Raw genomic sequence first — 49,423 nt, 5'->3', positions numbered from 1 at the left:
CACCCCGGGCCGCCGCCCGGCCCGGAAGGACGCCGGTCAGTCGCCGCCGGCCGCGTACCGCCGGTGCCTGGCGGTGGCGGCGAGCGCCGAGGCCCTGGCCGCCTCCAGCGGGGTGAACGGCAGGGCGGGGCGTCGCACCAGCAGGGCCCGCTCCGGGTGGACGGAGACCACCATGGTCGTGTTGAGGGTGCCGGTGTCGTCGACCGTGTCACCGGGGCGCCGCCATTCGACCTCGGTGGTGCGCAGCATCTCGGCCATGGCCTGGGGCAGCTGGTCGGGGTCGTCGGCGACGCGGTGGGCGAGGACGAGGGCCTGGACGCCGGGGTCGACGAGATCCTTGATCTGGGCCGGCACGATGATGATGTCGGCGCCGCCGGCCCGGTCCACGGCGGATCGCAGGTCCTCCGAGGTCAGTTCCGCGGGTGCCTCGATGACGAACTCGTCGAGGGCGTCGCAGCCCGCGGGTGAGATGGCGGTGCTGCCGGTCGCGGCGATCTGCAGGGCGAGGACGTTGCACCGCAGGCGGGCGAAGGCGCCGGCCAGTTCGGCCAGGCGGCCCGGCCGGTCCACCACGCGGGTGCGGATGCGCCACAGGCTCATGTCCCGGTGCCCTTCGACGTCGATGACGTTGCTCTTACGGGAGGCCGCCGTCCGGCGCGTGCCTTGCGCGCGCCGGGCCGCGAGCCGCTTGTGAACGGCGGTGCCGGCGACGAGCGCCACTCCTAAGCCGATCAGCACCACGGGTCCCGGGTCGTCATGCCCGAGCAGTGTGGCGAGCAGGTGGGCGAGGCCGACCGCGACGAACAGGGCGGCGAGCTCGGCTATCTCGTGCTTCCAGGAGACGGAGGTACGGGGACGCGGAGGGCGCGCTTGGACTGCGTCATGTGCATCGCTCATACGGCAACCCTGACCCACCGCTGTTTCGCGATCACGATCGGTGCGATACGGCGGCATTAAACCGTGTTAACGGCCTCTCTCCGCAGGCCCGGCCATCGCCCCCCGCGCCGGCGCCGGGGCGGGGGTCTCGCGGGCGGGCGTGTGAACGTGCTCGGGCCGGATGCCGTACATCAGGATCTGCAGCATGGCCCGCGACATCAGGCGCCGGCCCGGTCCGCTGTTCAGGAACGCGGGAAGCCGCGGCTCGGCGGCGCCGCCCAGGGCCCGGCCGATGATCCGGCGCTGGGCCAGCACCTGCACCAGCTGGGTGCCGGCGGTCGGGGTGGTACGGCGCCGCTGGACCCTCCGCACGAGCTCGGGATTGAGCGTCCGGTCGAACCTCCGGGGATCGGCCTGGGCGCGGTGGAGCGGCTCGGCCAGCAGGTTGGCGGTGGCCACCGCGTCCTGGATCGCGAGGTTGATCCCGACCCCGCCGATCGGGGACATGGCGTGGGCGGCGTCGCCGATGGCGAGGAACCCGGGCCGGTCCCAGCGCCTGAGCCGGTTCACCCTCACCTCCAGGAAGGCCACCTTCTCCCAGTCGTCGATCTCGTCCACCCGGTCCGCCAGGAACGGCAGCAGCCCGCCCAGCCGCCGCCGGAGGCTCTCCAGCCCCTGTTCCCGGACCTGGGCGTAGGACCCCTTGGGGATGAGGAACGCCACCTGCCAGTAGTCGCCCCGGTCGATCGCCGCCGCCATCTCGCCCGTGCCGACGCGGCCCACCAGCCCCCCGTCGTCGTCCGGGCGGCGGGAGACGCGCAGCCACAGCACGTCCATCGGCGCCCCGAGGTCGCGGGGGACCATCCCGGCGGCCCGCCGCAGGTCGGAGTGGCGGCCGTCGGCGGCCACGGTCAGCACCGCCCGCAGGTCGTGCTCACCCGTGTCGTCGCGGTAGCGCACGCCGCGCACCGCGCCGTGCCGTTCGATCGGGGCCAGGGCCTCGGCGTTCATCAGCAGCCGGAACGTGGGGTAGCGGCGGGCGTGGCCGACGAGCAGGGTGAGGAAGTCCCACTGCGGGATCATCGCGATGTGGCGGTATCTCCGGCCGGCCGGGAACTCGCCGAGGTCGCCCTCCAGCAGCGTCCGGGACCGGGTGCTCATGCGGAGTCTCGTCAGCTTGCGGTGCGGGATCCTCTCCAGCTCGTCCACCAGGCCCAGCTCGTCCAGCAGCTCCAGGGTGGAGGGGTGCACGGTGTCGCCGCGGAAGTCGCGCAGGAAGTCGCCGTGTTTCTCCAGGACGGTCACCTGGACTCCGGCGCGGGCCAGCAGCAGGCTGAGCATGATCCCGGCGGGGCCGCCGCCGGAGATGGCGCAGGTCGTGCTCTCCGTTTCCGCCATGGGACGCTCCTCGGTGAACGGCGACGATCGCGTGCGATCCGTCTACCGGCCATAGACGTCTACCGGCCGTAGACGTCTACCGGCCGTAGACGTCTACCGGCCGTAGACGTCTACTGGCAGTACACGTCCGCGCGGCCGGGAAATCCAGCGAATCGGGCCGCGCCGACGAACATTTGGGATTCCCCATCCCCGTACGGGGCCGGGCGGTCGCCGCCGGCGGGCTCCGGCCGCGCCCGCCGGAGCCCCGGGTGTCAGTTCTTGGTCGCGCCCGCCAGCATGCCGGAGACCAGGGACCGCTGGGAGAACAGGAAGACCAGCAGGACGGGGACGACGGTGACGAGCGTCGCCAGCGCCAGCTCGGGCCGCATGATCTGGTTCCCCACGCCGCTTGAGGTGTTGAACACCGCGGAGGAGGTGAGCAGGTTGTTCAGCCCCACCTGGGCCGGGTACTGCGCGCTGTCGGGGAGCATCACGAACGGCAGGAAGAAGTTGTTCCAGTTGCCGACGAAGTTGAAGAAGGCGACCAGCGCCACGATCGGCCGGGACAGCGGGAGCGCGATGCTCGTGAAGACCCGCCACTCCGAGCACCCGTCGAGACGGGCCGCCGACAGCAGGTCCTGGGGGATCGTGGAGGAGAAGTAGATGTAGGTGAGGTACACGCCGAACGGGAAGAACGAGAACGGCAGGATGACCGACCAGATCGTCCCGGTCAGGCCCACGGCCTCCATCTCCAGGTAGAGGGGGAGGACCAGCGCCACGTTCGGCATGATCATCACCAGCAGCGTGACGGTCAGCAGCAACCGCCGCCCGGCGAACCGGGTGAGGGCCAGGCCGTACCCCGCCGGGATGCTCGTGACCAGCGTGATGAGCAGCGCGCCGAACGCGTAGATCGCCGAGTTCTCCAGCCAGCTGACGATCACACCGTCCTGGAAGGAGTAGAGGTTGCGCCAGGCGGTCACGACGCCGTCGAGCGACCCGAAGGAGAACGGGTCGTCCCGGATGATCTGGCCGTCGGTCTTGGTGGGGGCCAGGAGCAGCCACACCACGGGAAGCGCGAAGAAGACCAGGAACGCCCCGGTGACCAGCGTCCAGAGGAGCCGGGCCGCGGCGGCGCGGGCGCGCTGGGCGCCCCCGCCCGCGCCGCCGCGCCGGTGGGACGACGTGGGCCGGTCGGCCGGACGGGCGGCCCGGGGGCGGGCGGTCGCCGCGGGTGAGTCCATGATGCGCATGGTTTCAGTCCCTCTCGAAGAGCCCCGCGCGGAAGACCACGACCAACGCGCAGGCGAGGCCCACCACCATCAGGTTGACGGCGAGGGCGGCGGCCCCGTGGAAGTCGCCGGCCTGGAAGGCGTACAGGTAGGAGAGCTGGTTCGGCGACCAGCTGTCGGAGATCATCCCCCAGCTCACGGTGGAGACCAGCTGCGGCTCGACGAAGAGCTGCGTCCCGGCCGCGAACGCGAGGATCAGCATGTAGGCGATCCACTTGCGGAGCAGGGGGAGCTGGATGCGCAGCGCGGTCTGCACGACGCCGGCCCCGTCGATGCGGGCGGCCTCCAGGACCTCGTCCGGGATGTTGTTGAGCGCCGCGTACATGATCACGATCCAGCCTCCGGCGCCGGTCCAGAAGGCGATGACCGTGAACAGCACGGGGAGGTGGTCCGGAGCGATCACCTGGGCCAGGGTCTCCCAGCCGAAGGCCCGCAGCAGCCACCCGGCCGGGCTGGCGGCCGGGTCCAGCATGATCAGCCAGAGCAGGACGCTCGCCACCCCGGCCAGCGCGCCCGGCACGTAGTACAGAAACCGCATGACCGCGCTGGTCCGGCGCATCCGGCCGTGGAGCATCAGGGCGAGGCCGACGACGAGCACCATGAGCGTCCCCAGCCAGATCACGAGGTAGAGCAGCACATGGCCGAAGGCCGACAGGAAGCGGTAGTCCGCGAAGGTCCGGATGAAGTTGCCGAGCCCGACGAGCTGGCCGCGGGAGTTGGAGATCGACAGCCACACGGCGTAGACGGTCGGCAGCACGCCGAAGGCGAGCAGCAGGACGACGTAACCGCTGACGAAGACGTAGCCCATCCGGCGCGAGGGGTCCCCCGCCCCCCGGGCGCCGGAGCGGCGCCCGGGGGCGAGGGTCGCGGGTGCCGTCATGGCGAGTCCACGGTGTAGCCGAGCGAGGAGGCCTTGTTCTTGATGGCCGTCTCCCAGGTCTCCAGCATCGAGGCGATCGTCTTGCCCTCGTTGAGCGCGGGCACGACGGTCGAGGCGTAGATCGCCTCCTGGCTGTACTGCGTGGCCGACCAGCCGGGCCACACCAGCCCGGCGGCCTCGGTGAACGCCGGGGCGACGTCCTCGGCGAAGTAACCGGTCTCCTTCTGCCCCGCCAGCCAGGCGGTCGCCGCCTGCTTGAACGCGGGGTAGGTCCCGGCGGTGGCCTGGTAGTCGTTGGAGGTCGTCACCCAGGTGACGAGGTCGGCGGCCGCCTTGAGGTTCTTGCTGTGGGAGCTGATGAACCACACCCCGCCCCCGACGTTGCCCGTGTAGTTCGTCGGGTCGGCGGAGAACTTCAGGGGGACGGCCGCGGCGATCTGGTTCTTCGGCGTCTTGAACGTCGAGGCGAACAGGACCTGCCCGTACCAGGAGGGGCCGGGCAGCATCAGGACCTTGTCCGCCTTCTCCTTGATGAAGCCGGCGCCGAACACGCTGTCCTTGGAGATCGAACCGGCGGCGATCAGGGTGTCGAGCAGGCCGGCCATCCGGGTGCACTTGTCGCTGCCCAGGTCGACGGTGACCTTCCTGGGGGCGGTCAGGGTGCTGGCGGGGCACTGGCTGGCCCAGAAGTAGACCTCCGGCGCCCACGGGTCGCCGGCCGTGCCCACCAGGTAGCCCGGGTGCTCCTTGGCCACCTTCTCGCCGAGCGCCTGGTACTCCTCCCAGGTCGTGGGCACCTCGTAGCCGAAGTCGTCCATGAGTTTCTTGTTGTACCAGAGCACGTTCTGCGCCAGGTCGTTGCGCACGCAGTAGACGTCGCCGTCGACCGTGCACGGGTCGAGCGCGCCCTTGGCGAAGCCGTCGAGCACGGACTGCTCGATCACTCCCCGGTTCACCGGCGCGGCGTACGGCTGCTTGCCCTGGGCGCCGTTCCGGGAGGCCCACGCCACGTCGCCGAAGGTGGTGCTGAAGGCGACGTCGGGCCACCCGTTGCCGGTGCGGTCGAACAGCTGCACCTTGGTCTGGAGGTCGTTGGCCCCGTTCGCGTTCCCGCTGTAGGTGACGATCTTGATCTTCACGTCGGGGTGCGCCTTCTGGTACTGCTCGACCGCGGGAACCCGGGTGGCGTCCGCCCAGACGAGGATCTCGCCGCCGGCCTGCTGGGGTGCCGGGCTGAACGCGGCGGCGGTCGAGGGCTCCGCGGCCCCCGGGCCGGGGTCGGCGCTGCCGCAGGCCGCCGCGGCGAGCAGGGAGCAGGCGATGACGGCGGCCGAGGCGGCCCGCCGGGGCCATGGGAAATCGTTGGTGCGCATTGCTGGCCTCTCTGGGGGACGCGGCTAGGCGTTCGGAGCCGCCGTGTCCTGGTCGACGTACTGCTGGAGGACGGAGGGGTAGTCGAGGCCGGCGGGGAGCGCCACGCCGGGCCCGGTCGGAGCGTGCAGGAGCCCCCTGTCGTCGATCCCGCTCTCCCGTGTGATCGGATTGCCGAACACCAGTGACTCGTAGTACGTGGTGTTGGAGATCGCCATGCAGAGGTGCCGGTTGGGGATCTCCGGCCCGTGCACCTCCGCCCGCAACCGGTAGGCGTCGGCCAGGTGGGCCGTGCGCATGGAACCGGTGAAGCCTCCCCGAAGCTGGGTGCCGGCCCGGACGCCGAAGGTCGCGGCGCCGGCGTGGATGAAGTCCGCCGAGTTCATGTGCGCCCCGTCGGAGGTCTCGGCGACCAGCAGCGGCACGGTCACCGCGTCGGCGAGGCGCTTGTAGGCGGTGACGCTGAACTCCCGCATCGGCTCCTCGTACCAGAGGTATCCGGCGTCTGCGAGCGCGTGCCCGAGGTAGACGGCGTCGGGCAGGTCGAATCCGGCCGAGCCGTCGAACATCAGCGGGACGTCGTCGCCCACGTGCTCACGCAGGGCTAGCGAGAGTCTGGCGTCCCTGCGGGCGTCGCCCCAGGCGTGCAGCTTGATCGCCGGATAGCCGAGTTCGAGCGCCTGGTCGGCGATGTCGAGGTACTCCTGGATCGAGGAGTAGGTGACGGTCGACGCGTAGGCGGGGATCGACGTCCGGTACCCGCCGAGCAGCTCCCAGACCGGCAGCCCCGTGTGCCGGCCGGCGAGGTCCCACAGCGCCACGTCCACCAGGCCGAGGAGGTAGAGCGGGAGTTCCTCGGTGCGGTCCAGTTCCCACATGCGGTGCCAGAGCCATTCACGCCGGAGGGGGTCCTGGCCGACCAGTTCCGCGCGGAGCACCCGCTCCACCAGATCTTCCAGCAGCGGCCCGGTGCCCCGCCGGGGCGCGAGCGCCACACCTTCGACGCCCTCGTCCGTGCAGATGCGCAACACGGCGCCCTCGCCGTCGGGCGGGCTGCCGAGCAGTCCGTCACGCCAGACGAAGCCCGGTTTCGTGGCGGGCTGGAAGATCCGATAGCTCTCAACATGGGTGATGCGCACGAAACACCCCTCAATCAGCGCGAAATTTTGATGTAACGTAAGTCGTCATACGTCTGCTGTCAAGGGTGGTTGGCGTACGATGGATCAAACATCGGTCCCGATAAGGCGGTCAGTTGATGGCGGGTTCCCCTACCGAGACGAATCTGCAGTCACCCCTGCTTGAGCGGGTGCCCAAGCGTCCCAGGAGGCTGGCCTCGGTCGTGGTGACCACGCTGGTGGACCGGATCGTCTCCGGTGACCTCCCCCCCGGCGCACCGCTGCCGCCGGAGCCCGTCCTCTGCGAGACGTTCGACGTGAGCCGCACGACGGTCCGCGAGGCCGTGAAGGTCCTGGAGGAGAAGGGGCTCGTCCGGGCCAGGCAGGGGTCGGGCACGAGCGTGACCGAGGAGGACGACTGGAACCTTCTCGACCCCATGGTCCTGTCCGCCACCGTGCGGTACGACGACGAGCTCCGGGTGCTCGACCAGCTCGTCGAGGTGCGGCGGGCGCTGGAGTCGCAGATGGCCGCCCAGGCCGCCCTCGCCGCGACCGACGCCGACCTGCGCGAGATCGAGGCGGTGCTGGAGCGGCTCACCGCCCAGACCCGGATCCCGGAGATGTTCGTCGAGACCGACGTGGCCTTCCACGATCGCGTGATGACGGCCTCGGGCAACCGCCTCGGCCGGGCCATCGTCCGCACCGTGCACGCCGAGGCGCGGACCAGCCTCCGCTACACCGGGCATCCCCGCCCCGAAGACTGCGAGCTGTCCAACCTCGGCCATGCCCAGGTGTACCGCTGTCTTCTCGACCGCGACGCCGACGGGGCGGCGAGCGCCATGTCCGCGCACATCCTCGACGCGTGGCGCCGCCGCCGCCCGGTGCCGCGCCCCTCCTGAGCCGTTCCGGGTGAGGGCGGCCGGGCCCGCAGGCCCGCCGCCCCCTCCAGGCTCGCCGTGCCTGCGGGCCCGCCGTTTCCACGGGCCCGCCGTGTTCGCGGGCCCGCCGTGTCGGGGTCCGCCGGGTCTACAGGTCCGCCGCGAGCGGGCCCATGCCCGCCTTGCCGCGGACGACCGTGCTGACCAGGGTGCCGACCTCGCCGATCGCGATCGTGATCTCGTCGCCCGGCAGGAGGGTGAACGGCAGCTCGGGGACCAGGCTCGTGCCGGTGGCGAGCACGGCCCCGTCGGGGAAGACGTCCTCGCGGAAGAGGTACCCGGCCAGCTCGTCGAGCTTGCGGTGCAGCTCGGAGGTGGCGGACCTGCCGTCCCACACCACGCCGCCCTCGCGGCGGATGGTGAGCGTGATCTCCAGGGCGTACGGGTCCGGGACCTCCCAGGCCGGCCGGATCGCCGGTCCCACCGCGCAGGCGCCGAGGTAGATCTTGGCCTGCGGCAGGTAGAGCGGGTTCTCGCCCTCGATGCTCCGGGAGCTCATGTCGTTGCAGACGGTGTATCCCACGATCTCGCCGTGGCGGTTGAGCACCAGGGCCAGCTCGGGCTCGGGGACGTTCACCGAGGAGTCGGCGCGGACGGACACCTGCCCGCCGTCCCCGGTCACCCGCCACGCCGCGGACTTGAAGAACAGCTCCGGCCGGTCGGCGTCGTAGACCAGCTCGTACACGCTCGCCGCCCGCTCGCTCTCGGCGACCCGGGCCTCCCGGGACCGGCGGTAGGTGACCCCGGCCGCCCAGACCTCCATCCTGCCGTCGACGGGGGGCAGCAGCCGTACGGTGCCGGCCGCGGGGCCCGCGGCGGACGCGCAGCGCTCCTGGATCTCCGGCAGGCGGAGCCGGAGCAGCTCGCCGACGGTGGCGAACCCGTCGAGCTCCCGTACCTCCCCGGGGAGCCGTTGCGCGAGGCCGACCCGCGGGGGGCCGCCGTCGCCGGTGGTGTAACGCACGATGTGCACGGCTTCTCCTCTGCTCGGGGTTCTGCCGGTGGGTCTGCCGGTGGCTCCTCGGTGCCGATCCGGTCTTCCGGCCCCGTGCTGCCAAGACGGTAGGCGCGACTCCCGACTTGGTCAAGGTTCATCGGATGATCGAGAAACTTCATCTGATGAAGGGTCTAGTCAGGCCGTCGTTCACCGGGCTACGCTCCCGGCAGCGAAACCGCTCACACCCCGGTAATCGCCCTGGTGAAGGGCGTTCGAGGAGGACACGTGGGGGAAACCACAGGACTGCTGCCGGATCCGCCCATCCGGTGCAGGGACTTCGGCATCGGGGCGATCGGCGCGGGGTTCATCATGGCCGACGTGCAGCTCGACGCCTACCGGCGGGCGGGTTTCACCGTCCGGGCCCTCGCCTCGCGGACCAGGGAACGCGCCGAGGAGACCGCGCGGCGATGGGACATCCCCACGGTGCACGCCACGCCGGAGGAACTGATCGAGGACGAGCAGGTCGAGATCCTCGACATCGCCTACCCGCCGCACCTGCAGCCCGACCTGATCCGCCGGGCGCTGCGGCAGCCGCACATCAAGGGCATCCTCGCGCAGAAGCCCTTCGCGCTCTCCCTGCAGGACGCCCGGGCCCTCGTCGAGGAGGCCGAGGCGGCGGGAAAGACCCTCTCGATCAACCAGAACATGCGCTACGACCAGTCGATGCGGGTGCTGAAGCAGCTCATCGACCGGGGAGAGCTGGGCGAGATCGTCACGGCGACGATCGACATGCGCGCGGTGCCCCACTGGCAGGCGTTCCTCGCCGACTACGGCCGGCTGACCCTGCTCAACATGAGCATCCACCACCTGGACGTGCTGCGCTTCCTGCTCGGCGAGCCCGTCGACGTCTACACCGCGGCCCGGACGGACCCGCGCACCACCTTCGCGCACACGGACGGCGTGGTCGTCTCGACCATCCGGTTCGAGAACGGCGCGCTCGCGGTGAGCCTCGACGACGTCTGGACGGGCCCCATCGACCAGGGCGTCGACTGCGACGCCGGGATCGGCTGGCGGGTCGAGGGCACCGAAGGGCTGGCCCAGGGCACGATCGGCTGGCCCGACTACCCGGACGGCTCACCGAGCACGTTGCGCTACAGCAGCAAGAACACCGGCGGGAACTGGGTCGAGCCCTCCTGGTCCACGCGCTGGTTCCCCGACGCCTTCGCCGGTGTGATGGAACAGCTCCAGCACGCCGTCGCGCGAGGGGAGCGCCCCGTGCTCGACGCCCGGGACAACCTGCGCACCATGGCGCTGGTCGAGGCGGCGTACCGCTCGGTCGCCGAGCGCCGCGCGGTGCCGGTCGCCGAATTCCTCTGATCCCGAACCGTCCCACCCCCCACCAAGGAGGTCCACAGTGCTCCAGGTCGGCATCTTCTCCGGCATCTACCAGCACGATCTGGCGGAGGCCGCGCGGCGGATCCGCGCGCACGGCTTCAACGCCGTGCAGTTCGACCTCGACTTCGCCGACCCCACGTACGCGGAGGGCGGGCTGAGCGAGCGGCAGTGCGCGGAGATCCGCGACACCTACCGGCGGCACGACCTGCCCATCGTGAGCGTCTCCGGCTACACCAACATCGTCCACCCCGACCCGGCGGAGCGGAAGCGGCGCAACGAGCGGCTCAAGGCGCTGATCCGCAACGGCCGCAACCTCGGCACGCCGTACGTGATCAGCGAGACCGGCACCTTCAACACGGAGAGCGACTGGGCCCCGCACCCGCGGAACACCACCGAGGCGGGCTACGCCGAGTGCCTCGACATGGTCGGCGAGCTGGTCGAGGTGGCCCGGGAGCACGACGCGGTCTTCTGCGTGGAGACCTACGTCAACAACGTGATCGGTTCCATCGACGCCACGCTGCGGCTGTTCCGCGACATCGACAGCCCGCACCTCGGCCTCGTGATGGACCCCACCAACTACTACGAGGACCACAACATCGACGACATGGACGGCGTCATGCGCCGGATGTTCGCCGACCTCGGCGACAAGATCCGCATCGCGCACGCCAAGGACGTCGCCCGCGCCGCCGACACGGGCGAGAAGCACGCGGAGACCGGCGCGGCGGAGTACCTCTCCTTCCGCGGCGTCGGCGCCATGGAACTGCACGGGCCCGGCCAGGGGGCGCTGAACTACCCCCTGTTCTTCGAGCTGCTGGCCGCCCGGCACCCCAACATGACAGTGATCATCGAACACGTGACCGAGGACGAGGCCCCGGCGGCCAAGGAGTTCGTCGATGCCCGGATGATCGAGGTCGGCGTCTGATCTCATGAGGAACGTCACCCTCCACCGCCCGGCGCCCCCTCCCGGCGCCGGGCCCTCGATCAGGATCTGAGGAGACCTCGTGGTCACTCGCCCGTACCCGGAAGGCCCCCGTCACGCCCACGTGGTGCACACGCTCGGCCGGCAGATCGTGAGCGGTGAGCTCGATCCCGGCAACCCGCTCCCGACCGAGGAACAACTCGTCGCCGAACTCGGCGTCGGGCGGTCCGCGGTCCGCGAGGGGGTCAAGGTGCTCGCGGGCAAAGGGCTGCTGCAGAGCCGGACCAGCGCCGGCACCCGGGTACGGCCGCGGGACTCCTGGAACCTTCTCGATCCCGACGTGCTGAGCTGGCGGTTCGTTCCCGCTCCCCAGCCGCGGGACGTCCGGGTGCTGGCGGATCTGCGGGTCGCGCTGGAACCCGGCGCGGCCCGGGTCGCCGCCGAGCGGGCGGACGCCGAGGGCGTCCGCAGGATCGACGAGGCCCTGGCCGCGCTCTACGCGACCGCCGACGACCCCGACGCCTTCATCGAGGCCGACCTCGGTTTCCACCGGGCGGTGTTCGCGGCGAGCGGCAACGACCTGCTCCTCTACATCTACGAGATGATCAGCATCGCCCTGCGCTCGGTACGGCAGGTGCACACCCGGGCGGTCGCCCACAACAAGGAGACGCTTCCCAACCACGAGAGGGTGGCGGTGGCCATCCGCCGCCGCCACCACCGCAAGGCGGAGGAGGCGATGCGCGACGTGGTCGAGGTCGCGCGGTCCGACGCCGAACAGCACATCCGGCTCTGCTGCGGCGGCTGAGAGCCGCGGCGGGGCCGCGCCCCCCACCCGTACATCCCCCATCCCCTACCCCGTGACGAATCGACGCCGGGGCGTGCCCCACGCCCCGGCGGCGGGCAGACGCGTGCCCGCACCCGGATCGATATCCAATGAAATGAGGTGACACCACTCCATGAGCGAACCGACGGGCGTCGTGCTCGACGTCGACGGCCCGGTCGCCGTCCTGACCCTGAACCGGCCGGCCAAGCTGAACGCCCTCACCCCGGAGATGGCCGACGCCCTGCGCGACCACGCGGACGCGGTGAACGAGGACCCGGCCATCCGGGTGGTCGTGCTGACCGGTGCCGGGGAGCGGTCCTTCTGCGTGGGCAGCGACATCCGTGAACTCGACGGATACGACACCCCCTGGAAGTTCCGCAACCGCCGCGACTACGGCGACAGCGTGCGCTCCATCCGCAAGCCGGTGATCGCGGCGGTGAACGGCTACGCCTACGGAGGCGGCCTGGAGCTGGCCATGTCCTGCGACATCCGGCTGGCCGCGACCGGCGCGACCTTCGCCGCGCCCGAGATCAAACTCGGGTGGATCGGCGGGACGGGGCAGTCCGCCCTGCTCGCGCACAGCGCCGGGCCGAGCAACGCGGCGCTCATGCTGCTCACCGGCGACCCGATCGACGCGCGGCAGGCGCTCGCCTGGGGGCTGGTCAGCCGGGTCGTCGAGCCGGAGGAACTGCTGCCGGCCGCGCGGGAGCTGGCCGGCCGCATCGCGGCCCGGGCGCCGATCGCGGCGCAGACCGCCAAGGCCAACCTGCACGCGACCTACTCGATGCCTCTCGACCAGGCCATCCAGTACGAGCGTGACCTGCAGACCATCTGTTTCGCGACACAGGACGCCGCCGAGGGGCGGGAGGCGTTCGCGCAGCGGCGCGAACCCCGGTTCACCGGTCGCTGAGGGGGAGAGAACCATGGGAATCCTGGACGGCTACCGCGTGATCGACCTGTCGATCGCGATGGCCGGGCCGCTCGCCGCGATGCGCCTGGGCGACCTGGGGGCCGACGTGGTCAAGGTCGAACCGGTGACCGGCGAGTGGCAGCGCCACGCCCCGGCCGGCGGGGCCACGGGCAAGCGCGTGAACGCGTCCTTCCTCTCGCTGAACCGGAACAAGCGCAGCCTCGCGGTGAACCTCAAGACGGAGGAGGGCCGCGAGATCGTCCGTGACCTCGCCCGCACCGCCGACGTCTTCCTGCAGAACTACCGGCCCGGTGTGGCCGAGCGGCTCGGCATGGACTACGAGTCGATCCGCGAGATCAACCCGCGCATCGTCTACGTGTCGATGTCGGGGTACGGCGAGTCCGGTCCCTACGCCACCCGGCCGGGTCAGGACCTGCTGCTGCAGGCGATGAGCGGAGCCATGTTCAGCACCGGGCGGGAGTCCGACGCCCCGCTGCCCTCCGGCACCTACGCCATCGACGCGATCACCGCCTACAGCGCCTTCGAGGGCGCGCTCGCCGCGCTGCTCCACCGGGAGCGGACCGGCGAGGGACAGCGGGTGACGGTCAACATGCTGGACGCCGCCATCGCCGTGCAGATGCAGGAACTGTCGATCTTCACCGTGGGCGGCGTGCCGCAGCGCCGCGGCGCGGAGCCGCACGGGCACACCTACATCCGCGCCCCGTACGGCGTGTTCGCGACCGCCGACGGCTACCTCGCGCTGGCGATGCCGCCGCTGCCCGAGCTGGCCGCCGTGCTCGACGCGCCGGAACTGGCCGGCCTCGACACCGACGTCGACGGCCACACGCGCCGGGACGAGATCACCGCCGTCGTCCGGGAGCGGCTGCTCCGGCGCACGGCCGCCGAGTGGCTGGAACTGTTCACCGCGCACGGCATCTGGGCCGGTCCGGTCCACTCGTACGCCGACGTCGTGGACGATCCGCAGGTGCGGCACAACGGGTCCTTCGTCACCTACGAGCATCCGACGGAGGGGCGGGTGACCACCCCGGGCTTCCCGTACGGCTTCAGCGCGACCCCGCCCGAGGTGCGGCGCGGCGCGCCGCTGGCCGGGCAGCACACCCGGGAGATCCTCGCCGAGCTCGGCCTGCCCGCCGACCGGCTGGACGCCCTGGTCGAGACCGGCGTGATAGCCGTGGAGGAGGGGTGACGGCGGCCGGGCTGCTCGGTCTCACCTGGGACCACCCGCGCGGCTACGCGCCGCTGCTCCGGCTGGCCCGCCTCGACGAGGCGGGGCCGCACCGCTACGGGGCCCTCGCCCCCGCGCTGCGCTGGGAGCGCCAGTCCCTGGAGGGGTTCGAGGCCGAGCCGATCGCCCGGCTCGCGGAGAGCCACGACCTGCTGATCGTCGACCACCCCGGGCTGGGCGCCGCCGTCGACTCCGGTGCCCTGGTGGCCATGGACGAGCTGTTCGGCGGCGACGAGCTCGCCGCCTGGCGGGCCGGTACGGCCGGTCCGTCCTTCGAGAGCTACACCCTCGGCGGCCGGACCTGGGCGCTGCCGCTCGACGCGGCCACCCAGGTGGCGGTCTCCCGGCCCGACCTGCTGCCCGGCGAGCCCCCCGCGACCTGGGAGGAGGTCGTCGGCCTGGCGCGTTCGGCGCCGGTGGCGCTCTGCCTCGGCGGGCCGCACGCCTTCCTCATGTTCTGCGCCGTCGCCGTCGCCGCCGGCGCGGAACCGGGGGCCGGGGACGAGGAGTTCGTGCCCCGCGCCACCGGCCTGGCCGTCCTCGACCTGATCGGGCGGCTCGCCGCGCTGGCCGACGCGGAGGTGTCACGGCGCAACCCCATCGGCGTGCTCTCGGCGATGGCCGGAGACGGGGGGCCCGCCTACTGCCCCCTCGTCTACGGGTACGCCTCGTACCATCGCGAGCGGGACGGCCACCACCGGCTGGCGGCCTCCGGGGCGCCCGGCTGGCGGCCCGGCGGGCGGCCCGGCAGCGTGCTCGGCGGCACGGGTCTCGCCGTGTCGGCCCGCGTGACGGACCCCGCCGACCGGGACGCGGTCCGGGCGCACCTGCGCAGGTTGCTGTCCGAGCCGGTCCAGGCGGAGCTCTTCCCGGCCGAGGACGGCCAGCCCGCCGCCCTCGCCGCGTGGGCCGACGACGCGGTGAACGCCCGCTTCGGCGACTTCTACCGGGACACCCTGCCCACGCTCGAGGCCGCCTGGGTGCGGCCCCGGTTCCCCGGCTACATCGGTTTCCAGGCCGGCGCGTCGGCCGCGCTGCGGGACGGGCTCGCCGAGGGAACCCCGCACCCCGCCCTGCTCGACCGGCTCGACGCCCTCTGGCGCGCCGCGCGGCACGCCGCGGTTCCCCGGTGACCGGGGTGCCCCCGCGGGTTTTGGTGGGTTGAAGAACATGAGTGATAAATGTCGGAATGTGGGAGGCGAGATATGACGACGGCACTCGTCACCGGAGCCGGGGGCGCCCTCGGCCGGGCGATCGCCCTCAGGCTCGCGTCGGACGGCCACGCCGTGGCCGTGCTCGACATCACCGCCGCCCAGGTCGAGGAGACCGCGCGGCTGGTGGAGAAACAGGGCGGCACGGCCCTTCCCCTCGTGGCGGACCTGCGCGACGCCGCCGCCATCGAGGACGCGTTCGCCCGGACGGCGGAGCGGCTCGGCCCGGTGCGGATCCTGGTGAACAACGCGGCCGTCTACCCCAGCCGCCCGTTCCCCGACGTCCCGCTCGCGGAGTACGACGACGTCGTCGCGGTCAACCAGCGGGCGTACTGGATCGCCGCGCAGCTCGCGACCGCCCAGATGATCCCGGCCGGGGGAGGGGCGATCGTGAACATCGCGTCGATCACCATGCACGGCGGCTGGTCCGACCTCGCGGCCTACGTCTCGACGAAGGGCGCCGCCGCCGCGCTCACCAGAGCGCTGGCCCGGGAGCTCGGGCCGCACGAGATCCGGGTCAACTGCGTCTCCCCGGGAGCCTTCCCGACGGACGCGGAGAAGATCCACCCGGATCCGGAGGAGTACGACCGCTTCGTGCTGGAGCGGCAGTCGCTGAAGCGGCGCGGCCGGGGAGAGGAGCTGGCGGCGGTCGTGTCCTTCCTCACCGGGCCCGACGCGTCGTTCGTCACCGGCCAGACGATCGAGGTCAACGGAGGATGGGTGATGGCATGAGGATGCACGGACAGGACCTGGGCAGGCAGGATCTCGCCGCGCGGGCGGGCGACCTGAGCGCCGCCGGAGGGGTGCGGCTCGTCACGCTGGACGACGGGGTCGAACGGGGCATCCGGACCCTGGAGTTCCGCACCGGCAGCGGCCTGGCGTTCGACGTGCTCGTCGACCGCTGCATGGACATCGGCGCGGCCGAGCACGGCGGCCGGGCCTTCGGCTGGCGGTCCGCGACCGGCTTCCGCCACCCCGGGCTGCACGAGCACGCCGACGAGGACGGGCTCTCGTGGCTGCGCTCCTTCTCCGGCCTGATCGTCACCGCGGGCCTGGACCACACGCTGTTCGGCGGGGAGGTGGACGCGGAGTCCTACCGGTACCCGCCGAAGCAGAAGACCTGGCACGGCCTGCACGGCCGGGCCGGCAACATCCCCGCCCGGCTGACCGGGTACGGCGAGCGGTGGGACGGCGACCGCTGCGTGCTCTGGGCCGAGGGCGAGGTCCGCCAGGCCACGATCTTCGGTGAGCATCTCCGGCTGACCCGGCGGATCGAGGCCGACCTCGGCGGTGACGAGATCCGCCTGGTCGACACCGTGGTCAACGCCGGGTTCGATCCCACCCCGCACATGTTCCTGTACCACATCAACCTCGGCTGGCCGCTGCTCGACGAGGGCGCCCGGTTCCTCGCGCCGGTCGTGAAGACGCTGTGGCAGACCGAGAGCGTCGCCGAGCAGGGCGTGGACAACCGGGTGATGCCGCCTCCGCTGCCGGGCTTCGTGGAGCAGGTGTACGAGCACGCCCTCGCCGTCGGCGAGGACGGGCTGACCGGGGCGGCGATCGTCAACGACCGGCTGGGAACGGCGGTCAGCGTCATGTGGCGGGCCGACGAGTTCCCGTGCTTCTTCCAGTGGATGAACCTGCGCTCCGGGAACTACGCCGTCGGTCTGGAACCGTCGACGCACCATGTGGCGGGCGACGCGGCGGCCCGTGAGGACGGCAGCATGATCTGGCTGGGGCCCGGCGAGTCCAGGACGTACCACACCACGTTCCGGGTGCACCGGGGCGCCGAGGAGATCGAGGCGCTGGAGCGGCGTCTCGCCGCTCCCTGAGGACGGGCCCGTACGGCCGCCTCGCGGCCCCCTCCCGGGTGACGGCGGGGGTGGCCGTGAGGCGGCCTCTTTCCGCGTTCACGGCCGCGTCCGCCGGGCGGCGCGCACCTCCCGGACCCGTCCCCGGACCCGGACCCGTCCCCGAGAGCCGGGCCGTGAGGCCGCGCGGGCGCCGGGTGCCCGGGGATCACCCCCGGGTGATGACGAACGGGACCAGCTCGCCCAGCCCCCGCACGGTGAGACGGTCCACCGGGCGAAGCGCGAACGCGGCGTCGCCCTTCAACTCCTCCGCCATCGCGGGATCGGCGAGCACGGCGTCGGCCGGCGCGAGCGCGGTGAGCCTGCTGGCCAGGTTGACCGTGGTGCCGAACACGTCGCCCATGCGGCCGATCACCTGGCCGATCGCCAGGCCCACCCGCAGCGCGGGCATGGTCTTGGCCCTGGCGTGGATCTCCACCAGCCGCAGGGCGATGTCGGCCGCCGTGGCGGCGGTGTCGGTGACGAACAGCACCGAGTCGCCGAGCGTCTTCACCACCCGTCCCCCCGACGAGGTGACGACGTCGGCGGACCGGCTCTCGAAGCGCTCGACGAGGCGGGCCAGCTCCGATTCGGTGATCTGGCGGCTCAACCGGGTGAACCCGACCAGGTCGGCGAAGCCCACGGCCAGCCGCACGGTGCTGATCTCCTGGTCCACGATGCGGCCCGCGGCCGAGGCCAGCTGGCGCCGCCAGGCGTAGACCAGCAGGCGTTCGAGATCCGGCACCACCCGGTCGGCCCGCGTGCGCCAGGCGGCGGCGCGCTCCTGGAGCGGGACCCCGGCCTGGTCGAGGCTCTCGGCGCCCAGCTCGGCCTGCGACTCGGCCAGCCGGGCGGTGGCCCTGCCCAGCGACCGGGTCATCAGAAGCACCCGCTCCTCGTCGTACGTGCCGTCCCGGACCAGTCCGACCAGGGTTCTGAGCGCGTCGATGTCGGCGTCGGTGAACTCCACCGCGTCGTCGGCGACGTTGGGGAAGCCCAGGGCACGCCAGAACCGCCGGGCGCGGTAGACCGGCACGCCCGCCATCGCGGCCACCTGGTGGCTCGTGTAGCGGCGGTGCTGCCGGAGGAACGCCTCCGTCAGCCCGTCCGCCAACGGATCCTCGACCGTCATCAGATTTACCCGTTCTCGGACCGACGCGGGAATCGCAACATACCTCCCGTACCTCGTCAAAGGCCAGCGTAGACGGTACGGCGCCCGCTTCACGCCCCGCCTGCCCGGAACATCGGGCCGGGCGGGTGGCCCGGGGCCGGTCCCGGCCCCCTCGGCCCGGTTCCGGGCCTGCTCGACCTCGTCCGGGGAGGCCCTCGGCGCTAGTCTGCACAGGGTGTACGTGAAGATCTGCGGGCTGCGCGAGCCCGAGCATGTGGCGGCCGCCGTGGAGGCGGGCGCGGACGCCATCGGTTTCGTCCTCACCGGGAGTCCGCGGCGGGTGACCCCCGCGCGGGCGCGCGAGCTGGCCGCGGCGGTGCCCCCGCACGTGCTGACCGTGGCCGTCTTCGCCGGCGAGACCACGGACGAGGTCCGGGCGGCCACCCTGGAGGCCGGGGTGCGCGCCGTCCAGCTCCACGGCGACCACCCGCACGAGGATTTCACGGCGCTGAAGGATCTCGGCGTCACACTGGTGCGGGCCGGGGCCGCGTCCGGAGACCTGCGCTGCGGCGCCTTCGACGAGGACATGCTCATCGTCGACGCGCCCAGGCCCGGCTCCGGGGAGCCCTGGGACTGGGCGGCGGTGCGCGGGCGCCCGGCGGGCCGCTGGATGCTGGCCGGTGGCCTGGCCCCGTCGAACGTGGCCGAGGCCGTCGCCGCCGCCCGGCCGTGGGGGGTCGACGTGTCGAGCGGCGTGGAGACCGCACCCGGGGTCAAGGACGCCGGGCTCATCAGGAGCTTCGTCGCCGCAGCCCGCGGGGCCGCCGCCGGGTGATCACGGCCCGCCCTCCCGGGAGCAGCCGGGTCCGGACGCGCACGCGCATACGGGCTCATGCGTCGATCGGCGCACCGGGGTGATCGTGGCCGGGCCGCGGCGCGCGGCCCGGGGTCAGGGCCGCAGCGCCGCGAGCTGCTGCTCGAACGGGATGACGGTCTCGACCGGCTCGGGCGCGGCCGGGCGGCCGGCCATCAGGTCGGCCAGTTCCCCGGCCGCGCGGGTGACGCGGGTGGCGAGGCCGTCGGTGCGGGCGTCGCCGCCCGTGCCCCAGTCCTCGGACGCGGCGTAGACGGCGGTGGGCACCACCAGCGCGCGCAGGTAGGAGAAGAGCGGGCGCAGGGCGTGCTCCAGGGCCAGGGAGTGCCGCGCCGTGCCGCCGGTCGCCGCGATCAGCACGGGCTTGCCGGCCAGCGCGGTGTTCCCGATCACGTCGAAGAACGATTTGAACAGGCCGCTGTAGGAGGCGGTGAAGATCGGGGTCACCGCGATGACGCCGTCCGCCTCCGTGACGGCCTCGATCGCCTCACGCAGCGTGGCGCCGGGGAAGCCGGTCACCAGGTTGTTCGCGATGTCGACGGCCAGGCCGCGCAGTTCGACCACGCGGACCTCGACCGGGCGGTCCCGGCCGGCCAGGAGCCGCTCGGTCGCCTCGGCCAGCCGGTCGCCCAGCAGGCGCGTCGACGACGGCTGGCTGAGGCCCGCCGAGACGACCGCGAGCTTCAGGGGCTTCATCGAATTCCTCCAGGGGTGTGTGCGGGGCCCGGGGGCGGATGCGGGCCGCCGGCGGCGGGTGGTGGGTGGCGGTTCCGGGACCGGCCCCGGAACCGGAGCCGCTTCCGGGGCGGGACGGGGGCCGGTCAGGCCTGGGAACCGGCGGGGACGGACGGCTCCTCGCCGGTCGCGGCCCCGGCGTCGCGCCGGGCGACCAGGGACGCGTGCGTGGGGGCGTCGGGCACCCCGGCGGGCCGGCCGATGGCGAACTCCCTGCGCAGGACGGGCACGACCTCCTCGCCGAGGATGTCGAGCTGCTCCAGCACGGTCTTCAACGGCAGGCCGGCGTGGTCCATCAGGAACAGCTGGCGCTGGTAGTCGCCGAAGTACTCCCGGAACTTCAGCGTCCTGTCGATGACCTCCTGCGGGCTGCCCACGGTCAGCGGGGTCTCGGCCGTGAACTGCTCCAGCGACGGGCCGTGGCCGTAGACGGGAGCGTTGTCGAAGTAGGGGCGGAACTCGCGCACCGCGTCCTGGGAGTTCTTGCGCATGAACACCTGGCCGCCGAGCCCGACGATGGCCTGCTCCGGGGTGCCGTGCCCGTAGTGGGCGAAGCGCTCCCGGTAGAGGTTGATCAGGCGGATGAAGTGCTCCTTGGGCCAGAAGATGTTGTTGGCGAAGAACCCGTCGCCGTAGTAAGCGGCCTGCTCGGCGATCTCCGGGCTGCGGATCGAGCCGTGCCAGACGAACGGCGGGACCCCGTCCAGCGGCCGGGGCGTCGAGGTGAACGACTGCAGGGGCGTGCGGAAGCGGCCCTGCCAGTCGACGACGTCCTCGCGCCACAGCTTGTGCAGCAGGGCGTAGTTCTCGATGGCCAGCGGGATGCCGTTCCGGATGTCCTGGCCGAACCACGGGTAGACCGGCCCGGTGTTGCCGCGGCCCATCATCAGGTCGACGCGCCCGTCGGCCAGGTGCTGGAGCATCGCGAAGTCCTCGGCGATCTTGACCGGGTCGTTCGTGGTGATCAGCGTCGTGGACGTGGAGAGGATGAGCCGCTCGGTCCGGGCGGCGATGTAGCCGAGCATGGTCGTCGGCGACGACGGCACGAAGGGCGGGTTGTGGTGCTCGCCGGTCGCGAACACGTCCAGGCCGACCTCCTCGGCCTTGAGCGCGATGGTGACCATCGCCTTGATCCGCTCGTGCTCGCTCGGCGTCCTGCCCGTGGTGGGGTCGGTCGTGACGTCGCCGACGGTGAAGATACCGAACTGCATCGCGCTCACCATCCTCCATATCGTTGAAAGTTCAACCCTCATAACGTGGGGGCGGTGGGATTATTCCTGCCGCCCGGGGCCGCCGGCCGGACCCGCCACCGCCGGCCGGGCCCGCCACCGTCGGCCGGGCCCGCCGCCGACCTGACCGTGGCGCCACCGAGTCCACCCGTGGGGCGAGGGGTGTTCCTCCGGCCGCCGAGGCCCCGCGGGGGCGGATCGGGGATGAACGCGGCGGCGTCCTGCTGCGCATGCGGGCCGGGACGATCGACCTCGATTTCGTTACGGCCACGCAGACGGTCCCGGCAACGGCCGGTCGGCGCATTTCGCTGTTCAAGTCGATTGACTTAATTAAGCATGATGACTTAAATGTGCCTATCCACATTTCGGGAGGCCACGTGTCCGGCACCGCGCCGCAGTACCCGTTCCCCAACCCCAGTGCGCTCGAGCCGCCGTCAGAGTGGGCAGAGCTGCGCGACGGCTGCCCCATCGCGCCGATCCGGCTGGCCAGCGGCGACACCGCGCTGCTGCTCACCCGGTACGCCGACGTCAAGCAGGTCCTGTCGGACCCGCGCTTCACCCGCCAGCTCGACGCGCCGGACGCCGCCCGCGTGACCGCCAACGAGTCGGGCGGGGTGTTCGGCAGCGGCGGCAGCAGCATGAGCGGCGACGAGCACCGCGCCTGGCGCCAGCTGGTGGGCAAGGCGTTCACCGCCAAGCGGGTCATCGCGATGCAGCCCAGGATCGAGGCGATGGCCGAGCACCTGGTCGAGCGGATGGTCGGCGAGGGCGCGCCCGCCGACCTGGTGGGCGCCGTCGGCTTCCCGCTCCCGGTCTGGGCCATCTGCGACCTGCTGGGCGTGCCCGACTCCGACCGCGACAGGTTCGCGTACTGGTCCGACACCATGCTCAGCATGACCAGGTTCACCCAGGAGGAGATCGACGCGGCCCAGGCCGACTTCGACGCCTACCTCGTGGCGCTGGTGGAGGCCAAGCGGGCCGAACCCGGCCAGGACCTGATCAGCGAGCTGCTGTCGATGGTCGAGGGCCTGGAGGGGCGGCTCACCGAGCAGCTCATGCTGGGCACGGCCAAGGCACTGCTGGTGGCCGGGCACGAGACCACCGCGAACATGATCGGCAAGATGGCCGCGATGCTGCTGGCCGACCGCGCCCGGTGGCAGGCGCTGCTGGCCGACCGCGCGCTGATCCGCCCGGCGGTGGAGGAGGTCCTGCGCTTCGACGCCAACCCCGGCTTCGGCATGCCGCGCTACCTCAGCGAAGAGGTCGAGGTCGCGGGCGAGACGCTGCCGAAGGGCACCACGGTGATCTGCAGCATGGCCGCCGCCAACCGCGACGAGCGGCAGTTCGACGGTGCGGACCGGATGCGCCTGGACCGCTCGCCCAACCCGCACGTGGCCTTCGGCGCCGGCCCGCACTCCTGCCTGGGCCAGGCGCTGGCCCGCACCGAACTGCAGACCGTGCTGAAGGTGCTGCTGGAGCGGCTTCCCTCGCTCGAGCTGGCCATACCGGCCGACGAGCTACGGCGCCGGGAGGGGCTCGTGGTCGGCGGGCTGCAACAGGTGCCGGTCCGGTGGTGAGCGCGGCAGGCAAGGCGGCGCGGGCCCAGGAGACCCGCGAGGCCATCCTCGACGCCGCCGAGCGGCTGTTCGCCGAGCACGGCGTCGGCGAGGTCTCCAACCGGCAGATCAGCGAGGCGGCCGGGCAGGCCAACCACTTCGCCGTCGGCTACCACTTCGGCACCAAGGCCGACCTGGTGCGGGCGATCGTCCGCCGCTACACGGCGGACCTGGAGGAACGGCGGCTGCGGCTGCTGGCCGAGATCGGCGACTCCGGCGACCTGCGCGACTGGATCTCCTGCCTGGTACGGCCGGCCACGGACCACCTCGACGCGCTCGGCGTGCCGAGCCGGCGGGCCCAGTGCATGGCGCAGATCAACACCGTGCCGGCCATGCGGCAGATCGTCATCGAGGAGTCCGCGGCCACGCCGTCCATGCGCGCCAGCCTCGTCGGCATGCTCCGCCTGCTGCCCGACGTGCCCGCGGCGGTACGCCGGGAGCGCGCCGACATGAGCCGCCTGCTCCTGGTGCACGCGCTGGCCGAGCGGGAGCGCGCCCTGAACGAGGGCGGACCGGCCGCCCCCACCACCTGGGCGGCCACCGCGACCGGCCTCATCGACGCCCTGGTCGGCCTGTGGACGGCCGCCGTCTCCGACGAATGGACCACATGATGCGAGGACTGCACGGCAAGAGGATCGTCGTCTGCGGCGGCGCCACCGGCATCGGCGCGGCCACCGCCGAACGCCTGGCCGAGGAAGGCTGCCGCGTCCTGATCGGCGACGTCAACGCCGCCGGGGCCCGGACGACCGCCGAGAGGATCGCTGACGCCGGCGGTGCGGCGGCGGCGGCCGCGTTCGACCTGGCCGACGAGGACTCGGTGAAGGCGCTGTTCGAGCGGGCGGTGACCGAGTTCGGCGGGGTGGACGGGCTGTTCAACGTGGGCGCGGACCTGTCGCTCGACACCATCGGCCGCGACGCCAACCTGTCGCAGATGGACGTGGAGGTCTGGCGGCGCACGCTGGAGGTCAACCTCATCGGCTACGCCCACACCTGCCGCGCCGCGATCCCGCTCCTGCTCGCCAACGGCGGCGGCGCCATCGTCAACACCTCCTCCGGCGCCGCCTTCGTCGGCGAGCCGCTGCGCCCCGCCTACGCCGCGTCCAAGGCCGGAGTGAACGCTCTCACCCGGCACATCGCCTCCCGCTGGGGCAAGGAGGGCATCCGCTGCAACGGCGTGTCCCCCGGCATGGTCCTCAGCGAGACCGGGCAGGCCCAGATGAGCGAGGAGTTCAAGGCCGCCGGGCTGGCCGGTACCCGCAGCACCCGCCTCGGCCGGCCCGCCGACCTGGCGTCCGCGGTGGCGTTCCTCCTGTCCGACGACGCCGAGTGGGTCAACGGCCAGACCTGGTCGATCGACGGCGGCGCCTCCCTTCACGACTGACACCCGGGAGGAGTCATGGAAATCACCGTTGACCAGGACAAACGCTGTGGCGTGGGACAGTGCGTGCTCCTCGCCTCCGAGGTGTTCGACCAGGGTGAGGATGACGGCCTCGCGGGCCTGACCGCGATCGCGGCCGGCCTTGGCGAAGATCCGGTCGATGTGCGTCTTCACGGTGGGTTCGCCGATGAGCAACGCCTTGGCGATCTCGTGGTCGGACAGGCGTGGGCCATGTGGACGAGCACCTCCGGCTCACGCGGCGAGCCCATCGGGCGGTCGGCGTAGCGGCGGAACCTAGGGGAGCACCGCCTGCCACGAGGCGATCAGCGTCTCCCCGCCCACCCGTACCGCCACGTCGTCCCCGGCCGCGCCCAGCGAGGCGCGCACCGCGGCCGCCTCCCGGCCCCGGTACTCCCGCCTGGTGAGGCCATGGGGCCCGGAGGACAGGGCCGGTGCGGGGACACCGGTGGGCCAGGTCGCACGCCGTACGGGATCGGTGTTCTCGTCCCGGTGCGCCACCACCTCGATCGGCGCGGTGCGGTCCACTGCGCCGGAGGTGAGAACCCGCCGGGTCAGGGTCGTCAGGCGCTCCGCCTCGGCGACGAACCACTCGTCCTCGACCAGCGGCCCGCCCTGCAGCCGGGTCTCGTGGACCCGCCCGTCGGACGCCACCGCGGTGATGACGGTGAACGGCTGGTCGGTGGCCCCTCCCGTGCGGTCGAGTGTCCCCGGCCGCACGGCCAGGGACTTCACCAGGCGGGCCCGCATGTCCTCCACCTCGGACACGGGCAGCGCGAGGGCCACCAGCTCGCCGTCCCGCAGCGTGACGGCCCTGCCGTCACCGGCGACGCTCAGCCGGTCGCCGCCACCGCACGTCTCGGGACCGCACCTCAGGAAGCGGATCACGGCGTCCCCCGGCCCCGGCGTGCCCGATGACGCGGCGGACGGTGTGGCGGGCGGCCCGGCCGGGGGCGCGCCCCCGGTGCAACCGGCGAGGGGCAGGACGGCGGCGAACGCCAGGGCGGCGGCGAGCGGCATGCGGATCACACCGGCTACGACGCCCCCGGCACGCACCTGGTTCGCGCCCGGTCACGGAATCTCTCACCACCCCCGTTCGGGGGTGGTGAGATCCAGCTCACAGGTCGGACGATGGAGGTCTGAGCAGGGAGGCAGAGATGACGACGTCCTATGCCGGCGGAACCTCGGAGCGCCCGCTGCTGGGTGACACCATCGGGGCGAACCTCGACCGGACGGTGACCGCCTTCGCCGACCGTGAGGCGCTGGTCGACTGCCCGAGCGGCAGGCGCTGGACCTACGCGCAGCTCGGGCGGGACGTCGACGAGGTGGCGCGGGCGCTGCTGGCGCTCGGGGTGGCCAAGGGCGACCGGGTCGGCATCTGGGCGCCCAACTGCCCGGAGTGGGTGCTGGTGCAGTACGCGACCGCCAAGATCGGCGCGATCATGGTGAACGTCAACCCCGCCTACCGCACCCACGAGCTGGAGTACGTGCTCAACCAGTCGGGCGTCAGCGTGCTGGTGTCCGCGCCGCGCCACAAGTCCAGCGACTACCGCGAGATGGTCGAGGCCGTCCGGGAGCGCTGCCCGGCGCTGCGCGCCGTCGTCTACATCGGCGACCCCGGCTGGGACCGGTTCGTCCGGGGGGCCGCGGCCCGGGGACCGGAGGCGCTGGCCCGCCGCGCCGCCGAGCTGTCCTGCGACGACCCGATCAACATCCAGTACACCTCCGGCACGACCGGCTTCCCCAAGGGCGCGACGCTGTCGCACCACAACATCCTCAACAACGGCTACTTCGTCACCGAGCTGCTCGGGATCACCGAACACGACCGGATCTGCCTGCCGGTGCCGTTCTACCACTGCTTCGGCATGGTGATGGGCAACCTCGGCGCCACCAGCCACGGCGCGTGCATCGTCATCCCGGGGCCCGCCTTCGACCCGGCCGCGACGCTGCGGGCCGTCTCCGGGGAGCGGGCCACCGCCCTGTACGGGGTGCCGACCATGTTCATCGCCGAGCTCGGCCTGCCGGATTTCGCGGAGTACGACCTGGGCAGCCTGCGCACCGGCATCATGGCGGGCTCCCCGTGCCCGGTGGAGGTCATGAAGCGGGTGATCTCCGAGATGAACATGGCCGAGGTCGCCATCTGCTACGGCATGACCGAGACCTCCCCGGTGTCCACCCAGACCCGGGCCGAGGACGACCTGGAGCGCCGCACCGCGACCGTCGGCAGGGTGATGCCGCACGTCGAGGTCAAGATCGTCGACCCGGCGACCGGGCTCACCGTGCCGGCCGGCGAGCCGGGGGAGCTGTGCACGAGGGGGTACTCGGTGATGCTCGGCTACTGGAACGAACCGGGCAAGACCGCGGAGGTGATCGACTCCGCCCGCTGGATGCACACCGGGGACCTGGCCACGATGCGCGAGGACGGCTACGTCGCCATCGTCGGCCGCATCAAGGACATGATCATCCGCGGCGGGGAGAACGTCTACCCGCGCGAGATCGAGGAGTACCTCTACACCCACCCGAAGATCTCCGACGTCCAGGTGATCGGCGTGCCCGACGAGAAGTACGGTGAGGAGATCCTGGCCTGCGCCATCCTGCGCGACCCCGGCGACACCCTGACCCGGGAGGAGGTCGCCGAGTTCTGCCGCGGACGCCTGGCCCACTACAAGATCCCCCGCTACGTCCGGGTGGTCGAGTCGTTCCCCATGACGGTCAGCGGCAAGATCCGCAAGGTGGAGATGCGCGACCGGGCGATCGAGGAACTCGGGCTGCGGGCCCCCGGCGGGACGGCCGGTTGACGGCCGGGCGCCCCGCCGGCCGCGTGCCTTGCCGGGGCTCCGGGGGCTGACTAGCGTGGGCGGGAGGCGGAAGGGCGGCGATGTCGAGGGCACTGGCGGAGACAGGCGGGAGCGGGTCCCGCATCCGGGCCGCGCTGGCCGCCGTGCGGGCCGCGACGGGGCTGCCGGTCACCTTCGGCGGCCCGGTGACCCGCGGTGACCTGTGCCTGCGCGAGCTGGTCGGCACCGGCACCGGGGCGCTGCGCGGGCTGAAGGTCGCCGCCGGAGCCGGGCTGGGCGGGCGCGTGATCGTCATGCGCCGGCCGCTCGCCGTGCGCGACTACCCCAACGACACGGGCATCAGTCACGAGTACGACCGGGCCGTCGGCGCCGAGGGGCTGCTCTCGATCGTCGCCGCGCCGGTCCTCGTCTCCGGCCAGGTCCGCGCGGTGCTGTACGCCGGGCTGCGGCAGGCCGTGCCGTTGGGAGATCGGGTCGTCGACGAGGTGGCGGCCCGGGCGCACCGGCTGGCGCGCGACCTGGCCGCCGACGACGAGGCCCGCCGCCGCGTCGCGGCCCTCGCCGAGGCCGGGACGCGCCGGTCGTCGGGGGAGGCGCTCACCGCGGGCGAGTGGGAGGAGATCCGCAAGATCTTCGCCGAGCTCCGCACCCTCGCCACGGAGGTCGGCGACGCCGGGGTGCGCGCGCGGCTGGAGCGGGCCTGCGAGCGGTTCACCGCCGTCTCGCGCGGCGAGGCCGTCGCCGACCGGCCCTCGCTGACGCCGCGCGAGGTCGACACGCTCGCCCACGTCGCGCTCGGCTGCAGCAACGCCGAGATCGCCGCGCGGCTGGCGGTGTCGGCGGAGACCGTCAAGAGCTACCTGCGCAGCGCCATGCACAAGCTCGGCGTGCACACCCGCCTCGCCGCGGTGAGCGCGGCCCGCGCGACCGGCTACCTGCCCTGACACGCTCCCGGGCCGGGAACCGCGCCGAGCGCCGCGCGACGACCCGCGCGGAGGGGACTGCGGCTCCGGCGTGACCTGCGGCGGCGGCCCGAAGCCGGATCGGTCCTTCGCCGCCGGCGGCAGGCTGGGCGACTCCCGCGAGCGGCCGGCGGCACCCGGCCCGGCGTGATCAGTCCTTCGTGAAGCGCGGTATGAAGCTCTCACCGGTCCCGTCGAACTCGTCGGCGGGGATCTCGGCGAGGACCCGGACCACTTCGCCCTTCAGGTTCACGACGACGACCCGGCGGGGGTCCTTCGTCCGGTCGATCAGCATGACATGGGCGTCGTTGTACCAGCCGACGAGCGTTGCCGCCGCCGGAGCCGGGAACGCGGCCTGCCGCCGGGCGGTCCGGGTGTCCCACACGCACACGGTCGCCACTTTGTCCGGGCACATCGTGACGAACCGCTTCCCGGCCGGGGAGAACGTGTTCTCCCTGCTGCTGGGCTCGCCCACCGCGGGGATGGTGCGGACGGTCTTGCCGCCGAGATCGAACAGGCGCAGGCCGACGCCCGAGCCGTCCGGGAAGCGGACGGCCACGGTCGACTCGCCGGGCGCCCACATGAAGGGGGACGTCCCGGGCATCAGCGTGTCGGTCGTGACGGCGGTCGCCCGGGCGGTCGCCACGTCGACGACGACGAACCCGACGATCTGGTCTGCGGAGGAATCCTTGTACGTCGTCAGGAGGATCCGTTTGCCGTCGGAGGACCAGAACGGGTTGTAGTTCGCCAGCGGCTTGGCGACCGTGCGCACCACGAACTCCCGGCCGGTGGCCCGTTCGATCAGCCGTATGGAGTCGTGGGGCCCCGGTATGTTCATCTTGATCCAGGGAAGGACGGCCGTCCAGGCCCCGTCGGGGGAGACGGCCGGTTCATGGTAGGGGCCGATCGACTCGAACTTCCCGCTCTTCGGGTCCCGCGCGTAGGAGTACGAGACCGACCCCGTGAGGTGGATGAAGGAGGTCACGCGCACCGGGTCGCCGGGGGCCTCGTGCAGCGTGGTCTTCAGCTCGGGAAGCCGGACCCTCTCCGTCCGGGTGGCGGGCGCGTCCACGGCCTCCCGGACGACGGTCGGGGTGGGGGACGCCGAAACCTTCGCCGTGCCGGGGGAGCCGCCCTGGACCAGGGCGTACACCATCCCGCCGGAGACCAGCACCACCGTCGCGGCCACTCCCGTGAGCAGGGCCGTCACGCGGCGCCGCCATGCCGGCTGGTTCTCCGGCCCGCCGGGCGCGGGGACGGCCTCGCCCGGCCGGGGGGTCACGACGGCGGTCTCGCGGGTTCGGGGGGCGATCCCCGGGGTTTCGATGAGGACCTCGGAACCGGTTCGGGAGGCGCTTTCGAGGGCGGCCCCGGAGGCCCCGGCGGCGACGGCCGTACCGGCGGTGAGCAGCTCGCCGTCCGGCTGCCGCCCCCGCGCGCCCAGAAGGCGCAGGAGCGCGTCCTTCGCGGCGGGACGCCGCGCGGGGTCCTTCGACAGGCACTCCACGACGAGGTCGCGCAGGTCTCCGCCGAGGTCGCCGAGGTCGGGCTCCCGGTGCAGGATCCGGTTGACGATCGCCGGCATCGAGTCCATCCCGAACGGCGGCTTCCCGGTCGCGGCGAAGACCATGGTCGAACCCCAGGCGAACAGGTCCGCGGGCGGTCCCACCGAGGCGGCCTCGAACTGCTCCGGTGCCATGTACGGCGGCGTGCCCACCACGCCGGAACCGGTGGCCAGGGCGTCGACCTCGCGGGCGATGCCGAAGTCGATCACCCGCGGCCCGTCCCGGCTGAGCAGGACGTTACTCGGTTTGAAATCCCGGTGCACCACCCCCGCGCGGTGGATGGCGCTCAGGGCGGTCATCGTGCCCACGGCGAGCCGCCGCAGCCGGGCGTCCCGCAGCGGGCCCGCGGACTCGACGACCTGCTGCAGCGTGGGCCCCTCGACGTACTCGCTGACGATGTACGGCCGGGTGCCGAACAGACCCGTCTCGACGACCTGGGCGGTGCAGAAGGGGGCCACCCGCCGCAGGATCTCGATCTCCCGCTGGAAGCGCGTCGCCGCGGTGCCCGTTCCCGCCGCCCCGCCCCGATCCGGGCGCAGCAACTTGACGGCGACCCGCTCCCCGGAGGGGGAGACGCCCAGGAAGACCGAGCCCTGGCCGCCCTCGCCGACCCGCCCGAGGAGCTCGTAGGCACCCAGGCGCGCGGGGTCGCCGGTGCGCAGGGGAGCGATGTCCGTCACGCCGGGCTCACCTCCGGGCGAACCTGAACTGAACCTTGAAGGCGTCCTTCTTGGCGAGCTCCACCAGCGTGCGGATGACCTTGCCGTGGAAGTCCATGATGACGTATTTGTGTGGATCCTTCCGGGAGTCACCGATGATGAGGTGGTGCTCGTCCCACCAGCCCGCCACCGTGGCTTCGCCCTTCCACAGCGGGACGGTGGCGGTCCTGTTGCCGCTTCTCGCGTCCCACACGCACGCGGCGCCGGTCTCGCCCGTGCTCTCCGGGCAGTAGGTGAAGAAACGCGTGCCCGAGGGGGAGAAGACGCCGGGCCCGGGGATCGCCCCCACCCAGGGCATCGTGCGCGCGACCTTCCCGTCCAGGGAACGGAAACGGAGCCCGAAGGCCGGCTTCTTGTGCTGGTAGGCGCCGACGACGAAGCGGCCGTCCGGGCTCCAGTCGAAGTTCCCGTACCCGTCGCGCTCGTCGTCCGTCATGACGACGGTCGCCTTCCGGGTGGCGACGTCCACCACCACGAACCCCGCCGGGTACTGCACCTTCCGCTTCTCGTCGAAGTCGTAGACGGTCAGGAGCAGGCGCCTGCTGTCGGGGCTCCACGTGCTCGACAGCCCGCGCAGCGGCTGCTTGAGGGTGTCGACGGAGAACTTCTCCCCGGTGGCCCGGTTGATGAAGGTGATGTAGTCGTAGCTCGACGCGGAGAACTTGAGCCACGGGTTCACCGCGACCCACGTGCCGTCCGGTGAGACGCTGGGATCTCCGAAGTCGGCGTTCTCGGCGATCAGACGGAACGTGCCGCCGTTCGCGTCGCGCGCGTACGTGCTGTGGGTCGGCCCATCGGTGTCGCTGATGAAGTAGGACACCACCCGCACCGGATCGGCCGGGTTCTCGTGGAGCGTGAGCCGCCCTCCCGGGGTCTTCGTCTTCTCGGCGTCCTTGGGCGGCGGGGTCGGCGACGCCTGGATGACGACCGACGACGGGCTCGGGACCGGCGTCGGGGTCGGCCCGGCCACCGGGACGGGAGCCGGACGGGACGTCAGCGCGTAGACGGTCCCGCCGGAGACCAGGGCGATGGCCACCGCGGCGGCGCCCAGGAGCAGCGGGCGCCGCCGGCCGGGCCGGGCCGGCGGCGGCAGAGTGACGCGCGTGGCGGGGTCGGGGGGCGGCGCGAGGTGCAGGTCCGGGCCGCCGGGGTACGGGGCGTAGGACGAGGTGCGGGGAGGCAGCTCGCCGGTCGCGAGAATCTGCGAATGGCCGACCAGCCTGAGCAGGATCTCGCCCGAGCTCGGCCGGTCACGGGGGTCCTTGGCCAGGCAGTCGGCCACCGGGCCGCGGAGCTCGTCGTCCAGGACGGTGAGGTCGGGGTCGCTCCGCAGGATCAGATTCATGGTCGCCGAGATGGAACTCGCCTCGAAGGGCGACCGCCCGGAAGCCGCGAAGAGCACCGTCGTGCCCCAGGCGAACATGTCGGCCGCCGGTCCGACGGTCGTGCCCTCCAGTTGCTCCGGCGTCAGGTGAGCGGGCACGCCGACCGGGCGGGTGATGCTGGCGGCCCCGGACTCGAGGGCCTCGGTGATGCCGAAGTCGATCACCCGCGGCCCGTCCGGGCCGAGCAGGACGCTGTCCGGCCGCAGGTCACGGTGGACGATTCCGGCCTGGTGGATGGCGACCAGGGCCGTCACGGTGTTGATCGCCAGCCGGTACAGCGCCGGGCCGTGCAGCGGCCCCTCGCTCTCGACGGCCTCGCGCAGGGTCGGGCCGTCGATGTACTCGCTGACGACGTACGGGCGATCGCCCATGAGGCCGGTCTCGAGGACCTGGGCGGTGCAGAAAGCGGACACCCGTCGCAGCTCCTCGACCTTGCGGAGGAACCGCTCGGCCCCGGTGAGGTCGGGGTGGAGGAGCTTGACGGCGACCTGCTCGCCTCCCGGAGCCGTCGCCAGGTAGACGGTGCCCGTGGCGCCCTCACCGAGCCTCCCGACGATCGCGTACGCGCCGATCTGGGATGGATCGCCGGCGTTCAGGGAGCCGATCTCCGGCATATCGGGCTTCTCCTTAAAAGCGCGTCCGTAGATCATGGGGGCCGTATGCGATCGCACACGATAGGTACATCGCATCCTGTCACGAGAGGGCGGGCCTCCGGCACGGAAAGATCGCGTTTCCTGCCGGAAAGGGTGGTGTTCCAGCCGTTCACCAGTCGATCGCAGGTGAGGCCCAAGCGGCCCTGTACCGTCCTGGCCCGTGATTTTCAGTGCCAGGAGAACCACGGCCGGACGTCGCGGGACCTCACCCACGCGTGCCTCTGACGCGCGAGGGCTCCGGTTCCGGGCGGGCGCCTCCCCGCATACCGGGGGCGACCTGGGATGCTGGTGCCCCGACCTCCCCTCCGGGCCCGGAGCCCGGGGCCCCACGCTGGAGGAACCCGATGACCGAAGAAGCTCCCCGGCGCCTGGTCGTGCTGCGCCACGCCAAGTCGGCCTGGCCGGAGGGCGTGGCCGACGTCGACCGGCCGCTCGCCGGGAGGGGCCGCCGCGACGCCCCGGCCGTCGGGCGCCGGCTCCGCGCCGCCGGGTTGCTGCCCGACCGGGTGATCTCCTCGCCGTCCCGCCGGACCCGCGAGACGTGGGAGCTCGCCGCCGGGGAGCTGGGCGCGGAGGTGCCCGTCTCCTACGACGGTCGGGTGTACGAGGCGGACGTCCCGGAGTTGCTCGGCGTCGTGCGCGAGGTCCCGGACGACGTGCGGACCCTGCTGCTGCTCGGGCACAACCCGGGTCTGGCGGAGCTGGTCGCGGCGCTGGCGGGCCGGGCGACGGGGGACGCGCTGGAGCGGGTCCGGGAGAAGTTCCCGACCTCGGCGATCGCGGTGCTGGCCGTCCCGGGATCCTGGTCGGGGCTGGCCCCGGGCTCGGCGCTGCTGACCGAGCTCGCCGTTCCGCGCGGCGGGAAGAAGAAGTAGCCCGCCGCGCGGAGCGAGCGGCAGGTGGCAGCCGCCGGAACGCCCACCGGCTGCCGGAAGCCGGAACGCCCACCGGCCGTCGGAACGCCCGCCGGTCGATCCCGGGAGGACCGGCTCCCCGCAGTGTTACCTCCTTATGCCGATATGTCATGGCAAACGGCAAATGCTTGATCTCTGGGGGAACAGGGGGGAGACTGCGCCGGGATCGATCTTGGAGGGCGCATGGGGAAGTGGCGGGCCGCGATCGTCGCGATGCTGGCGTTGTCCGCGCTCGGAGCGGTGAGCGCGACGGGAACCGCGGGAACACCGGGCGCGGTGGGGACCGCAGAAGCGGCGGGGACCGCGGAGAACGCGGCCGGGGCGGCCAAGGACGGGTACGAGATCTGGCTGGTCGACCAGTCCAACACCGACGGACTCGGCCACGGCGGCACCGTCCACATCTACTCGGGTGCCGACGTCACCCGGGAGCTGTCCGCGACCCAGCCCGTCGACGTGATCCCGTTGGGCGGCGCGACCTCGGCGCTGTGCCTGGCGAGCACGGGAAGGGCGCCGGTGCGCCCCCACATGATCGTTTTCAACAAGGCCGACACCCACGCCGCGCTGGCCTTCGTCGCCAGCGGTCACGTGGTGGTCTTCGACGCGCGCACCCGGCAGCCGCTCTCCTGCATGAGCACCGAGGTCGGCGCGGGAGGCGCCCGGCAGGCCCACGCCCTCTGGCCCACCGAGGACGACAAGTACCTGATCATCGCCAATCAGAACGGCAAGAAGCTGGAGCGGATCGCCACCGACTACGCGTCCGGCACGTTCACCCAGGAGCCCGCCGCCACGCTCGACCTGGCCGGGTGCACCACCCCGAACGGGATGCCGTGCCAGGCTCCCGCGCTCCGGCCGGACAACGCGCCGATCTGCCCGTTCATCGCCTCCGACAACGGCCCGGTCTTCGTCAGCCTCCGGGGCGGCGGGCTGCTGGTGGTCGACTGGCGCACGACGCCGATGTCCATCGTGGGCGAGTACGACACGAGCAAGGTACCCGCCAACGGGTGCGGGTTCGCCGAGGCCCAGGGCATGGTCTTCGGCAACGGCGGCGGAGGCACGCACGGCAACCTCGACCAGTTCAGCGTCTTCCGGCTGCCGATGGGCGGCTACTCGCCGGCCAACCCGCCGAACACGCCGGCCGTCCAGCCGCTCTTCGACGACGACTCGCCCGACCGCGACGCCCACGGTGTCCTGGTCTCCGCCAAGGACCGCTACGTCTGGGCCGGCGACCGCGACGCCAACGTGGCCGAGGTCTTCGACGGGGCGACCGGTGCCCACACCGGCACGGTCGATCTCGTCTCGCCGTTCAGCGCGGACCCGACGGTCGACCTCTTCGCCGTCTCACCCGACGAGAAGTGGGCCTTCGCCTCGACGCGCGGCCCCAACCCGCTCTCCGGCGACCCGCACTCCTCCCACGGCACCGACCCGGGGATGCTCGTCATCAGACTGACCGGCAACGGCAAGGCGGGGAGGGTCGAGGGCCTGATCCCGATCTCCAACGTGGACGCCTCCGGCGTCCAGCGCGCCGACGCCCACGGCATCCGCGTGCGGCGGACGGGCTGAGGGGGCGGCGGAGCGGTTCCCGGCGTTCGGGCGGCCGGTCCCGTGCTCTTCCCGGCCGGCCGCCGGTCCCGTCCCCGCGCCTCACCCGCCGGGAGAGGCCCCCGACGGGGAGGGGGCGACCCGGGCGGCGGGCGGCCGGCGGCCGTGAGCCCGGGCCGGTGCGAGGACCGGTCCGGGGGCGCGGACGACCGGTGCGGTCGACTCGCGCTCTATCAGGGTCACGTCCATGACGGTGGTCCCGGGGCCGTCCTCGCGCCCGCCGCGGATGCGCGCGATCAGCTGCCGGGCGGCCTCCGCGCCCATCTCGTAGACCGGCTGGGCGATGACGCTCAGGGCCGGGGAGACCAGCACGGTCCAGTCCAGGTCGTCGAAGGCCAGCACGGACAGCCGCTCCGGCACGGAGATGCCCGAGTCGCGGATCGCGCGGTAGGAACCGACCGTCATCAGGTTGTCGACCAGGAAGACGGCCGTGGGCGGGTGCTTCAACGCCAGGACGCGCTTCATCTGCCGGTAGGCGGCACCGACGTCGTAGGCCCCGGTGCGCCGGACGAGCTCGCGGCGTACCGGCACCCCGGCGTCCCAGTGGGCGCGCAGGTAGCCCAGCAGGCGGGCCTCGCTGGGGCTGAGGACGCCCGGCGACACGTCCGCCGCGGGGGTGAGGAACCTGGCCCAGTCCTGCTCGCGGGGCTGGCGCAGCTCGGCGACGATGGCGATGCGCTCGTGGCCGAGCGCGATGAGGCGGCTCACGGCCTGGTAGGCGGCCTTGACCCCGTCCACGATGACGGCGTCGGCATCCAGGTGATCGCTCATCCGGTCGAACAGCACGACGGGCGTGCCGGCGCCCTGCGCCTGCGCCAGGTGGGCGACCTGCTGGACGTCCGCGGGCGCGCAGATGATCCCGTCCACCTGCTTGTCCAGCAGCAGCTGGACGGCGTTCCGTTCGCTGGTGAGGTCCTCGTCGCTGTTGGTCACCAGCGTGCTGAAGCCGTGCTTGTGCGCGACGTCGGATATCCCGCGCAACGCCCGGGCGAAGAAGGGACTCTCGATGTCCGCGCAGACGACGCCGATGGTGTCGGTGCGGCCGGTGCGCACGCTGGCGGCGAGCCGGTTGGCCCGGTAGTTCAGCTGTTCCGCCGCGTTGAGCACCCGCTGCCTGACCTCTTCGCTGACGCTCCCGTAGCCCCCCAGGGCGCGTCCTGCGGCGGCCGTGGAGACACCGGCCAGCGCGGCGACGTCGGGCAGCGTCGCTCGTCGCTGCCTGGATACGGTCACGTATCCTCCTCTTTCGAACCTCGGGTGATGTGTGAGCCGTTCCCGGTCCGGGTGCTGCGGTACGGCGGCGTCCAGAAGGCGGGGTCGTCTCCTCCCGGACGCCGCCGGTGATGATCGCAAGCGTCAAGGACGGTCGCCGCGGCCCTTCACGGGTGCGCGACGGCCATACCTCGGGGGCGCGGATCGGGCAGTCGGCTCATCCGTGATCCGCTACCGCGAAAGTGTAGTGCTCGCGGGCATGGGCGGGGGTGATCCGCCCGGCGCGTACGTCGGCCGTCACCGCGAACGTTGGGTTCGGGGACGCCGCGCACCTCCAGCTTGACGGCGGGCAGCATGACGCCCTCGTAGAACGCGCTGCGGCTCGTCGCGGCGGCCGTACCGGGACCACCGGATGCCGACGCCCTCGCTGGCCAGGCTGTGCCGGACCAGGTCGCCGGCGGCGTCGCCGCCGATGGAATCGAGGTAGGCGGCGTCCGCCCCGAGCCGCCCGGCGTGGACGGCGACGTTGCACGCGCCGCCGCCGGGGAAGACGACTCCGAGGTCGGGGTATCTGTCGACGACGTTGTCGCCGACACCGCACACCCGCATCTCAGTAGGCCATCTTGTGCATGTAGCGCCGTTCGTCGAGCGAGTGGCCGGTGACGGACTCGTAGTGGTCGGCCAGGCGGGTGATGATGTTGGCCAGTACCGGCGCGGACAGCTCCGCCCGCGCCGCGGCGGGGACGCCGGGCAGCTCGACCGAGGCGGAGTCCAGGACGTACGCCCGGGAGGTGAACCTCGGGAGGAAGTCGGCGACCCGGTCGGCCATCGCGCGGGTGTGGTCCTCGCTGCGGAAGAGGATGACCGGCGCGTCGTCGACCACCATCTCGAAGGCGCCGTGGAAGAAGTCGCCGGAGGCTACGCAGGCGGACTTCTTCCACTGCATCTCCATCAGGTAGCAGACGGACAGCAGGAAGGCCAGGCCGTAGGTGTTGCCGCCGCCGACCACGTAGGTCATGTCGGCGTCGCCGATCTCACGCGCGATCCGCGCCGACTTCTCCTCGTGCGCCTCGGTGGCCTCGGCCAAGGCCTGCGGCAGCGCCTCGTAGCCCCGCTGCACGGCGTCGTAGTCGAGGCTCGCGCCGCCGGCCCGCAGCAGTTCCTGCACCAGCTGGCCGAGCAGGACGTGCTTGGCCGCCGTGATCGTCTTCTCGCTGTGGTACGTGAACGTCGCGTCCCCGAGCTCTCCGAGCGGATTGTCGTCGTCGGTGGCGACCGAGACCAGGTAGGCGCCCGCCTCCTTCGCCAGTCGCGCCGCGGCCACCGTTTCGGGGGTGTTCCCGGAGTGGGAGGACGCCACCACGAGCGATCGCTCCGACAGCCGCGGTGACGGGGCGGCGAGGAACTCCGCCGCGTTGACGTTGTGGCTGACCAGGCCGGTCGCTCCGGCCGACAACGTGCTGTGGGCGGGCACCGAGGAGGCCCATGATCCACCGCAGCCCAGGAAGAACACATCTGTCACCCCGCGGCCGGCGGCCTCCGCCGCCACCTTGGCGGCGACGCCGCGCTGGTTGACCGTTCCGCCGATGACCTCGCTGATCAGCGGATCAACAGGGCGCAACGGAAGTTTCGAGCTCATGCCGACTCCACATGTAGAACGTTCTCACTGCCGGGTGAGAACGCGTGTAGAACGTTCTCACTGGGATGGGGAGAAGGTTCTCAATCAGCGTCTTGTGAAGTCAAGACCTCGTTGTCGGATTTTGCCCGCGGGGACCGGTGTGATCTCGACGGGCCGGGTGCGGATTGTCGGTGAAGACCATTAACGTTCCGCGCATCGCTGTTGCAGGTGATCGGAATCCCTGCCGGCGACGGCAATCCGTGCGTGGTGAAAGGCGGGAACCTTGGGCTGGCTGTCAGCGGGCGACGGGTACGAGATCGCCCTCGTGGAGGGCCGGGTGGCCGCCAGGGCCACCGCGGGCCGGGCGGCGGGGCGGCGGCTGAAGTCGCTGCCGAAACAGTTGCGGGACCACCCCGAGGTGGAGCGGCTGCGCCGGTTGGCCGAGTGGCTCGACAGGCACGTCGAGACGTGCGTGACGCAGGTGGACACCTGGATGGTGTCGTCGCTGCCCGTTCCCACCGGCCTGGTGGTCCAGGTGTGGCGGGACGAGGCGTGGCGCTCGGTCCTGCGCGACCTCGTGGTCGTCGGCGACGACCCGGACGAGGCGGGTTTCCTGCGCGACGTCACCGGCACCGGCGAGCTGCGGGTGGTGAACCTCGACGGCGAGACGGTCCGGCTGTCCCCGGCGACGGTGACCCTGCCCCACCCCGTGCTGCTGCCCGACCTCGCCGACCTGCGGGAGTTCGCCGCGGAGCTCGGCGTGACCCAGCGCGTCGAGCAGATCCACCGCGCCACCTGGGCCAGGCCCGACGACCTCGGGGAGCAGGCCACCCAGGTGACGGAGTTCGCCGGGGCGAAGTTCGACTCCCGGTTCGGCCTCGCCGCCCGGGCGACCTCTCTCGGCTACCGGGTGTCGGGCGGCTACGCCACCTGCGCGGTGCGCGACGCCGGGCGCGCGGTCGAGGCGTCGGTGTGGATCGGGGAGCCGTACTGGGACGGAGACAGCGAGATGGGCGGCCTCGGCTGGAACGACCGGCAGGGCAGGCGGCTGCCGCTGCGGGAGGTCGGCCCGGTGGCCTGGTCGGAGGGGATGCGCATGGCGGCGGCGCTGTACGCCGGTCGGACGATCGAGGAAGGAAAGGACGCGTGAACGGCGTCATGTCGTCGGCGAGCGGTGCGGCGGGGCAGCGGGGACCGGAGGCCGGGACGGCCGAGCGGCCCGAAACGGAAAGCGGAACCGGACCACGGGACCGGGCGGGAGCGGACGGCGGCGCCGGAGACGGCGCCGCGCTGCGGGAACTGCTCGCCGCCGGGGCGGTGCTCCCGCCGGGCACGGAGGGGGCCGGCGAGCGCGCGGTGCCGCTGACCGCCCGCGCCTACCGGCACCCGGGACTGGACGACCGGGTGGTGGTGCGCCTGGTCACCGGGGAACTGGGCGCCGCGGAGGACGCGGCGGCGGGCTACCTCGGCATGGAACCGGTGGGGGAGCCGACGGTGGTCGGGCTGGGCCTGCGACGCTCCCTCGGCTTCCCCGAGTGGGTGCTGGTCCACCACCCGCACGACGGTCACCACGCGCTCGCCCTGGTGCCCGAGCTGGAGCGCGCCGCCCGGCAGGCGAAGTCCAGGCCGAAGGCCACCCTCGACACCTGCCAGCGGCTCGCCGCCCAGCTCGCCGGGTCCCTCCCGTACTTCCTGCCCACCTTCCTCGAACAGGTGGCCCGCGTGTTCCTGTCGGCGGACAACTCCACCTACGCGGCCCAGATGTTCTCCCAGGCGCGCAGGGCGGAGGCCGAGCACGGACTGGCCGTGGACGAGGAGAGGCTCGACGCGGTGTTCCTGGAGTTCGCGCTCGCCGGGGCGCTGCCGGTCAAGGCGCTGTCGGGATACGCCAGGGAGCTCGCCGCGCGGGTCCCGGCGGCCGAGGCCCTGCGCAGGTTCCGCACGCTGTGCGTGCGCCGCACCGCGGGCGGCCTGACGCCCTCCGCGCAGATGGCCACCGAGCTGCGCCGCCTGGCCAGGGCGGCCGGACGCGACGCCGACGCCGAGGAGCAGTCGTACCTCGCCGAGATGCTCGACCTGCCCACCACCCTCTCGGCGCCGCTGGGCTGGTGGAAGGCGCACCGCCCGGCCCTGCTGGCCCTCGCCCGGCGCGACCCCGGGGTCCGCGGCACGCTGCTGAACGTGATGCCCCGCAACGGCGACAACGCCATGCCCGCCTTCTGGGTGCAGCTGCTGGAGGATTCGGGCGCCACCGCCGGCCTGGGCGAGGCCGAGGTGACCCCGCAGGAACGCCCCGCCGACGGCACGGCCGGCTGGCTGGCGCGTTTCCTGGAGATCTGGAGCCCCAGATGGCGGGGCGAGTCGCGGCTGCCCGGCCTGTACGCGCTGCTGGAACGGGTCGCGGGGCGGCTGCGCGCCGAGCTCGCCGCGTCCGGCGCGACCGTGACGGTCAACCCCGACGTCGACCTGATCGACCTGCTGCTCTCCCTCGACGTGCCGGTCACCGACCCCGACGGGAACCTGTACCTGCTGCTGGAATCGTGGGCCCGCGGTGAGGGACAGCGCGACCTGCTCGCCCTGGCCGCCGACCCCCGGTTCGCCCCCGTGTTCCACCGCGCCGCCGACCGGCTCGACGACGACGCCGACGGGCGGCTGGCCGTGCTGCGCCTCGCGGCCTCACCCGGCGGCCGGTCCATGCTGACCGAGTGGATGAGGACGGTCGCCCGGCGCTCCACCGCGGCCGGCCTGCCCCAGCTGCCCGAGGCCTTCAGCCGGCTGACCTGGCTGCCCGGCGAGGCCCTGGTCCTCGCCGAGGAGGAGGTCACCGCCGCCGCGAACGCCGACCTCGCCGCCGAGCTCGCCCGGACGCTCCGCGCCGGGCTCGTCGACGAGCTGGGCTGGCCGGCCTGGGAGGAGGCCGTCGCGGCCCTGACCGGGCCCGACAGGATCCACGACATCGAGGTCGCCGACGCCTGGCCGCACCTGATCGTCTCCGGCCCGTCCCAGGCCAGGGTCATCGGCCTGGAGGGCACCGTGCTCACCCACGACCTGCGCCCGGCGCCGAACGACGCCTACGGCGACCCCGGCTTCCACTACGTCGACGGTGACCTCCTCGTCCACTGGAACGTCTACGACAGCGGCCACCGGGTCCTCGGCTACTGGCACTCCTCCGCCGGGACGATGCTCCAGATGGAGGCGGGATCCGACACGTGGGCGCTGCGCTCCGACACGGTCACCCTGCCGCTGCCCGGCGGCGGGCGGGCCACGGGCGGCGGCGTGCTGTACCCCGGCGACACGGTCCTGCCCCACCGGCGCTCGATCATCAGCGACGGGACCTCGTTCTGGACGCTGACGGACGGCGGCTGGCGCGAGTACGACCCCGCGGGCTCCGCGCTCGGCAGGCCGAGCATGCCCGGCTTCCTCGCCGACGCGCTGCGCTCGGCCCCGGCGGGCAGCGCCTTCCGCAACGGCTGGCTGCTGCCCGTGCCCTCGGACGAGGCCACCCCGGTCGGCGTCCCGGTGGGCGGCCTGCTCGGCTGGCGGGTGGTCGCGCTGCCCGACGGGTCGTCCCGCGGCGAGGACCTCGCCGGGCGGACCGTCACCCTGCGCGGCGGCGAGGACGGCCCCGGCCTGCCGGCGCGCGCCGTGACGTTCCCCGGCGACGACCGGCCGCGCGCCCTCACCAAGGATTACCGCAAGGTCAGGCTGGTCGACCCGGAAGGCGTCGTCACCACCACGGTCGCCCTGGAGGACAGCCCGGGCGCGTTCGCGGCGGGCACCGCGCTGCTGCCGCCGCTGCGGTACTGGTGGTGCATGCGGCCGCGTGACCCCGAGGGCTCCGCGGCCCTGCGCCGGATCGACCGGGAGACGGCGGCGGCTCTGCTGAAGGCCGCGGCCTCGGCCGAGGCCGCCCGGTCCGGGCGGCCGGGGCAACCCGTGCGGTCCGCGGAGTCGGTGCAGGAGGAGCTGCACGCGCTGATCCGCGCGCTGCTGCCGCAGGTCACCCACGACGCGCTGGTCGCCGGGATCGCCGGGGTGGCGCGCTACGCCGCCGCCCGGCAGGCGAGCCTGGACGCCGTGGCGGCCCGGCTCGCCGACGCCCTCGCCGGTGGCGGGAAGGACCAGGGTCCGGCCGGCCCCTCCGACGAACTGCTCATCCGCGCGCTCAACGGCCTCGGCGTCTCCGGCAGCACGTGGTGGTACCACGAGACGTCCCACAGCGCCTCCGAGCAGGTGCGGGCGATCGGCCGGATGACGCGGGCCGTCCCCGAGCCCGCCGCCTCCGGGACCGCGGTCGCCGGCCACACGACCCGCGTCCACCTCGACGGCCCGCAGCTTCCGTACTCCTACCTGGGCTGGAAGACGTTGCTCACCCGGCCCGCGGCGGTCGCCTACCGGGCGGCCTCGGCGGCGATCACGCCGGAGGAGGCGGACGCGCTGCACGAGCTGCTGCGCGAGATCGACGGGCTCGGGATGGTCTCGGCGGCCGAACCCGCCCGTTGGCGTCGTTTCACGCTCCACCTCGACCAGACATGGCTCACCGACGCCACGGGGCAGACGCGGGACGGCTCCCGGTGCGGTTTCCTCCCGCTCGACGGGGGCGCGTTCATCGCCTTCATGGACGCCGACCCGGAGAGCACCGGCTGCGCCTTCACGGCGCTCTTCCACGACCCGGCCGGCCGTTTCGACGTCCCCCACCCCTACACCGTGCGCTCCTCGGGCCCGGTCGGCGAGGCCAGGGAGGCGGACTGGCTCGCGGCGTTCCTCACGGAACGCGCCGAGCGGGGCCCCGCGCCGTGGCACCCGGAGGCGGCGGAGGAGTTCGCGCGGCTCACCGGGGCGACCTCGACGGTGGCCCGGCTCGTCGTCGCCGGCCTGCCGTGCGTCGACAGCCACGAGCACGCGTTCCTGCCGCCCCAGGTCCGGGCCGCGCTCGGCCTGAAGGCGGCCGAGGCGGCCATCGCCAGGGACGAGCTGCGCCGGCTGGACGGCGACGTCCGGCGCGAGATCGTCGCCGCGCTGCTGCCCGCCCGCCCGGCCGCGCTCTGGACCGACGGCCCGGACGTCGCCGCCGCCGCGCGGGTCTGGAACGCCAGGGTGGGCCGGCGGGCCGCCGTCCCCGAGTGGCTCCTCGCGGAGGCGGTCCGCGCGACGCGCACGGGATGGACCCCCGGCGACGCCCTGCCGGCCCTGTTCGACCCCGCCTCGGCGCCGGAGCTCAGCCGGGACCTGCGCTGGCGGGTCCACCGGGACCGGGTCTCCCCGGCCGACGAGGGAACCACCGGGTTCACGGCGCACACGCTGACCGGGGCGATCACCCTGACCGCCTGGCTCGCCCACCGGCTGCCCGCCGGCGACCCGATGCGGGCCGCCCTGCCCGCGGCGCTCGCCGCGGTGCGCGACCGGCTGGCCAACCCCGACCTCATGTTCGACCTGGGCACCTACGTCGACCTGCCCGCGTTCCGCAAGGTCGCCGGGCCCCCCACGGAGGTCACCGAGGGCTGGGAGCGCTACGGTGCCGTGATCATGGCCACCCACGACGACCGGCCGGCGCCGGGCATCCGCACCGCCCTGCTCGACGCGTCCGGGGGAGACCCCTACCTCCCCGCCCTGCGGGCCCTGGTCGGAGACGCGGGCCGGCCCTTCCCGGAGGAGCTCGCGCTCCGCCTGGCCCGCGACCCGCGCTTCGAGGCGCTCCTGACCGGCCCCGGAGATCCCGGGGCGGGGGAGCGCGCCGCCGACGGCACCTGGTGGCCGCACGACCCGAACCGTTCCGCGCCCGCCCTGGTCTCCCAGGCCGCGCAGGAGTACGGCCTCGGCCCGGACGCCGCCGCCCTCTACCTGATGCTGCTCGCCATGCCGGACCCCGCCGACAAGAACGTCGCCCGGTGGACCGGCTGGAAGCCCGCCCGGTTCAAGGCCGCCCGCGCCGAGCTGGCCGCCACCGAGCTGGTGGTCGAGGCCACCCGTGCCAGGGCCGGCCGCTCGCTCTTCCTGCCGGGCGGCTGGCTCGACCTCAGGGCCCCGCACCTGCCGCTCGAACAGTGGAAGATCCCCCTGTTCGACCTGCTGGACGGGGAGGCCGCCCCGCTCGGCGTGATCGTCCCCGTCGAACCCGCCGCCGACCTGTACGCCAGGGCCTGGCAGCGCGTCCGCGACGGTGACGTTCCCCGCTTCGAGGAACTCCACGTCCGTCGCGGCCGGCGCCGCTGAGGCGGACGCCTCACCTTCACCGATACACCCGGCCGCGCGGAGCGGGGGCACGGTCGTGTCCCCGCTCCGCGCGGCCCGAGAGACAGAGGATCCTCCCCATGACCATGACGGAGCAGGCGGCCGTGCCCGGCCGGCAGGTACTGCCGGCCGAGGAGCGTTACGCCGTCGAACTCGCCTTCCTCGCCGCGTACGACGACGGCCCCCGCCCGCCCGGCTGGGCGCTCACCCCGCGGGCGGTGGTGACCTTCATCTGCGGCAGCGACGGCGAGACCCTGGAGCTGCCCGCGTCCCGGCGGGTACCGGCCGGCGACGGCCCCCGGCCGCCCGCCCGGCTCACGGTGGCGTCCAAATTCGTCGGCGAGCGCGCCCTGGTGGAGCGCTGCGTGGTGACGCTCGCCGGCGAGCGCGGCCTGCTGCTGGTCGGCGAGCCCGGCACCGCCAAGTCGATGCTCTCCGAGTTGCTCGCCGCCGCGGTCTGCGGCACGAGCGCGCTCACCGTGCAGGGCACCGCCGGGACCACCGAGGACGCCTTCCGCTACGGCTGGAACTACGCCCTGCTGCTCGCGCAGGGACCGAGCCGCCAGGCGCTGGTCGACTCACCGGTGCTGGCCGCCATGCGCGCCGGGCGCGTCGCCAGGGTCGAGGAGATCACCCGCTGCCTGCCCGAGGTGCAGGACGCCCTGGTGTCGATCCTGTCCGACCGCCGCCTCAGCGTGCCCGAGCTCGCCGGCACCGCCGACGCCCTGGTGGCGGCCGCGCCCGGGTTCAGCGTGATCGCCACGGCCAACCTGCGCGACCGCGGCGTCTCGGAGATGTCGGCGGCGCTCAAGCGCCGGTTCAACTTCGAGACCGTCGACCCGATCGCCGACGCCGACGCCGAGACCGCCCTGGTGCGTGGCCAGGCCACCGCCGTAGTGGAGCGGGCCGGGGCCGCCTTCACCGTGGACGACGCCGTGCTCGACGCGCTCGTCACGGTCTTCCGCGACCTGCGCTCCGGCCGTTCGGCCGAGGGCTGGGACGTGGAGCGGCCGGGAACGGTGATGTCCACCGCCGAGGCGGTGCAGGTCGCCGCCTCCCTCGGGGTGGCGGCCGCCTACCTGCCCGGCGGCGACGTCCTCGACCAGGTGCCCGGCCACCTCCTCGGCGTGGTCCGCAAGGACGACCCGGCCGACCACGCCCGTCTCCTCGGCTACTGGGACGGCCCGGTGCGCCGCCGGGCCGAGGACGGCTCCGCGATGTGGCGCCGCCTCTGGGACCTGCGGGAGAACCTCCGTTGACCGGGCGTCCCGCGAGCGGCTCCGCGGACGCGGCCACCGAGGACATGGGTGTCGACGGCGGGGGCGTCGATGGCGTGGGGGCCGTGGGTGTGAGCGTTTCGGGCGTGGGCGCCGGCGATGCGGGCCCTCCGGGCGGAGGCGCTCCGGAGGCGAACGGCCCGACCGGTGATCTCCGGGAGCGCGCCGGCGACCCGCGGGAGGTCACCGGCGGCCCGGAGCAGGCGGACGGCCTCCCCGATGACCTCCGGGAACTCGCCGGTGACCCCCGGGAGGCGGTCGCCGCGCTCGCCGGTTCCACCCGGCCGTACCTGCTCGGCGTGCGCCATCACAGCCCCGCGCTGGCCGCCGCCGTCCCGGCCCTGCTGGACGCCGCGGGGGCCGAGGTGGTCTGCGTGGAACTGCCGGTCGACTTCCAGCCGTGGCTGGTCCATCTGGCGGATCCGGCGACCGTCGCGCCGGTCGCCCTCGCCGGGACCGGCGCGGACGGCCGGCTCGGGTTCTACCCCTTCGCCGACTTCTCGCCCGAGTTGGCCGCCATCCGCTGGGCGCGTGATCGCGGGGTCGAGGTGCTCTGCTGCGACCTTCCGCTCTCCGCCCCCGCCTGGTCCGGCACGGACGGCCCCGGTTCCGCGACGGACCCGGACCGGACGATGACCGCTCCGGTGAGCGGCTTCGCCGACGCGCTCACGGCGTCCTCCACCGGGCGCGACGGTGACGACATGTGGGATCGCGCCGTCGAGGTGCTCGCTCCCGGATCCGCACCGGAGGCGCTGCGCCGGGCCGCGCTGGGAGTGGGCTGGGCGCTGCGCCGGGACGCGGTGACCTCGGGCGGGGTGCCCTCCCGGGACCTCGCACGCGAGGCGCACATGCGCGAGGTGCTCGCCGGGGCCGCCACGGGCGGCCGACGGGTCGCCGCGGTGGTCGGAGCCTTCCACGCCCCCGCGCTGCTCCTTCCGCAGGAGTACGGCACCGGGTCCGCCGTCCCCGGTGCCGGGTCCGCCGCCTCGGGCGGCAAGGACGGCGGGCCCGCCGCCACGTCGCTCGTCCCCTACGCCTTCGACCTGCTCGACTCCCGCTCCGGCTACCCGGCGGGCATCCGAGACCCACGCTGGCAGCAGGCGGTCTTCACCGCCGCCGGCGACCCCGGCAGGGTCCGGGACGCCGCCGCCCGCGCCGTCACCGACGTGTGCCGGGAACTACGCGCGGCCGGGCACACGGCGGGCACCGGGGAGGCCGTGGAGACGCTGCGGCTCGCCTGCGACCTGGCCCGGCTGCGCGGGTTGCCCGCGCCGGGACGCGGTGAGCTGCTGGAGGCGGTGACGGCCGTACTCGGCCAGGGCGAACCCCTCGGCCGCGGCCGGGCGCTCGCCCGCGCCCTCGAAACGGTCCTCGTCGGCACCGACCGCGGCAGGACCGCTCCCGGCACCCCCAGGTCCGGGCTCGGCCCCGCGGTGGAGGCCGAACTCGCGGCGCTGCGGCTGCCCTGCCCGGAGAGCCCGGAGTCCCGCGAGGTCCGCCTCGACCCGCTCCGCTCCGACCTGGACCGCCGCCGCGAGATCCTGCTGCAGCGCCTGCTGGTGTGCGGCGTCGGGTACGGCGAGCCGATCGAGGTGGCCGGGACGGGTGACGGGAGCGCGCTCACCACCAGATGGCGCCTGTCGTGGACTCCGTCGGTCGCCGCCCTGCTCGATCTGGCGGGCATCCGCGGCGTCACCGCGGCCCTGGCCGCCGCCGGGACCCTGCGTGAGACCTTCCGCCGCGAGTCGGCGGCCGGCGGGCCGACCTGCGAGCTGGTTCTCGCGGGCCTGCGCGCCGCCGCGGCCTGCGACCTGCCCGACCTGGTCGCCGACCGCCTCGCGGACGCCGCCGCCGTGCTCCCCGCCACCGCGGGCCTCGTCGAACTCCTCCAGGGGCTCGACCTGCTGGACGCCCTGCGCCGGCAGCACCTTCCCGGCACCACTCACGACAGCCGCGAGCGTGCCGCCGAGCTGGTCGGCACCCTGCTGGAGGCCGCCGTCCGCGCACTGCCCGGCCTGGCCGGCAGTGACCGGGCCGAGGACGCCGGCGCTCTGATCGCCCTCGTCACCCGGGTCGGCGAGAGCCGGCTGGGCCTGCGGCTGGACGACGCGCTGACCGCCCTCGCCCGCACCGGCTCGCCGCTCATGCAGGGGGCCGCGTCGGCGGCGCGGGTCCTGCTCGACCTGGACGCGCCGGACACCCTCGGCGCCCGCGCCGCCGGGTGGGTCGACACCGCCACCGATCCGGACGGGCGTCACCGTCTGTCCCGGTTGCTCGCCGGTCTGCTCGTCGCCGCGGGCCCGCTGCTGCAGTCGGCCGCGGCGGTCCTCGACCCGCTGCTCGACCGCGTCGACACCCTGCCCGACCGGGGCTTCCTCGACCGGCTTCCGGCGCTGCGCGGCGGCTTCGACGCTCTCGCCCCGGCCGCGCGCGATCGGCTGCTGGCGGCCGTCACCGACCGGCTCGGCGACCGGATTGACCTGGCGCTGGATGCCCCGCCCGCGCTCCTGGCCCTCTGGGCCGCCGCGGACGCGGCCGGGCGGGCAGCCCTGAACGCCCTGCGGCTGCCGGTACCGGAACCCGCGTACTCCGCGTCCGGGACGCCCGCGCCGCCCGTGCCGTCCGCGTCACCCGGACCGGTCGGCCCGGGCGGGGTGCCCGCGGATCTCCGGACCGCGCCGGTTCCCCGGACCCAGCCGAGCTTCCGGGGCGCGCCGGCCCCCCACGCCGAGCCGGGTTCCCGGAACACGCCGGGTCTCCGGGCAGCCCCCGAGGAGGGGGAGGACACTTCGCGGCGGCTCGCTCCGACCGACCGGTGGCGCCTGCTGCTCGGCCGGGAGACCGAACGGCTCCCGGCCGGCGCCCGGCGCTACGCGCACGCCCTGGACGAGCTGTACGGGGCGGGACGGGGAGAAGGAGCCCAGGACTTCGCCCCCGGGGTGCGTCCCGGACCGGGCGACGGCGGCGGCCAGGGCGCGTCCTTCCCCACCGCCCGGGAGTGGTCACAGGAACTGGAGGCGCTGTTCGGCGCGGAGGTGCGCGAAGAGGTGCTGGCCCGGGCCGCCGACACCGGGCGGACCGACGTGCTGCCCATCCTCGACCCGGACGCGGTACGGCCCTCGGTCGAACTGCTGACCTCGGTCCTGTCGCTGGCCGGCGGCCTGCCGGAGCAGCAGCTGGCGCGGCTGCGACCGCTGGTCCGCCGCCTGGTCGCCGAGCTCGCCCGCGAGCTCGCCACCCGGCTCCGCCCCGCGCTGACGGGGCTGGCCACGCCGCGCCCGACCCGCCGCCCCGGCGGCCGGCTCAACCTGCCCGCCACCCTGCGCGCCAACCTGGCGCACACCCGCCGGACCGCCGACGGCAGGGTCATCGTCGTCCCGGAACGGCCGGTCTTCGCCACGCGCGCCCGCACCGAGGCCGACTGGCGGTTGATCTTCGTGGTCGACGTGTCCGGTTCGATGGAGGCCTCGGTCGTCTGGTCCGCGCTGACCGCGGCCGTCCTGGGCGGCGTGCCCACGCTCTCCACCCACTTCATCGCCTTCTCCACCGAGGTCGTCGACCTGACGGACCGGGTCACCGACCCGCTGTCCCTGCTGCTCGACGTGCGGGTCGGCGGCGGCACCCACATCGCCGCCGGGCTCGCCCACGCGCGTTCCCTGGTGACCGTGCCGAGCCGCACGCTCGTCGTGGTGGTCAGCGACTTCGAGGAGGGCTACCCGCTCGGCGGGTTGCTCGGCGAGGTCCGCGCCCTGGTCTCCTCCGGCGTGCGCGTGCTGGGCTGCGCCGCCCTGGACGACAGGGGAGCGCCCCGCTACTCGGTGCCCGTCGCCGAGCGACTCGTCGCGGCCGGCATGCCCGTCGCGGCGCTCAGCCCCCTCGCCCTCGCCCACTGGGTGGGCGACCGCCTCCGAGGAGAAACCCGTTGAACCCCTCCGTCTCCGCGGTCTCCCCGGCCGCGTCCCTGCCGCCGGTGGCGCCGCACGTCGTCGCCGCGGCGGTGGAGGACCTCACCCCGCGGCTGCGCAAGAAGCTCGACGCGGCCGTCGAGCGCTGTGCCGAGCTGCCCGTCACGGCCGACGGGCGGGTCCTGTCCGTCGGCTGGGGTGAGGACGCCGTGGTCGCCCTCACGCCGGGACCGTCGGGTGTGGTCTCCGACCCGGGCGGGGTGGTCTGCAGCTGCCTGCTCGCCCCCCGCTGCCTGCACCGCGCCGCCGTCCTCAGCGCCTGCCCGGTCGCCGCGGCGGACACCGCCGCCGGTTCGGAGGGCGGTCCGGACGACACCGCCGGCTCGGATGTGACCGCCGGCCCGGGACCGGCTCCGGTGGATGCCCTCGCCCCGGGCAGCGCAACGGCCTCTCCCGCGGACCGCGAGGCGGACACCCCGGGGCGGCG

At 73.5% G+C, this 49,423-nt stretch carries 38 protein-coding genes and 1 pseudogene; 23 read left to right on the top strand and 16 right to left on the bottom strand.

Features of this window, described 5'->3' with window-relative positions; all coding sequences use genetic code 11:
* Window positions 1-36: 36 nt before the first annotated feature.
* The 6 genes from ABD841_RS29830 to ABD841_RS29805 form a co-directional block, all read right to left on the bottom strand.
* Window positions 37-897 (bottom strand): ACT domain-containing protein, encoded by an 861-nt coding sequence (locus ABD841_RS29830; protein ID WP_344978740.1) that lies wholly within the window; start codon window positions 895-897, stop codon window positions 37-39.
* Between the two features lie 66 nt (window positions 898-963).
* Window positions 964-2,274: an FAD-dependent oxidoreductase gene (locus ABD841_RS29825; RefSeq protein ID WP_344978737.1), complete on the bottom strand. Its 1,311-nt coding sequence runs from the start codon at window positions 2,272-2,274 to the stop codon at window positions 964-966.
* 251 nt (window positions 2,275-2,525) lie between these two features.
* The gene (locus ABD841_RS29820; protein ID WP_344978735.1) at window positions 2,526-3,494 is read right to left on the bottom strand and encodes a carbohydrate ABC transporter permease; all 969 of its coding nucleotides are present in this window, start codon (window positions 3,492-3,494) and stop codon (window positions 2,526-2,528) included.
* Between the two features lie 13 nt (window positions 3,495-3,507).
* Window positions 3,508-4,422 (bottom strand): carbohydrate ABC transporter permease, encoded by a 915-nt coding sequence (locus ABD841_RS29815; protein WP_344978733.1) that lies wholly within the window; start codon window positions 4,420-4,422, stop codon window positions 3,508-3,510.
* Window positions 4,419-5,795, bottom strand: coding sequence for an ABC transporter substrate-binding protein (locus tag ABD841_RS29810; protein ID WP_344978731.1), 1,377 nt, complete (start codon window positions 5,793-5,795; stop codon window positions 4,419-4,421). The genes ABD841_RS29815 and ABD841_RS29810 overlap by 4 nt, the downstream gene beginning before the upstream one ends.
* Window positions 5,796-5,819: 24 nt before the next feature.
* On the bottom strand, window positions 5,820-6,932 hold the full coding sequence (locus ABD841_RS29805; protein ID WP_344978730.1) for an enolase C-terminal domain-like protein: 1,113 nt from the start codon (window positions 6,930-6,932) through the stop codon (window positions 5,820-5,822).
* A gap of 116 nt (window positions 6,933-7,048) precedes the next feature.
* On the opposite strand from ABD841_RS29805, the gene ABD841_RS29800 reads away from it, so the two are divergent.
* Window positions 7,049-7,807 (top strand): FadR/GntR family transcriptional regulator, encoded by a 759-nt coding sequence (locus ABD841_RS29800; RefSeq protein ID WP_344978728.1) that lies wholly within the window; start codon window positions 7,049-7,051, stop codon window positions 7,805-7,807.
* Between the two features lie 127 nt (window positions 7,808-7,934).
* Here ABD841_RS29800 and ABD841_RS29795 read toward each other — a convergent pair whose 3' ends face one another.
* Window positions 7,935-8,819: a fumarylacetoacetate hydrolase family protein gene (locus ABD841_RS29795; RefSeq protein WP_344978726.1), complete on the bottom strand. Its 885-nt coding sequence runs from the start codon at window positions 8,817-8,819 to the stop codon at window positions 7,935-7,937.
* A 249-nt stretch (window positions 8,820-9,068) separates the two neighbouring features.
* On the opposite strand from ABD841_RS29795, the gene ABD841_RS29790 reads away from it, so the two are divergent.
* The 8 genes from ABD841_RS29790 to ABD841_RS29755 all read left to right on the top strand — a co-directional run bounded on the left by ABD841_RS29790 (window position 9,069) and on the right by ABD841_RS29755 (window position 17,119).
* Window positions 9,069-10,160, top strand: a complete 1,092-nt coding sequence (locus ABD841_RS29790; protein ID WP_344978725.1) for a Gfo/Idh/MocA family protein — start codon at window positions 9,069-9,071, stop codon at window positions 10,158-10,160.
* 37 nt (window positions 10,161-10,197) lie between these two features.
* Complete coding sequence (locus ABD841_RS29785; protein ID WP_344978723.1) at window positions 10,198-11,100, top strand: sugar phosphate isomerase/epimerase family protein; 903 nt, start codon at window positions 10,198-10,200, stop codon at window positions 11,098-11,100.
* Between the two features lie 79 nt (window positions 11,101-11,179).
* Window positions 11,180-11,902: a FadR/GntR family transcriptional regulator gene (locus ABD841_RS29780; protein ID WP_344978722.1), complete on the top strand. Its 723-nt coding sequence runs from the start codon at window positions 11,180-11,182 to the stop codon at window positions 11,900-11,902.
* A 151-nt stretch (window positions 11,903-12,053) separates the two neighbouring features.
* Window positions 12,054-12,830 carry an enoyl-CoA hydratase/isomerase family protein gene (locus ABD841_RS29775; RefSeq protein ID WP_344978720.1) on the top strand — a complete coding sequence of 259 codons (777 nt, stop codon included), beginning with the start codon at window positions 12,054-12,056 and terminating at the stop codon, window positions 12,828-12,830.
* A gap of 13 nt (window positions 12,831-12,843) precedes the next feature.
* Window positions 12,844-14,037, top strand: a complete 1,194-nt coding sequence (locus ABD841_RS29770; RefSeq protein WP_344978719.1) for a CaiB/BaiF CoA transferase family protein — start codon at window positions 12,844-12,846, stop codon at window positions 14,035-14,037.
* On the top strand, window positions 14,034-15,209 hold the full coding sequence (locus ABD841_RS29765) for a hypothetical protein (RefSeq protein WP_344978717.1): 1,176 nt from the start codon (window positions 14,034-14,036) through the stop codon (window positions 15,207-15,209). The genes ABD841_RS29770 and ABD841_RS29765 overlap by 4 nt, the downstream gene beginning before the upstream one ends.
* Before the next feature lie 72 nt (window positions 15,210-15,281).
* Window positions 15,282-16,019 carry an SDR family NAD(P)-dependent oxidoreductase gene (locus ABD841_RS29760; protein ID WP_344978715.1) on the top strand — a complete coding sequence of 246 codons (738 nt, stop codon included), beginning with the start codon at window positions 15,282-15,284 and terminating at the stop codon, window positions 16,017-16,019.
* Window positions 16,016-17,119, top strand: a complete 1,104-nt coding sequence (locus ABD841_RS29755) for an aldose 1-epimerase family protein (protein ID WP_344978713.1) — start codon at window positions 16,016-16,018, stop codon at window positions 17,117-17,119. Before ABD841_RS29760 ends, ABD841_RS29755 begins: the two co-directional genes overlap by 4 nt.
* A gap of 187 nt (window positions 17,120-17,306) precedes the next feature.
* Here ABD841_RS29755 and ABD841_RS29750 read toward each other — a convergent pair whose 3' ends face one another.
* A complete protein-coding gene (locus tag ABD841_RS29750) occupies window positions 17,307-18,269 on the bottom strand; it encodes an adenylate/guanylate cyclase domain-containing protein (RefSeq protein WP_344978711.1) in 963 nt (320 codons plus the stop codon).
* Between the two features lie 214 nt (window positions 18,270-18,483).
* On the opposite strand from ABD841_RS29750, the gene ABD841_RS29745 reads away from it, so the two are divergent.
* Complete coding sequence (locus ABD841_RS29745; RefSeq protein WP_344978709.1) at window positions 18,484-19,083, top strand: phosphoribosylanthranilate isomerase; 600 nt, start codon at window positions 18,484-18,486, stop codon at window positions 19,081-19,083.
* A 114-nt stretch (window positions 19,084-19,197) separates the two neighbouring features.
* Here the strand turns inward: ABD841_RS29745 and ABD841_RS29740 are convergent, their stop codons facing one another.
* Together ABD841_RS29740 and ABD841_RS29735 are read right to left on the bottom strand one after the other, a co-directional pair.
* Window positions 19,198-19,818, bottom strand: coding sequence for an FMN reductase (locus tag ABD841_RS29740; RefSeq protein ID WP_344978707.1), 621 nt, complete (start codon window positions 19,816-19,818; stop codon window positions 19,198-19,200).
* Between the two features lie 125 nt (window positions 19,819-19,943).
* The gene (locus ABD841_RS29735) at window positions 19,944-21,068 is read right to left on the bottom strand and encodes an LLM class flavin-dependent oxidoreductase (protein ID WP_344978705.1); all 1,125 of its coding nucleotides are present in this window, start codon (window positions 21,066-21,068) and stop codon (window positions 19,944-19,946) included.
* Window positions 21,069-21,463: 395 nt separating this feature from the next.
* Between ABD841_RS29735 and ABD841_RS29730 the strand changes: the two genes are divergently transcribed.
* From ABD841_RS29730 to ABD841_RS40940, 4 genes are read left to right on the top strand one after another with little or no spacing between them, the layout of a single operon-like run.
* Window positions 21,464-22,663 (top strand): cytochrome P450, encoded by a 1,200-nt coding sequence (locus tag ABD841_RS29730; protein ID WP_344978704.1) that lies wholly within the window; start codon window positions 21,464-21,466, stop codon window positions 22,661-22,663.
* The gene (locus tag ABD841_RS29725) at window positions 22,657-23,313 is read left to right on the top strand and encodes a TetR/AcrR family transcriptional regulator (RefSeq protein WP_344978702.1); all 657 of its coding nucleotides are present in this window, start codon (window positions 22,657-22,659) and stop codon (window positions 23,311-23,313) included. Before ABD841_RS29730 ends, ABD841_RS29725 begins: the two co-directional genes overlap by 7 nt.
* Window positions 23,310-24,083, top strand: coding sequence for an SDR family NAD(P)-dependent oxidoreductase (locus tag ABD841_RS29720; RefSeq protein ID WP_344978700.1), 774 nt, complete (start codon window positions 23,310-23,312; stop codon window positions 24,081-24,083). The genes ABD841_RS29725 and ABD841_RS29720 overlap by 4 nt, the downstream gene beginning before the upstream one ends.
* A 15-nt stretch (window positions 24,084-24,098) precedes the next feature.
* The gene (locus ABD841_RS40940) at window positions 24,099-24,365 is read left to right on the top strand and encodes a ferredoxin (RefSeq protein WP_425582063.1); all 267 of its coding nucleotides are present in this window, start codon (window positions 24,099-24,101) and stop codon (window positions 24,363-24,365) included.
* Between the two features lie 9 nt (window positions 24,366-24,374).
* On the opposite strand, the gene ABD841_RS29710 is transcribed toward ABD841_RS40940, so the two are convergent.
* Window positions 24,375-25,127: a hypothetical protein gene (locus tag ABD841_RS29710; protein WP_344978698.1), complete on the bottom strand. Its 753-nt coding sequence runs from the start codon at window positions 25,125-25,127 to the stop codon at window positions 24,375-24,377.
* A gap of 128 nt (window positions 25,128-25,255) precedes the next feature.
* On the opposite strand from ABD841_RS29710, the gene ABD841_RS29705 reads away from it, so the two are divergent.
* Together ABD841_RS29705 and ABD841_RS29700 are read left to right on the top strand one after the other, a co-directional pair.
* Window positions 25,256-26,896, top strand: a complete 1,641-nt coding sequence (locus ABD841_RS29705; RefSeq protein ID WP_344978696.1) for an AMP-binding protein — start codon at window positions 25,256-25,258, stop codon at window positions 26,894-26,896.
* An 80-nt stretch (window positions 26,897-26,976) separates the two neighbouring features.
* Window positions 26,977-27,840: a LuxR C-terminal-related transcriptional regulator gene (locus ABD841_RS29700; RefSeq protein ID WP_344978694.1), complete on the top strand. Its 864-nt coding sequence runs from the start codon at window positions 26,977-26,979 to the stop codon at window positions 27,838-27,840.
* A 169-nt stretch (window positions 27,841-28,009) separates the two neighbouring features.
* Here ABD841_RS29700 and ABD841_RS29695 read toward each other — a convergent pair whose 3' ends face one another.
* Together ABD841_RS29695 and ABD841_RS29690 are read right to left on the bottom strand one after the other, a co-directional pair.
* Window positions 28,010-30,103: a protein kinase domain-containing protein gene (locus ABD841_RS29695; RefSeq protein ID WP_344978692.1), complete on the bottom strand. Its 2,094-nt coding sequence runs from the start codon at window positions 30,101-30,103 to the stop codon at window positions 28,010-28,012.
* Window positions 30,104-30,110: 7 nt separating this feature from the next.
* Complete coding sequence (locus ABD841_RS29690; RefSeq protein WP_344978690.1) at window positions 30,111-32,141, bottom strand: serine/threonine protein kinase; 2,031 nt, start codon at window positions 32,139-32,141, stop codon at window positions 30,111-30,113.
* A 383-nt stretch (window positions 32,142-32,524) separates the two neighbouring features.
* Here ABD841_RS29690 and ABD841_RS29685 point away from each other — a divergent pair, with 383 nt between their 5' ends.
* Window positions 32,525-33,055, top strand: a complete 531-nt coding sequence (locus ABD841_RS29685; protein WP_344978688.1) for a SixA phosphatase family protein — start codon at window positions 32,525-32,527, stop codon at window positions 33,053-33,055.
* 222 nt (window positions 33,056-33,277) lie between these two features.
* Window positions 33,278-34,654 carry a YncE family protein gene (locus ABD841_RS29680; protein WP_344978686.1) on the top strand — a complete coding sequence of 459 codons (1,377 nt, stop codon included), beginning with the start codon at window positions 33,278-33,280 and terminating at the stop codon, window positions 34,652-34,654.
* Window positions 34,655-34,735: 81 nt separating this feature from the next.
* Here ABD841_RS29680 and ABD841_RS29675 read toward each other — a convergent pair whose 3' ends face one another.
* The 3 genes from ABD841_RS29675 to ABD841_RS29665 all read right to left on the bottom strand — a co-directional run bounded on the left by ABD841_RS29675 (window position 34,736) and on the right by ABD841_RS29665 (window position 37,544).
* Window positions 34,736-35,926: a LacI family DNA-binding transcriptional regulator gene (locus ABD841_RS29675; RefSeq protein ID WP_344978684.1), complete on the bottom strand. Its 1,191-nt coding sequence runs from the start codon at window positions 35,924-35,926 to the stop codon at window positions 34,736-34,738.
* Between the two features lie 276 nt (window positions 35,927-36,202).
* Window positions 36,203-36,514, bottom strand: coding sequence for a PfkB family carbohydrate kinase (locus ABD841_RS29670; protein WP_344978682.1), 312 nt, complete (start codon window positions 36,512-36,514; stop codon window positions 36,203-36,205).
* Window position 36,515: 1 nt separating this feature from the next.
* Window positions 36,516-37,544 carry an SIS domain-containing protein gene (locus ABD841_RS29665; protein ID WP_344978680.1) on the bottom strand — a complete coding sequence of 343 codons (1,029 nt, stop codon included), beginning with the start codon at window positions 37,542-37,544 and terminating at the stop codon, window positions 36,516-36,518.
* Between the two features lie 262 nt (window positions 37,545-37,806).
* Here ABD841_RS29665 and ABD841_RS29660 point away from each other — a divergent pair, with 262 nt between their 5' ends.
* The 5 genes and pseudogenes from ABD841_RS29660 to ABD841_RS29640 form a co-directional block, all read left to right on the top strand.
* Complete coding sequence (locus ABD841_RS29660; RefSeq protein WP_344978678.1) at window positions 37,807-38,673, top strand: DUF4132 domain-containing protein; 867 nt, start codon at window positions 37,807-37,809, stop codon at window positions 38,671-38,673.
* Window positions 38,670-43,736: a DNA-binding protein gene (locus ABD841_RS29655; protein WP_344978676.1), complete on the top strand. Its 5,067-nt coding sequence runs from the start codon at window positions 38,670-38,672 to the stop codon at window positions 43,734-43,736. The genes ABD841_RS29660 and ABD841_RS29655 overlap by 4 nt, the downstream gene beginning before the upstream one ends.
* 98 nt (window positions 43,737-43,834) lie before the next feature.
* Entirely contained in the window at window positions 43,835-45,013 is a 1,179-nt protein-coding gene (locus ABD841_RS29650; protein ID WP_344978674.1) for an ATP-binding protein, read from the top strand.
* Complete coding sequence (locus tag ABD841_RS29645; RefSeq protein WP_344978672.1) at window positions 45,010-48,957, top strand: DUF5682 family protein; 3,948 nt, start codon at window positions 45,010-45,012, stop codon at window positions 48,955-48,957. Before ABD841_RS29650 ends, ABD841_RS29645 begins: the two co-directional genes overlap by 4 nt.
* Window positions 48,954-49,423 (top strand): annotated as a pseudogene (locus ABD841_RS29640) (hypothetical protein); the annotation flags it as partial. The gene ABD841_RS29645 and the pseudogene ABD841_RS29640, both read left to right, overlap by 4 nt.

It is taken from the genome of Streptosporangium fragile, from assembly GCF_039534445.1.
Taxonomy (GTDB): domain Bacteria; phylum Actinomycetota; class Actinomycetes; order Streptosporangiales; family Streptosporangiaceae; genus Streptosporangium; species Streptosporangium fragile.
Note: the sequence above shows the minus strand (reverse complement) of the source record. Positions and strands in the feature narration are given on the sequence as shown.

What these genes read in the sequence shown, in the direction of transcription:
- ABD841_RS29650 (WP_344978674.1), top strand. Translation starts at nt 43,835, where the DNA reads ATGACCATGACGGAGCAGGCGGCCGTGCCCGGCCGGCAGGTACTGCCG.
- ABD841_RS40940 (WP_425582063.1), top strand. Translation starts at nt 24,099, where the DNA reads ATGGAAATCACCGTTGACCAGGACAAACGCTGTGGCGTGGGACAGTGC.
- ABD841_RS29810 (WP_344978731.1), bottom strand. Translation starts at nt 5,795, where the DNA reads ATGCGCACCAACGATTTCCCATGGCCCCGGCGGGCCGCCTCGGCCGCC.
- ABD841_RS29825 (WP_344978737.1), bottom strand. Translation starts at nt 2,274, where the DNA reads ATGGCGGAAACGGAGAGCACGACCTGCGCCATCTCCGGCGGCGGCCCC.
- ABD841_RS29690 (WP_344978690.1), bottom strand. Translation starts at nt 32,141, where the DNA reads ATGCCGGAGATCGGCTCCCTGAACGCCGGCGATCCATCCCAGATCGGC.
- ABD841_RS29775 (WP_344978720.1), top strand. Translation starts at nt 12,054, where the DNA reads ATGAGCGAACCGACGGGCGTCGTGCTCGACGTCGACGGCCCGGTCGCC.
- ABD841_RS29800 (WP_344978728.1), top strand. Translation starts at nt 7,049, where the DNA reads ATGGCGGGTTCCCCTACCGAGACGAATCTGCAGTCACCCCTGCTTGAG.
- ABD841_RS29735 (WP_344978705.1), bottom strand. Translation starts at nt 21,068, where the DNA reads ATGCAGTTCGGTATCTTCACCGTCGGCGACGTCACGACCGACCCCACC.
- ABD841_RS29705 (WP_344978696.1), top strand. Translation starts at nt 25,256, where the DNA reads ATGACGACGTCCTATGCCGGCGGAACCTCGGAGCGCCCGCTGCTGGGT.
- ABD841_RS29680 (WP_344978686.1), top strand. Translation starts at nt 33,278, where the DNA reads ATGGGGAAGTGGCGGGCCGCGATCGTCGCGATGCTGGCGTTGTCCGCG.
- ABD841_RS29770 (WP_344978719.1), top strand. Translation starts at nt 12,844, where the DNA reads ATGGGAATCCTGGACGGCTACCGCGTGATCGACCTGTCGATCGCGATG.
- ABD841_RS29830 (WP_344978740.1), bottom strand. Translation starts at nt 897, where the DNA reads ATGAGCGATGCACATGACGCAGTCCAAGCGCGCCCTCCGCGTCCCCGT.
- ABD841_RS29720 (WP_344978700.1), top strand. Translation starts at nt 23,310, where the DNA reads ATGATGCGAGGACTGCACGGCAAGAGGATCGTCGTCTGCGGCGGCGCC.
- ABD841_RS29685 (WP_344978688.1), top strand. Translation starts at nt 32,525, where the DNA reads ATGACCGAAGAAGCTCCCCGGCGCCTGGTCGTGCTGCGCCACGCCAAG.
- ABD841_RS29815 (WP_344978733.1), bottom strand. Translation starts at nt 4,422, where the DNA reads ATGACGGCACCCGCGACCCTCGCCCCCGGGCGCCGCTCCGGCGCCCGG.
- ABD841_RS29755 (WP_344978713.1), top strand. Translation starts at nt 16,016, where the DNA reads ATGAGGATGCACGGACAGGACCTGGGCAGGCAGGATCTCGCCGCGCGG.
- ABD841_RS29820 (WP_344978735.1), bottom strand. Translation starts at nt 3,494, where the DNA reads ATGGACTCACCCGCGGCGACCGCCCGCCCCCGGGCCGCCCGTCCGGCC.
- ABD841_RS29760 (WP_344978715.1), top strand. Translation starts at nt 15,282, where the DNA reads ATGACGACGGCACTCGTCACCGGAGCCGGGGGCGCCCTCGGCCGGGCG.
- ABD841_RS29750 (WP_344978711.1), bottom strand. Translation starts at nt 18,269, where the DNA reads ATGACGGTCGAGGATCCGTTGGCGGACGGGCTGACGGAGGCGTTCCTC.
- ABD841_RS29740 (WP_344978707.1), bottom strand. Translation starts at nt 19,818, where the DNA reads ATGAAGCCCCTGAAGCTCGCGGTCGTCTCGGCGGGCCTCAGCCAGCCG.
- ABD841_RS29665 (WP_344978680.1), bottom strand. Translation starts at nt 37,544, where the DNA reads ATGAGCTCGAAACTTCCGTTGCGCCCTGTTGATCCGCTGATCAGCGAG.
- ABD841_RS29700 (WP_344978694.1), top strand. Translation starts at nt 26,977, where the DNA reads ATGTCGAGGGCACTGGCGGAGACAGGCGGGAGCGGGTCCCGCATCCGG.
- ABD841_RS29670 (WP_344978682.1), bottom strand. Translation starts at nt 36,514, where the DNA reads ATGCGGGTGTGCGGTGTCGGCGACAACGTCGTCGACAGATACCCCGAC.